General features: G+C 58.7%; 38 protein-coding genes and 1 tRNA gene (1 of these 39 running past the window's edge). 24 read left to right on the forward strand and 15 right to left on the reverse strand.

All coding sequences use genetic code 11. From position 1 onward, the window contains the following. Nucleotides 1–190 (forward strand): hypothetical protein (locus WCA10_RS04255; protein ID WP_472821253.1); only part of this gene is annotated, 190 nt, incomplete at its 5' end. A gap of 389 nt (nucleotides 191–579) precedes the next feature. Here WCA10_RS04255 and WCA10_RS04260 read toward each other — a convergent pair. Then, nucleotides 580–669: transfer RNA gene (locus WCA10_RS04260), tRNA-Ser, on the reverse strand. A gap of 247 nt (nucleotides 670–916) precedes the next feature. Between WCA10_RS04260 and galA the strand changes: the two genes are divergently transcribed. After that, nucleotides 917–3,436 (forward strand): beta-galactosidase GalA, encoded by a 2,520-nt coding sequence (gene galA / locus WCA10_RS04265; protein ID WP_472821254.1) that lies wholly within the window; start codon nucleotides 917–919, stop codon nucleotides 3,434–3,436. A gap of 584 nt (nucleotides 3,437–4,020) precedes the next feature. Here the strand turns inward: galA and WCA10_RS04270 are convergent. Both WCA10_RS04270 and WCA10_RS04275 read right to left on the reverse strand, forming a co-directional pair. Then, complete coding sequence (locus tag WCA10_RS04270; RefSeq protein ID WP_472821255.1) at nucleotides 4,021–5,436, reverse strand: type ISP restriction/modification enzyme; 1,416 nt, start codon at nucleotides 5,434–5,436, stop codon at nucleotides 4,021–4,023. Nucleotides 5,437–5,456: 20 nt separating this feature from the next. Continuing rightward, nucleotides 5,457–5,894, reverse strand: a complete 438-nt coding sequence (locus WCA10_RS04275) for a hypothetical protein (RefSeq protein WP_472821256.1) — start codon at nucleotides 5,892–5,894, stop codon at nucleotides 5,457–5,459. A gap of 500 nt (nucleotides 5,895–6,394) precedes the next feature. Between WCA10_RS04275 and WCA10_RS04280 the strand changes: the two genes are divergently transcribed. Beyond that, entirely contained in the window at nucleotides 6,395–9,820 is a 3,426-nt protein-coding gene (locus WCA10_RS04280) for a family 78 glycoside hydrolase catalytic domain (RefSeq protein WP_472821257.1), read from the forward strand. On the opposite strand, the gene WCA10_RS04285 is transcribed toward WCA10_RS04280, so the two are convergent. Then, a complete protein-coding gene (locus tag WCA10_RS04285; RefSeq protein ID WP_472821258.1) occupies nucleotides 9,795–10,670 on the reverse strand; it encodes a hypothetical protein in 876 nt (291 codons plus the stop codon). The two genes, WCA10_RS04280 and WCA10_RS04285, sit on opposite strands and share 26 nt — an antisense overlap. A 160-nt stretch (nucleotides 10,671–10,830) precedes the next feature. On the opposite strand from WCA10_RS04285, the gene WCA10_RS04290 reads away from it, so the two are divergent. From WCA10_RS04290 to WCA10_RS04300, 3 genes are all read left to right on the forward strand, one after another. Beyond that, nucleotides 10,831–12,192 (forward strand): MATE family efflux transporter, encoded by a 1,362-nt coding sequence (locus tag WCA10_RS04290; protein WP_472821259.1) that lies wholly within the window; start codon nucleotides 10,831–10,833, stop codon nucleotides 12,190–12,192. Nucleotides 12,193–12,520: 328 nt separating this feature from the next. Further along, nucleotides 12,521–14,362 carry a 2-oxoacid:acceptor oxidoreductase subunit alpha gene (locus WCA10_RS04295; protein WP_472821260.1) on the forward strand — a complete coding sequence of 614 codons (1,842 nt, stop codon included), beginning with the start codon at nucleotides 12,521–12,523 and terminating at the stop codon, nucleotides 14,360–14,362. Between the two features lie 2 nt (nucleotides 14,363–14,364). Beyond that, nucleotides 14,365–15,414, forward strand: a complete 1,050-nt coding sequence (locus WCA10_RS04300) for a 2-oxoacid:ferredoxin oxidoreductase subunit beta (protein ID WP_472821261.1) — start codon at nucleotides 14,365–14,367, stop codon at nucleotides 15,412–15,414. An 86-nt stretch (nucleotides 15,415–15,500) separates the two neighbouring features. On the opposite strand, the gene WCA10_RS04305 is transcribed toward WCA10_RS04300, so the two are convergent. Next, nucleotides 15,501–16,460 (reverse strand): tetratricopeptide repeat protein, encoded by a 960-nt coding sequence (locus WCA10_RS04305; RefSeq protein ID WP_472821262.1) that lies wholly within the window; start codon nucleotides 16,458–16,460, stop codon nucleotides 15,501–15,503. 207 nt (nucleotides 16,461–16,667) lie between these two features. Continuing rightward, nucleotides 16,668–17,402 (reverse strand): peptidoglycan-associated lipoprotein Pal, encoded by a 735-nt coding sequence (gene pal / locus WCA10_RS04310; RefSeq protein WP_472821263.1) that lies wholly within the window; start codon nucleotides 17,400–17,402, stop codon nucleotides 16,668–16,670. A gap of 355 nt (nucleotides 17,403–17,757) precedes the next feature. On the opposite strand from pal, the gene WCA10_RS04315 reads away from it, so the two are divergent. From WCA10_RS04315 to WCA10_RS04330, 4 genes are read left to right on the forward strand one after another with little or no spacing between them, the layout of a single operon-like run. Next, on the forward strand, nucleotides 17,758–19,797 hold the full coding sequence (locus WCA10_RS04315; RefSeq protein WP_472821264.1) for an alpha-galactosidase: 2,040 nt from the start codon (nucleotides 17,758–17,760) through the stop codon (nucleotides 19,795–19,797). Nucleotides 19,798–19,808: 11 nt separating this feature from the next. After that, nucleotides 19,809–20,717 carry a nucleotidyltransferase family protein gene (locus tag WCA10_RS04320; protein ID WP_472821265.1) on the forward strand — a complete coding sequence of 303 codons (909 nt, stop codon included), beginning with the start codon at nucleotides 19,809–19,811 and terminating at the stop codon, nucleotides 20,715–20,717. Further along, the gene (locus WCA10_RS04325; protein WP_472821266.1) at nucleotides 20,714–21,802 is read left to right on the forward strand and encodes a phosphotransferase enzyme family protein; all 1,089 of its coding nucleotides are present in this window, start codon (nucleotides 20,714–20,716) and stop codon (nucleotides 21,800–21,802) included. The genes WCA10_RS04320 and WCA10_RS04325 overlap by 4 nt, the downstream gene beginning before the upstream one ends. A gap of 32 nt (nucleotides 21,803–21,834) precedes the next feature. Next, nucleotides 21,835–24,135, forward strand: a complete 2,301-nt coding sequence (locus WCA10_RS04330; RefSeq protein WP_472821267.1) for a hypothetical protein — start codon at nucleotides 21,835–21,837, stop codon at nucleotides 24,133–24,135. Nucleotides 24,136–24,267: 132 nt separating this feature from the next. Here the strand turns inward: WCA10_RS04330 and WCA10_RS04335 are convergent, their stop codons facing one another. The 6 genes from WCA10_RS04335 to WCA10_RS04360 form a co-directional block, all read right to left on the reverse strand. Further along, nucleotides 24,268–25,146 (reverse strand): creatininase family protein, encoded by an 879-nt coding sequence (locus tag WCA10_RS04335; RefSeq protein ID WP_472821268.1) that lies wholly within the window; start codon nucleotides 25,144–25,146, stop codon nucleotides 24,268–24,270. A 247-nt stretch (nucleotides 25,147–25,393) separates the two neighbouring features. Further along, on the reverse strand, nucleotides 25,394–27,874 hold the full coding sequence (locus WCA10_RS04340) for an ABC transporter permease (RefSeq protein WP_472821269.1): 2,481 nt from the start codon (nucleotides 27,872–27,874) through the stop codon (nucleotides 25,394–25,396). A 171-nt stretch (nucleotides 27,875–28,045) separates the two neighbouring features. Beyond that, on the reverse strand, nucleotides 28,046–29,059 hold the full coding sequence (locus WCA10_RS04345) for a methyltransferase (protein WP_472821270.1): 1,014 nt from the start codon (nucleotides 29,057–29,059) through the stop codon (nucleotides 28,046–28,048). Between the two features lie 233 nt (nucleotides 29,060–29,292). Further along, nucleotides 29,293–30,561, reverse strand: a complete 1,269-nt coding sequence (locus WCA10_RS04350; RefSeq protein WP_472821271.1) for a two-component system sensor histidine kinase NtrB — start codon at nucleotides 30,559–30,561, stop codon at nucleotides 29,293–29,295. Next, nucleotides 30,558–32,141: an ATPase domain-containing protein gene (locus tag WCA10_RS04355; protein WP_472821272.1), complete on the reverse strand. Its 1,584-nt coding sequence runs from the start codon at nucleotides 32,139–32,141 to the stop codon at nucleotides 30,558–30,560. Before WCA10_RS04355 ends, WCA10_RS04350 begins: the two co-directional genes overlap by 4 nt. A 206-nt stretch (nucleotides 32,142–32,347) precedes the next feature. Further along, complete coding sequence (locus tag WCA10_RS04360) at nucleotides 32,348–33,106, reverse strand: Crp/Fnr family transcriptional regulator (RefSeq protein ID WP_472821273.1); 759 nt, start codon at nucleotides 33,104–33,106, stop codon at nucleotides 32,348–32,350. Nucleotides 33,107–33,457: 351 nt separating this feature from the next. On the opposite strand from WCA10_RS04360, the gene xylB reads away from it, so the two are divergent. The 3 genes from xylB to WCA10_RS04375 all read left to right on the forward strand — a co-directional run bounded on the left by xylB (nucleotide 33,458) and on the right by WCA10_RS04375 (nucleotide 38,744). Further along, complete coding sequence (gene xylB, locus WCA10_RS04365) at nucleotides 33,458–34,933, forward strand: xylulokinase (protein WP_472821274.1); 1,476 nt, start codon at nucleotides 33,458–33,460, stop codon at nucleotides 34,931–34,933. 126 nt (nucleotides 34,934–35,059) lie between these two features. After that, nucleotides 35,060–37,207, forward strand: a complete 2,148-nt coding sequence (locus WCA10_RS04370; RefSeq protein ID WP_472821275.1) for a family 20 glycosylhydrolase — start codon at nucleotides 35,060–35,062, stop codon at nucleotides 37,205–37,207. Between the two features lie 193 nt (nucleotides 37,208–37,400). Further along, complete coding sequence (locus tag WCA10_RS04375) at nucleotides 37,401–38,744, forward strand: right-handed parallel beta-helix repeat-containing protein (protein WP_472821276.1); 1,344 nt, start codon at nucleotides 37,401–37,403, stop codon at nucleotides 38,742–38,744. A gap of 69 nt (nucleotides 38,745–38,813) precedes the next feature. On the opposite strand, the gene WCA10_RS04380 is transcribed toward WCA10_RS04375, so the two are convergent. Next, a complete protein-coding gene (locus tag WCA10_RS04380; protein WP_472821277.1) occupies nucleotides 38,814–41,501 on the reverse strand; it encodes a beta-glucosidase in 2,688 nt (895 codons plus the stop codon). A gap of 137 nt (nucleotides 41,502–41,638) precedes the next feature. Here WCA10_RS04380 and WCA10_RS04385 point away from each other — a divergent pair, with 137 nt between their 5' ends. From WCA10_RS04385 to WCA10_RS04415, 7 genes are all read left to right on the forward strand, one after another. Then, entirely contained in the window at nucleotides 41,639–42,535 is an 897-nt protein-coding gene (locus tag WCA10_RS04385; RefSeq protein ID WP_472821278.1) for a universal stress protein, read from the forward strand. Between the two features lie 225 nt (nucleotides 42,536–42,760). Beyond that, nucleotides 42,761–43,273, forward strand: a complete 513-nt coding sequence (locus WCA10_RS04390; protein ID WP_472821279.1) for a Crp/Fnr family transcriptional regulator — start codon at nucleotides 42,761–42,763, stop codon at nucleotides 43,271–43,273. A gap of 156 nt (nucleotides 43,274–43,429) precedes the next feature. Then, on the forward strand, nucleotides 43,430–44,104 hold the full coding sequence (locus WCA10_RS04395; RefSeq protein ID WP_472821280.1) for a Crp/Fnr family transcriptional regulator: 675 nt from the start codon (nucleotides 43,430–43,432) through the stop codon (nucleotides 44,102–44,104). Nucleotides 44,105–44,149: 45 nt separating this feature from the next. Continuing rightward, complete coding sequence (locus WCA10_RS04400; RefSeq protein ID WP_472821281.1) at nucleotides 44,150–44,746, forward strand: HD domain-containing protein; 597 nt, start codon at nucleotides 44,150–44,152, stop codon at nucleotides 44,744–44,746. An 80-nt stretch (nucleotides 44,747–44,826) separates the two neighbouring features. Continuing rightward, nucleotides 44,827–45,153, forward strand: coding sequence for a PadR family transcriptional regulator (locus tag WCA10_RS04405; protein WP_472821282.1), 327 nt, complete (start codon nucleotides 44,827–44,829; stop codon nucleotides 45,151–45,153). 8 nt (nucleotides 45,154–45,161) lie between these two features. Next, on the forward strand, nucleotides 45,162–46,103 hold the full coding sequence (locus tag WCA10_RS04410; protein WP_472821283.1) for a permease prefix domain 1-containing protein: 942 nt from the start codon (nucleotides 45,162–45,164) through the stop codon (nucleotides 46,101–46,103). A gap of 101 nt (nucleotides 46,104–46,204) precedes the next feature. Next, nucleotides 46,205–47,833 carry an FtsX-like permease family protein gene (locus WCA10_RS04415; RefSeq protein WP_472821284.1) on the forward strand — a complete coding sequence of 543 codons (1,629 nt, stop codon included), beginning with the start codon at nucleotides 46,205–46,207 and terminating at the stop codon, nucleotides 47,831–47,833. Nucleotides 47,834–47,858: 25 nt separating this feature from the next. Here the strand turns inward: WCA10_RS04415 and WCA10_RS04420 are convergent, their stop codons facing one another. Then, nucleotides 47,859–48,812 (reverse strand): universal stress protein, encoded by a 954-nt coding sequence (locus WCA10_RS04420; RefSeq protein WP_472821285.1) that lies wholly within the window; start codon nucleotides 48,810–48,812, stop codon nucleotides 47,859–47,861. A gap of 415 nt (nucleotides 48,813–49,227) precedes the next feature. Here WCA10_RS04420 and WCA10_RS04425 point away from each other — a divergent pair, with 415 nt between their 5' ends. Then, nucleotides 49,228–52,545: a TonB-dependent receptor gene (locus tag WCA10_RS04425; RefSeq protein ID WP_472821286.1), complete on the forward strand. Its 3,318-nt coding sequence runs from the start codon at nucleotides 49,228–49,230 to the stop codon at nucleotides 52,543–52,545. 165 nt (nucleotides 52,546–52,710) lie between these two features. Here the strand turns inward: WCA10_RS04425 and WCA10_RS04430 are convergent, their stop codons facing one another. Continuing rightward, on the reverse strand, nucleotides 52,711–53,928 hold the full coding sequence (locus WCA10_RS04430; RefSeq protein WP_472821287.1) for a pyridoxal phosphate-dependent aminotransferase: 1,218 nt from the start codon (nucleotides 53,926–53,928) through the stop codon (nucleotides 52,711–52,713). A 336-nt stretch (nucleotides 53,929–54,264) separates the two neighbouring features. Here WCA10_RS04430 and WCA10_RS04435 point away from each other — a divergent pair, with 336 nt between their 5' ends. The 3 genes from WCA10_RS04435 to WCA10_RS04445 form a co-directional block, all read left to right on the forward strand. Further along, nucleotides 54,265–55,488, forward strand: a complete 1,224-nt coding sequence (locus WCA10_RS04435; protein WP_472821288.1) for an ankyrin repeat domain-containing protein — start codon at nucleotides 54,265–54,267, stop codon at nucleotides 55,486–55,488. Nucleotides 55,489–55,756: 268 nt separating this feature from the next. Continuing rightward, a complete protein-coding gene (locus tag WCA10_RS04440) occupies nucleotides 55,757–57,508 on the forward strand; it encodes a sodium:solute symporter family protein (RefSeq protein WP_472821289.1) in 1,752 nt (583 codons plus the stop codon). 9 nt (nucleotides 57,509–57,517) lie between these two features. Further along, nucleotides 57,518–57,671, forward strand: partial view of a hypothetical protein gene (locus WCA10_RS04445; RefSeq protein WP_472821290.1) — the 5' portion only. Its footprint extends 62 nt past the window's final position; only the first 154 of its 216 coding nucleotides appear in the window; the start codon lies at nucleotides 57,518–57,520; the stop codon falls past the right edge of the window.

Below are 57,671 nucleotides of genomic sequence, written 5' to 3' on the forward strand. Positions count from 1 at the left end.
CGTGCAGCATGCGCTGGTGAAGTGGGGTCATAGGAACCTCCTCCCTATGACCTCTCACCCTAACCCGGCGTGCCTCGCTGAACTAGCCACAACTCTCAGTCCGTCGCGTCAGCGACTTCGTTCAAACCGGCTGCTCGGACAAGTGACACAGAAACTTGTTGCCAGGCTTGCCCAGCCGCCGAGCGGGTAGTCGCCTAAATCGGATGCCTTCCAGGCATGCGAGTCCTGATGAAAGAGCTGGATGATCTGACCATCCTTGCGAGCCATGCTTCCTCCAAAAACAAGGAAAGCGGCACACATTTGGTACACATGGCCGACGATTAGAGCTAATTTGACTAGCGGAGATGTGAAGAGATTACTGACGTGGGTTCAGCCATCAGATTCGAGATACCACCAGCTATTTTTACTCTTAATAGGCTGGGTACCACCAGAAATACCACCAGATGAGGCAGGATGGTAGTGGAGTCATGCTTAGGGATGTAGAGGGAGAACCGGCTATAAACCAAATATAATCAATAGGAAAGAGTAGAGGCGCAGGAGGAATATGGAGCGATGTGGAGTTATATTTATTGGGGGGGATGGCGGAGAGAGTGGGATTCGAACCCACGTTAGAGTTTCCCCTAAACACGCTTTCCAAGCGTGCGCCTTCAGCCACTCGGCCATCTCTCCGATACTTATAAATCAATCACTTACATCATGCGCTCGGTGCTGGTTTTTCCCCTGGAGCCGGTTTTGGTGCCGGTTTTGAATTTATCACACTGCATCCTTCGCATTTTGTGTACGGCGACACGCCGAAGCCTTCAATTCGGCTATTTGGGCCGAGAATCTGAAATCGTTTACTTTCATGACCGCCTCATTTATATTTCCGCATTGTTCGCGCCGATGCTTATGGCGCGAACCCGAAGAGGATCTTCGAATGCCCCGCATCACTCGGCGCGACCTGCTTCATTCCGGTATGGCACTTTCTGCTTCTTCTCTGTTGGCGCGGTCGGCGTGGGGACGAGCCGCCGCAATGATGTCGGGCTACCCCGGTGCTGCGTCTGCGGAGGCCCTGTCCGCGGTCGCACCGCGCGAGCACCTGCTCTTTGACGCGGGCTGGAGGTTTACTTTCGGCAATGGCGCCGATCCGGCAAAGGACCTCGGTTTCGGTTTCGGGCAGGGAGATTTCGCAAAGACAGGAGATTTCGAATTTGCGAAGGCGAAGTTCGACGATTCGAAATGGCGCGCTTTGAACTTGCCGCACGACTGGGCCGTGGAACTGCCGTTTGTTCGCGACAATGAACTTGCTTCGCACGGCTTCAAACCGCTCGGACGGCGTTATCCCGAGACGAGCGTCGGCTGGTACCGGCGGGTATTTGATATTCCGGCGACTGACGTTGGCCGTCGCATCTGGATCGAGTTCGACGGTGCTTTTCGTGATGTTCTTGTGTTTGTGAACGGGTGCTTCATCGGCCGCAACGACAATGGATACGCTCCGTTTCGATTCGATCTTACGGACTTTCTGGCTTATGGAAAGAAGAATTACATCGTTGCTCGCGTGGATGCGAGCTTTGGAGACGGATGGTTCTATGAGGGCGCCGGCATCTATCGTCATGTGTGGCTTACGAAGACCGACGCGCTGAACCTGGGTAAGTGGGAGAGCTATGTCCGGTCTGAGCTGGCTGGGAATTCGGCAACGCTTACGCTCGGGACCAAGGTGCAGAACGAAGGCAAACAGGCGGAATCCGCCAGGGTGAGGTGGCAGATTCTCGATCGCGCGGGAAAGCCCGTAACTACGGCCGAAGCGCCGGTGCAATCGATCGCGGTCGACGGTTCGGCCACGTTCACGGGCACAGTGAAGCTGACTAATCCCGAGCTTTGGTCGGTTGAAGCGCCCAACCTCTATCAGGCGATCGTTACCGTCGAGTCTGCGGGCAAGGCGCGCGATGCCGAGCGCATGAGCTTTGGTGTGCGCACCGCGATGTTCACGGCCGACAAAGGCTTCTTCCTGAACGGCAAGTCCGTGAAGATTCAGGGGACCTGCAATCACCAGGATCATGCGGGCGTCGGCGCGGCAGTTCCCGATGCGCTGCAATGGTTCCGGCTCGCCGTGTTGCGCGAGATGGGGGGCAATGCCGTGCGCACTTCGCACAATATGCCGACGCCTGAGTGGGTGGAAGCATGCGATCGCATGGGCGTGATGATGATGTGCGAAACGCGGCAGATGAGTGCGAATCCCGAGGGGATGGCGCAACTGGAAACGATGGTGAAGCGCTATCGAAATTCTCCTTCGATCATCATGTGGTCGGTTGGCAACGAGGAGGGCCAGATGCAGGGGCCGATGGCCGAGCAGGGAGAGCGCATCGGTGCCGATATGGTGCGGCTGTGCCACGAACTCGATCCGACGCGCGTTGTGTCGGCCGCGGTGAATGGAAATAATAAACAGGGAGTTTCGGATGCGCTGGATATTCTCGGATTCAATTACAACCTGAAGCTGCCGGAGGAATACCACAAGGAGCATCCTGACCGGCCTATCTATGGGTCGGAGACTTCGAGTGCGATCGGAACTCGGGGCGTGTACAGTTCTGGTCCTTTGAGAAATACAGTGAATTCTTATGACGGCGTGGTGCCGTGGGGCGAGACCGCGGAGGAGTGGTGGAAGTTTTACGGGACGCGCGAATGGGAAGCGGGCGGCTTTGCGTGGACGGGCTTCGACTATCGCGGCGAGCCAACGCCTTATGGATGGCCTTCGATCAACTCCCAGTTCGGCATTGTGGACATGTGCGGTTTTCCGAAGGACAACTTCTACTACTACAAAGCGTGGTGGGGCAAGGATCCGGTGGTGCATCTGTTTCCGCACTGGAATTGGGAAGGACGCGAAGGCGACGAGATTCCAGTTTGGGTTTACTCGAACCTCGACGAGGTGGAACTGTTCGTGAACGGCAAGAGTGCCGGCAGCCAGAAAGTTCCGCATCTCGGCCACGTGGAGTGGAAGGTGCGCTACGAGCCGGGCGCGATCGAAGCGCGCGGCAGTAGAGAGGGCAAGGTTGTGCTCAGCGACAAGCGCGAGACGACCGGTCCGACAGCGACGATCAAACTGACGGCCGATCGCAGCGAGATCAATGCCGATGGCGAAGACGTTGCGGTGATCAAGGTTGAGGGCCTCGACAAGGAAGGCCGCCTGGTTCCGATTGCGGACAATCACATCGGGTTCAAGATCACGGGCAATGGCGCGTTGATCGGCGTTGGCAATGGCGATCCCAACTGCCAGGAGAGCGACAAGGCGCCGAAGCGCTCGCTCTTCAACGGACTCGCGCAGGTGATCGTGCAGGCGACGAAGGAACCCGGCGAGATCCAGATTGAAGCGCACAAGGATGGCTGGGGCGGCCCCGAACTAACGTCTGCAACGATCACGATCCGGACGAAGCAGGCGGAGTTGCGTCCGGCGGTGACCTAGTTGCAGGGATCAGGGACTAGGCGACCAGGGACGAGGGGGGACCGGGAACGGGGTCATCTTGTGGCCCGTTGCCGGATATGCAACTGTTCGGTTGCGTGTTACCCCTCCCCCTCCCCCCACCCGCATTTGCTCGAAAGGCACTGATCCTGAACGTGTTATGGATAGAGCGCGGCGGCAAATAACTCTTATGGTTAGAGTTAGACTGCAAATATCTCTCGGCATGGGACTTACGGCCTTTGTTGAGCGCTTCGCCGTTTTCATGTGTTCCATTTAGCGCTTCGCGGCCCATGCGATTGCGATGAGATGGTCATCGTATTCCCTTCGAGATCACCGCATAGATTCAGGGTAGGCTAATCGGCGAAATAACCTGCAAAAGCACAAGATTTATTTGCCGTTTGTTCTGAGGGGGTTAGGCGGAAATAAAGGGATGAACGGCTTGACGACGAATTTCTGCAATTCGGCCGGCCCTACGGGCCGTGTTGCGTTCTGGAGCCAGGAAAGACAAAGAAGCAGGTTCTTCACTCACCACCCCCAAACGGAAAAACGTTTGGGGCCCCGTTCACTCAGAATGACACCTCTAATTTCTAGATTGGTGGGAGGAGCGGGAGGGCGGCTAGTTCGCGGACGAGGCGGACGGTTTCAAGGCTGACAACGGCGACCTGACCGATGAGGCGGACGATGTATTCGGGATCGTCTGCGCGGTTGGGGTCGTTGACGATGCCGGAGCGCTTGTCAGTGGAGACGCGGTACTGATCGATGACCCATTCGAGGGCGCTGCGGTTGCCGAGGCGGTACTCGAAGACCTCGGGCGGGATGCCGCCGAGGGTGAGAAAGCTGTTGTAGCGGAGTTGGGTCTTGTCTTTGGAGAGAACCATCTTTTCGACGCGCCAGTGGAGTTTGCCGGTTTCTGTCCGCTGGAGCGGGTACTCGGGCTGGCTTTCGTATTCAATATGGAGCTTCATCAGCTCCGCGCCGATGCGGGCGTATTGAGCAAAATCGGGAGCGAAGGGGATGCGGGGCAGTTCGCGCTTGAGGTTGGCGGCGTAGCGAGTGCGGTACTCGGGGTGGTGGAGCAGGGCGTAAGTGTAGTGGAAGATGTCCCACTTCGTAATGGATTTCTGGCCGTAGTGGGTGCGGAACTCAGCGAGTGACCAATCGGTGATGTTTTCGCGGAAGTTTCCTTGTTCATCTTGAATATAAAAGGGAAAGCACTGAGACCCTGCGCCTGGACCGACGGTGTGCAGATCGAGCGTACATTCAGATGCAATCGCCATGAAGGGCTTATCAGATCCCGGCGAAGTGACTGCGATGATTGGATTTTCTGGGGAGGCGTATCCACCGGTGCGGGAAGGCTCGTCAACAAGAACATCTTGCAGGTAGAGACTCCTCTTTGAGAAAGGTCGGTACAGCGCAGTCCGGATTGAGGACTCATTGAACGCGGGATAGTCGCCTGTGTGAAGATGTGTTTTAAGATTCCGGCTCCACTGAATCGAGGTGTAGTCAACAAAGGAGTCAGTATCTTTGGGCTTTCCGCTTTGCAGGTAGCGGTCTAACTCGCCCTTAAACTCCTCGATAAACTCCTTCACCTTAATTACAAGCGCGTCTTTTCGAAAGTCATAGACGACCGAATCTCTGTTCGTCGAGACGCCCAGGCTGTATTGCGAGAATACCGACTCTGAAGCCTTCGCTGATGCCATCGGTGTGAACGAGTCGAATACTCTCTCCATTCCGTCCGTCAGCCAATTGGTTTTTTTGTCAGGTAAGAGAACTTTCCAGGGCACTGCAGAACCTTGGCTCCATTGATCGAGTTGTACGTACTTCTTCTCTTTGCGCCACGCTTCGGGCGTTCGTGCATACATGACTGTCGCTGGTGCGTTTGTGTCGTTTCCCTCGTGACGTATGAGCATCGTAATGGACACGCCGACTTGAATTCCGAAGACGTTGTGGGTGGTCCCTGAGAGTTTTGGATTGAGTCGTACGTTTCCGCCCAAATCCAGCACGTAAATCTTCGAAAAGTCACTCAGGAGATGCTTCCGCAGTCGACGAGCTTTTGCGGGTCTTCAATGGAGTCGTGGAAGGCGATGCGGCCGTCCTGAAAGAGGAGAGCCTCAGTGGGGCGCTGGAAGAGGATGTTGGAGCGCGGGTATCCGGCGCGGAACTTCTTTTCCATTTCCTCCATGAGCGAGTCTTTTTCGTCTTTGGCTTCCCAATAGCCGCGCGGGAGGTTGAAGGCGTCGAGAAGGGCGGCGTCGATGCGGATAGGGCTTTGGCCCGTTCGGGCGACCTGGTACTCGGGGACAAGGGTCCAGTCGAATTGGCGGGCGCACTTTTTGAGCAGGTCCTCGAAGGCTCCGCGGATGTTACCTTCGTTGTCGAAGCGGCCCCTGGCGAATTTCTGGAGGGTTGCGTAGTAGACCCGGACCGGCGCGTTGGCCGGTTTGAGGTTCAATGTGGACATTCGTGTCTCAAGAACAAGGATAGCGCGGCGGAGTCATCGCACGTAGGCGGAAAGCTGATTCGGGGATTCGAACGGTAATAGCCTGGGATAGGTATCGGCAGGGCAACCGCAGATCCCTCGGCTGCGCTCGGGATGACAGTTGGTTGATTGGGGTTCGTGGCATCCCACTCATGGCGCGATGTAGCCGCGTCATGAATGGGGCACCCTCGGGTTGTGGCTGGTTGGCATTTGAAGACGCAACCGCCGAAAGTTTTTTATGCTGCGAGTTCACCGGCGGCGGCGACTACTTCCAACACAACGGCTTTTATATCGTCCGCAGTAGTGCGGTGATAGACGACGCACGCGCGCAGGGCAAATTTTCGATTGATGGATGCGTTGGAGATGTAGACGCGGGTTCTGCGCGAGTTCTGTGTGAGGAGCAGCCGTGAAATTGACGCGTGTGAACTCCGCCGGCTAACCCATATACTTGTCGGTTCATGAGATTCAGGGGGCGAGAACGCATGCGTGGAATGAGCTTGGTGGGTGTGGTGGTTTTTGCAGCGGGGAATTTGATCGCGCATAGCGAAGCAACGGCTCCAACTGGGCCGGTGAACTTGCAGGTGGATAACCTGACGCGGCCGCTGGGGATTGACGATGCGACACCGAGGTTTTCGTGGCAGCTTAACGATGCGGTGCGGGGGGCACGGCAGACGGCGTATCGCGTGCTGGTGGCGACACGGGCGGACTTGCTGACGGACGGCGAAGCGGATGTGTGGGACAGCGGCAAGGTCGCGTCCGCACAGTCGCTCAACGTGAAGTATGCGGGGCCGGCGGTGAAGCCGAGTACGCGGTACTGGTGGCGGGTGGAACTGTGGAATGCCGACGGCAAGGAGTATCCCGCGAGCGCGGCGGAATCGTGGGAGACAGGACTACTTAATCAGAGTGCCTGGCGTGCTGATTGGATCGGGTGGGAGACGGCGGAAGAGGCAGCGGCGCGGAAGGCGCCGTCGGTGTGGATTGCGAATCCTGATGTTGCGCCGGGCAGCGGGAAGCCGAGCAGCGAGCAGAAGTTTGCTTATCGAACAGGTTTGAAGATTGACAAGCCGGTGCAGCAGGCGATTCTGTTTGCGACGGCGGAGGACACGGTTTCAGCCTGGGTGAATGGGCAGCGGGTGTTGAATGCGGCTCCGTTTCCGCCGTATCACCATTTGCCGTGGAAGAAGTTTGTGCGTGCGGATGTGACGGAGCGAGTGCAGGAGGGACAGAACTCGATTGCAATCGAGAGCGTGCACTACATCGACAAGTATGGCGAGAGTAAGCGGAAGGATGCGCCGCCGATGATTGCGACGGTGGTGCTGCTCTATAAGGATGGAAGAGCGGCGGAGTTTGGGAGCGATGGAACGTGGAAGAGCGCGATCGAGCCGGCTGGCGACTGGCAGAAAAGTGAGTTTGATGATGCCGCGTGGAAGGATGCGGCGGCGTGGGAGCAGGCGAAGGGGCAGGAGGAGCAACCGGTGTTGCAACCGTGGATTCCGGACAGCGTGAAGGCTTTGCGGAAGTTTTTTGACGCAGGACAAACGATCAAGTCTGCGCGTTTGTATGCGACGGCGCTGGGAACGTATGAGCTGTTTCTGAACGGCAAGCGCGTGGGGAGAGACTGGCTGGCGCCGGGGTGGACGGATTACCGCGAGAAGATGCTGTACCAGACGTATGACGTAACGGATCTGGTGAAGAGCGGGGGCAATGTGATGAGGGCCCTGCTGGCGCCAGGATGGTATTCGACGTCATTGGAGTGGCTGCAGCAGCCGAACAATTATGGCAATACGCCGCCTGCACTGCGAGCGCAGTTGCGCGTCGAGTATGAAGACGGAAGCGTGCAGTGGGTCGCGACGGATGCGAGCTGGCAGTCGCAGACTTCGTATATTGAGCGCTCCGAGTTGTATGACGGGGAGACGCAGGATCTGTCGCGGGCGCAGGATCCAATGGAGAGGGCGATCACTGAAGGACTTACAATCAACGCGATTTCTCTGAAGTGGGGGCAGGTCGAGGTAGTCCATCCGAAGGAGATCAGGATCGAGGCGCAGTCGTTTCCGCCGATCCGGGTGGAGAAGGAGATGACCGCGTTGAAGATGACCACGCCGAAGCCCGGCGTATTTATCTACGACTTTGGGCAGAACTTAGCGGGCGTGGAGAAAATTGTGTCGGCGGGTCCCGCAGGCACCGATGTGCAGGTGCGCGTGGGTGAGGCGCTCAATCCGGATGGGACGCTGTACACGGAGAATCTGCGCACAGCGAAGGCCACGGATCATTTTCTTCTGAGCGGGAAGAATGATCAAGGGGCGGGGCCGGACGAATTGATGCCACAGTTTACGTTCCATGGATTTCGCTACATCGAGATTACGGGGTTGAAGAGTGCGCCGGCGCTGAAGGATGTTTCGGCACTGGTGATGCATACCGATGTGCCGTTCACGGCGAAGCTCGAGACCGGCAACGCCATGATCAACAAGCTGTGGAGCAATATTCTGTGGGGGCAGAGGTCGAATTTTGTGGGGCTGCCGACGGATTGTCCGCAGCGGGATGAGCGGCTGGGATGGGCGGCGGATGCGCAGGTGTTCTGGCGGGCGGCGTCGTACAACGCGGCGCTGGCCTCGTTCACGCGCAAGTTCGCGGCCGATCTGCGCGGTACGCAGGTGGGAACACCGTACTACGGAATCTATGCGCCGGGAACGGCGAAGGTTTCGCCTGGGGTGGCGGCGGCGTGGAGCGATGCGGGGGTGATTATTCCGTGGACGTCGTGGCTGCAGACGGGGGACACGAGCGTGATCGACCAGAACTGGCAGGCGATGCGGAAGTATGTGGATGCGATCGACGCGCGCAATCCCGACGGAATCTGGCACAACGATTCGGGGATTCCGTTTGGGGATTGGCTCTCGCTTGAAGGGCGCACGCAGGAGGACCTGGTTGCGACGGCGTACTGGGCCTACGACGTGAACATGATGCGCGAGATGGGGCACGCAACGGGGCGTACGGAGGCGGAGCAGCATTACACGCAACTCGAAGAGAAGATTCGCGACGCATTCGAAAAGAAGTTTGTAAAAGCGGGTGCGTATATTCCAGGAGCGGATAACAGCCCATCGCCGTTTGGGGATATCGACAATCCAGATTCCAAGGCGAAGGGTGGAGATACGCAGACCAGCTACGTGCTTGCCCTGCACATGAACCTGGTGCCGGAGAGTCTGCGCGCACAGGCCGCTGCGCGGCTGGTAAAGAAGATCGAGGAGAATCACGGGCTGCTGGGCACGGGATTTGTGGGCACTCCGTATGTGCTGGAGGAATTGACGAAGACCGGGCACACAAAGCTGGCTTACGATGTGCTGCTGAATACGGGAATGCCGTCGTGGGGATATCAGATCGATCATGGGGCGACGACGACGTGGGAGCGGTGGAACGGCGACAAGATGATGGGCGATCCGCAGATGAACTCGTATAACCATTACGCATACGGCGCGGTGGCGGACTGGATTTACCGCTATGCGGCGGGGGTGGATGCGTCGCCGCTGGATGCGGGGTTCCACACGGTTGTGCTGCACCCGGTGTTTGACGCGCGACTGTCTCCGCTGAAGTTTGAGTACGCATCGTCGTATGGGGAGATCGAATCTGACTGGACGGTGAAGGGAAAGAGCGTGGACTGGAATGTGACGCTGCCCGCGAATACGACGGGGCGGCTCGAACTGAAAGCCGATGAAGCGGCACGGTGGACGCTGGATGGCGCGCGGTTGAGCGAGAGTCCGCTGGCGAAGAGGGTGGAGGGGGGATTTGAGTTGGAGGCGGGGAGCTACCGGTTTGTGAGGACAGGGAACAGGGACAAAGGGACAGGGGACAAAGGGACAACTGGACCAGGGACAACGCGTGGTGCGCTCGTTAAGGGCGGGAGCGGAAGATTGTGATCTGGTTTGGGTCGGGGATCGCGCTTGCGGTGAGCCATGGCTCCTTTGCTACGGTCAGCGTGCAGGGGCCGAGGGTACAGATGGTGATGGATCGATGTTCGCTCTCGTTGTGGAGCTTCCGCAGGACCGTCTTTAAGGTGTTGCCGGTGAAGGGCGTGTAGAGATAGAAGACTGTGCCGCCGGAGAGATTCGCATCGGTTGCATTCTGGTGGAAGAATGTGATGTGGTCGAGATGCAGGCCGCGGGCGCATTCGCGGGCGCTATCCACATATGCCTGCTCAGCTTCGATTCCGATGGCTTGGACGCCGGTGAGGATCGAGGCGAGTATGGGGACGTGGCCCAGTCCGGAGCCGAGGTCGACGAGCGTGTCGGACTCAGAGAGCGCGCTGAGCCGGATGAACTGAAAGATGTGGCGCGCGGGCGTGGGCTGGTAGAAGACCATCTCGGGTGGCGGGCGCAGTGGTGCGATGTCGGGTTCGCGCGCTTCAAGAACGCCGCTGATCAACTCGTCGAGAACGTCGTAGGCGAGGCCGGGGTTTGTGGTTTTTGCGTTGTCGGCGCAGCGGTCGATCCAGTGCCGTAATTGCAAGGGTGGGTCGCCTCGCTGGATCTGGTTGCGGATGGAGTTGTAGATCGCGGCGTTGGTGGATTCGAGTTTTGCGCGAAGAGCTTTCGCTCGATCGAATATGCCGGTGCGATCAACCGCGGCAAGAGGGGTCTCCGCGTCCGGGTCTCCGAGGCATGCATCGAGTGCATCGAGGGTTTCGATGCGCATCCGCAACTGATCGTGTTCGAAGAGCGATGAGTCGGCTTCAAGGTGCGTGACGAGTTTGTGGAAATCGCTTATCACAGGTTCATTCAACTCGTTGTGATCGTATCCCACTCATGCGCAAAGAGCGCGCATGAATGGGGCACCCGGTGTTGAGGACCGTCCGCACTCCCACTCATGCGCAAAGAGCGCGCATGAATGGGGCACCCGGACGCGACGGGGTTCCCTATAGATTAGACAGATGAGAACCACGCGTGCCATGTGGAGAGCGGAGCTTGCAGCGATGATTGCGCTGGCGGTTCCGGTTGTGCTCAGTGAGTTGGGCTGGGTGGCGCAGGGCGTTGTGGACAACATCATGGTGGGGCGGCTGGGGCCGGTGGCGATTGGCGCGGTTGCGTTGGGGAATGCGGTTTATTACACGCCGTCGCTGTTCGGGATCGGGTTGCTGCTGGGGCTGGACACGCTGGTGTCGCAGGCGTACGGGCGGCGCGATCATGACGAGTGTCACAGGTGGCTGGCGCAGGGCGTGTATCTCGCGTGCATCGTGACGCCGCCGATCATGATTCTGCTGATCGGGCTCAGCTACGGGTTTACGCGCTTCGGTGTGATTCCAGAAGTGGCGAGCTTGTCGGGCGGTTATCTGCGGATTCTCAGCTGGGGGACGCTGCCGCTGCTGCTGTACGGCGGCACGCGACGCTATCTGCAGGGCGTGGGGCAGGTGCGCGTTATCACGATCACCTATGTTGTGGGGAATCTGCTGAACTGGGCGGGCAACTGGGTGCTGATTTACGGCAAGCTGGGGTTTCCGGCGCTGGGCGTGAATGGATCGGCGATCTCGACGTGCGTTGCGCGTGTGGGTATGGCGGTGGCCATGCTTTCGTTCGCGTGGAGATATGAACGCAGTCGAGGGCATCCGTTGTTTGAGCATTGGGCGGGACCGGAACTGGATCGGCTACGGAAGCTGGTGCGGATTGGCGCGCCGGCGGCAGGGCAGATTCTGCTGGAGATCGGCGCGTGGAACCTGAGCACGTTTGCGGCGGGCTATCTGACACCGGTGGCGCTGGCCGCGCACACCATTGCGCTGAATTATGCGAGCGTGTCGTACATGGTGCCGCTGGGGATTGGCGCGGCTGCGGCCGTGAGCGTGGGGCACGCGATTGGCGCAGGCGATCCGGCGCGCGCGCGAAGGGCTGGATGGTTGGCGCTTGCGCTGGGTACGGGATTCATGGTGTGTGCAGGCATCGTGTTCCTGGTGGCGCCGCGGCCGCTGATTTTTCTCTACACGCACGATGCGCGGGTGCTGGCGGTGGGGCCGAGCCTGTTGTGGATCGCGGCGGCGTTTCAGATTTTCGACGGAATCCAGACCGTTTCGACCGGCGCCTTGCGCGGATTGGGCGAGACGCGTGTGCCGATGGTGGCCAACCTGGTTGGCTACTGGGTGATGGGGTTGCCGCTCGGGTTCATTCTCTGTTTCGTGCTGAAGTGGGGCATCTACGGGATGTGGATCGGGCTGACGCTGTCGCTGATTGTGATTTCGTTGACGCTGCTTGCGCGGTGGAATCGGGATGCGGCGCGGGTGGCGCTGGCGCCTTCAAAAATATAGGGTTAACAGGTTGATAAAGACGCGTGAGTTATTCGAATCACAACGCTTTGATCGACAATTCCAGAGAGACGAACAGACGTTGCTGCGAAAGGTACTTACGGTACAAAGTGGCGTGTCTGGAAGCGGTACGATGCCCCTGTCAAGTGACTATAATCACCATTGAGCGAAGTTTGTCGCTATCCAGCGCGTTCTTTCAGGAACCCGTACTCCGAAGCCAAGGTTTGGTGGTTTTCGCGACCGCAAGGTTGCAACGATCTCAAACGGCCTGACGCGGAGAAATGAACGGCCTCGAGACGCGTGGAAATTCATCTGAAGGGAATCCCGCCAAATGGCGACTGGAGACCTGGCTCTGGGTCAAGAACAGGGCGTGATCGGCGCGCAAAAGCGTGTTGTCAACGATTTCAGCATCAACGTAGCAACGGTGAACGGGTCCGGCTCGCAATCCGCCAATAGCGTACTGCTGAAGAGCATCTTTGGAATGGGAATTCCCGTGAGCGGGAAGAATCTGTTTCCTTCGAACATCGCCGGACTTCCCACCTGGTTCACGATACGCGCCAGCAAGGACGGGTATGTGGCCCGCACGCGCGATGCGGAGTTCCTGGTGGCTCTGAACCCCGAGACCGCGAAGAGCGACATTGAAGCGCTGCCAGCGGGCGGCGTGGCGATCTACGAAGAGAATGCGAACCTGAAGCAGTATCGCGACGACGTTGTCTGCTATCCGGTTCCGTTCGACAAGATCACGGCGGCCGTTTGCACCGAGGCGAAGCTGCGCAAGCTGGTCAAGAACATGGTGTACGTGGGCGTGGTGGCGCAACTGCTGTCGATCGATATCGGTGAGGTTGAGAACAGCGTAAGGAAGCAGTTCGCCAAGAAGCAGAAAGTGTTCGACCTGAACTTCGGCGCGGTGAAAGCCGGATTCGAGTATGCAGAGCAGAAGCTGGTGAAGCAGGATCCGTTCATGCTGGAGCGGATGAACCAGACGGCCGGCAAAATCATCATCGACGGTAACGCGGCGTGCGGCATGGGCGCGGTGTTTGCGGGTGTGACGGTGGTGGCGTGGTACCCAATTACGCCTTCGACCTCGCTGGTGGAAGCGACGACCGATCTGCTGAAGAAGTTCCGGGTAACGCCAGAAGGCAGAGCGACGTTTGCCGTGGTGCAGGCCGAAGACGAGCTGGCAGCTATCGGCATGGTGCTGGGCGCGGGCTGGGCCGGAGCGCGGTCGATGACCTCGACCTCGGGGCCGGGGATTTCGCTGATGGGAGAATTTGCCGGTCTGGGCTACTACGCCGAGATTCCGGGCGTGATTTTCGACGTGCAACGCACGGGCCCGTCGACGGGCATGCCAACGCGCACGCAGCAATCGGATCTGTTGTCCACGGCATTCCTGTCGCACGGCGATACGAAACACATTGTTCTGCTGCCGGGTTCGGTGAAGGAGTGCTTCGAGCTGAGCATGGAGGCATTTAACCTTGCCGAACGTTTGCAGACGCCGGTGTTTGTGCTGTCGGATCTTGACCTGGGCATGAACAACTGGATGTCGGAGCCGTTCGCGTATCCTGAGAAGCCTCTCGATCGCGGCAAGGTACTGACCAAGGAAGATCTGGACAGGCTAGGCGGTTTTGCGCGCTACAGGGATGTGGATGGCGATGGGATTGGCTGGCGTACGCTTCCCGGCACGATGCATCCCAAGGCGGCCTACTTTACGCGCGGCTCGGGACACAACGATGCGGCGAGTTACACGGAAAAGCCGGACGAGTACCAGGCGGTCATGGAGCGGTTGTCGCGCAAGTTTGAGAATGCGCGCAAGCTGGTTCCGGCGCCTATCGCGGTGAAAGACGGAACCTCGCGCGTGGGCTTCGTTGCTTTTGGCACCACGGACTTCGCACTGCGCGAGAGCCTGGACCAGATCAAGAAGGAACACGGCAAGGATGTGGATTACCTGCGCATCCGCGCGTATCCCTTCGCGCACGAGATTCTCGACTTTGTTGCGGCACATGAGCGCGTATATGTGGTGGAGCAGAATCGCGACGCACAACTTGCGAGCCTGCTGAAGCTCGACTTGCCGGCCGACCAGGTCGTCAAGCTGCGCAGCATCCTCCATTACAACGGGCTGCCCATCGATGCCCGCACAATTACAGAAGAGTTTGCAACCAAGGAGGGCCTGTAACGATGGCTACCCAAACACCAAGTCCAACTTCAGGCCCCAAGGTCAATCACATCGGGCTTCCGGTACTTGAATATCGAGGCGGCAAGTCGACGCTCTGCGCCGGCTGCGGCCACAACGCAATCTCAGAGCGCATCATCGACGCCATGTTCGAAATGGGTGTGGAGCCGGAGCGGGTGATGAAGATGAGCGGCATTGGCTGCTCGTCGAAGAGCCCGGCCTACTTCATGGCGCGTTCACACAGCTTCAACAGCGTCCACGGCCGCATGCCATCCGTCTCTACCGGCGCGATTCTCGCCAACCGGCAGATGAGGATGCTTGGCGTCTCGGGCGACGGGGACACGGCCTCCATCGGCATCGGCCAGTTCGTTCACCTGATGCGCCGCAACATCAACATGATTTACATCATTGAAGACAACGGCGTGTATGGATTGACGAAGGGACAGTTCTCGGCGACGGCGGATATCGGCTCAAAGCTGAAGACCGGCGTGATCAACGATCTGCCCGCCATCGACACCTGCGCTCTTGCCATTCAACTGGGGGCGACCTTTGTGGGCCGCTCGTTCTCGGGCGACAAGAAGCAGCTGCTCGCCATGCTGAAAGCTGCGATCGCGCACCGAGGCACCGTGATGCTCGATGTGATCAGCCCCTGCGTGACTTTCAATGATCACGAGGGTTCGACGAAGAGCTACAAGTTCATGCAGGAAAACGACGAACCTATAAACGATATTGGTTTTGTAGCCAGCTTTGACGACATCGCTGTGGACTACGATTCGGGTCAAGTTTACGAAGTCGAGCTGCACGACGGCTCGACCATGCGCCTGCGCAAGCTGCACGAAGACTACGATCCGACCGACAAGGCCAACGCAGTGCGCACGCTGATGCAAGCCGAGGAGAATCACGAAGTGCTCACCGGCGTCTTCTACATCAACACGGAGAAGCCCACATTCGCCGATTTGCTGAACATGGTGGATGAGCCGCTGGCGACGCTGCCGGAGTCGGTAACCCGGCCGCCGAAGTCGGCTCTGGACGCGCTGATGGCGAACTTACAGTGAACAGTGGACAGTGTGCAGTGAACAGAAAAAGCCCCGCGAAATGCGGGGCTTTTTCTCTCTGGAGATGAGGGTGTCGCGTTCTGGCCCTAGCGCTGGGCGGCAGCGGTGCTGTGGATACCCATGGAGGTGAGCTTGGCCTTGGCCTGGGAGGCCTCAGGCGTCTGTGGGTGTCGCGCGATCAGCAGGCGGAGCTCGTGGATGCCCGACTCCCGCTTACCCTGCTGGATAAGCGCAAAGCCCTTGTGCAGTTGAGCCGCCGGGGCCTTCGGGTTTCCGGTGAAGGTTTCGAGAACCGCGTTGTAGGCATTGATTGCGGCGCTATAGTCACCCTGGCGGTAGGCGATTTCGCCGAGATAGTACTGAGAACTGCCGGCGAGTTCATCCATCGGATAGTAGTGGATCACGTCCTGAAATTCGCCCGAAGCTACGCTGTACTTGGCGGCGTTGAAGTCGCGAAGTGCCGCCTCGAAAGTCTGGTGCAGAGGAGGATTCGTGCTGGCAGCGGCCGCAACATTGGGTATTGGTTGCCCAGGCGATCCCGGTGCACCGCCCGGGCCTGCTCCGCTATCGTTGACGGGCGCGCCACCGGGCATTGCGCCCTGTGTCGGTTGTGTCCCCGCTGGCGGCGCGCTCTGGATGTTCTGCAACTGGCTCTGGAGATCCGAGATCGATTTGTCGAGCTTGGCAATGCGGGTCTTCAATTCGTCGACAGAATCATTCAGAGACTGAACCTGTCCGGACGCCGTGTCGATTTTGCCACTCAAGGCGTCGTTCTGCTGGTTGAGTTTCTGCTGCAGAGTGGTGACCGTCTGGGTCATCTGGTTGGCCGAGTCGGCGGTCTGCTCCACCAGGTGCTGCAAGACGCCGAAGCGAGTGTCGAGGGTGGATTGCAAGCGCTGCACCATATCCAGCAGCTGCTGCACCTGCGTTTGCAACTGGATGATGTCCTTTGATGTGGCATGCGCACGCACAGGGGCCAGGGCAAGCACCGCGGCCAGAACTGCTGCCGCCACAAAACGACGACGAAATGTACATCCCTTAAGCATCGATCACCTACATGATGGAGTTTTGCGCCCGGATCAAGTTGACCGGGAAGGCCCCAAATTCATTAGACGGGAAGCGGTGCTTTCCGCGCTGCCTGAATGACTGCTTCAATGGTGCAGACCTGTCGAGAAGATCTCGGGAATTCAAAACGCCGGGCGGCACCGATCTTGATTGGATGCCGCCCGAGAGGATTGATGCTAGCTCAAGCACTATTGGTCCATCGAGAACCCGGCCCGACGATTTTGCTGCCAGCAAGCTTCCGTGGATTCGGTGCAGAAGGGCTTTTCCTTACCGTAGCTGATGACGCGAATGCGGCTGGCTGAAACGCCGGCCGTCACAAGCGCGGTCTTCGCGGCATCGGCACGATTCTGCCCGAGGCCGATGTTGTATTCGTTTGAGCCGCGCTCGTCGCAGTAGCCGCCAATGACGATCCGAATATTCGGATGGCTGTTCAGATAAGCGGCGTCCTTTGACAACGTGGTCTGCGCATCGGGGCGAACGTCGTATGCGTCGTAGTCAAAGAAGATGTCCTGCATGTTGGCTTTGAACTCTTCTTCGGCGGACATCGTGTTTGTGGGTTGCTGCACGGGTGGCGGAGTCGACACCGTGACCCTTGCAGTGTCATCGGCCGTTCCACCCTCGCCCTTCGCCACAAGGTGATAATTGGTGGAGGCGGTCGGCGTAACGGTTTTGACGCCGGAGGTTGGGACATCGCCGATGCCGTCAATCGAGACGCTAGTAGCGTCGGTGGTCTTCCAGGTCAGGGTCACCTGGTCGCCGGCCGAAATAGCGCTGGGCTCCGCAGTAATGTGTGCGGTAGGAGCCGGGGCGGCTACCGGAGGCGCAGTATACGGCGCAGGTGGCGGGGTCTTCTTCTTACAGCCAGCTACGGCAACCAAAGCCACAAGCAATGCAGGAACCAGAATGCGAGTGCAACGTTTCAATTCGTAACTCCTTCCGCAAGTTTATTTGCGTACTCTAATCACTTCTCCATTTTAGACCCGCGCGGAGGTGAAAACATCATTGGTGCGCATCGCGGCTGTTATTTGGAAAGGTTCGGGACCTCGATTTGGAACGATCCGGACCGGCCGTCCGCCCGATCCGGGATTCGATCGAACTGCGCCTGGGAGATCGTTGAGGTGGATTCGGCAAATGCGCAGGCGTCAGCCCGTACAGGTTGTGCTAAGTGATTTAATATCAGCTTCCAGGAGATTCGACTCAGCCAGCCAATTTTGCGTTCGGTAGTTTTGGAGAGGCAGCTGAAATGGGGAGTCCTGAAACCAGAATCTGGAGACCACCATGTACCTCCGTAATCATCGATTTTTTGGCGCGAAATTTTGCGGAGTGTTGATTGCGCTGGTGGCCGCATCGGCGATGGCGGAGCAGGGCGCGGGGAGAACGGAAGATCCAGTAACGCTGCATCGGCAGGGTGACAGCTTTTCGCTCGGAAATGCGGTGATCGGCGCACGGTGGTCGGTGGCGAAGGACGCGTTGAGCGGGCTGGTCGTGCGCGATCAGATGCACGGGACAGACATCCGCGTGGATGAGCCGTTCCGGATACTGCTGAACAATGGAACGATTCTGGATGCTTCGAATCTGAAACTCGCGGGCGATGCAAAGATCACGCATATCACGCCGACGCCGTCTGCTCCGCGCATTGCTGCGACGCTTCCCGGTGAATCGGTCGATCTTGCAATGGAGAGCAGCGATGGCCTTGTGCATGTGGACTGGTCGATCGTGCTGCTGCAGGGTTCCCACTACCTCCGGCAGCTTGTGACGATTGCGGCTGCGGGTGAGAAAGATTTGGCGATCAGCCGCGTGCAGTTGATTGATTTATCTTTGCCCGGTGCACGCGTGGTGGGCTCGGTCAATGGCTCGCCAATTGTGACGGGGAATCTGTTCGTCGGTTTTGAGCATCCGCTTTCACGGAGCAAGGTAAGGGGAGATCGAGCGACAGCGTGGATCGAGCGCGAGCTGCCGTTGCGCGCAGGGCAGGCCGTGACGTATTCGTCGGTGATAGGCGTGGCGCGCGAAGGGCAAATGCGGCGCGATTTTCTGGTGTATCTTGATCGCGAGCGGGCGCATCCCTATCGGACGTTTCTGCACTACAACAGCTGGTACGATCTTGGCTACTTTACGCCGTACGGTGCGACGGACGCGGTCGATCGCATCCATGCTTTCGGACGCGAACTGAGTGAGAAGCGCGGCGTGAAGCTCGATTCGTTTCTCTTTGACGATGGATGGGATAAACACGATTCGCTCTGGAAATTCAACAGCGGTTTTCCGGATGGATTCACGCCGCTCAAGCAGGCCGCGGAAAAATATGGCGCCGATCCGGGCGTGTGGATGTCGCCGTGGGGCGGCTATTCCAAGCCGAAGCAGGAGCGGATTGCCTTTGGCAAAAGCGCCGGGTACGAGATTGTAGGCGGGGGTTACGCGCTCTCGGGGCCCAAATATTATGCGGCGTTTCGCGATGTGGCGCTGGAGATGGTGGAGAAGTATGGCGTGAACCAGTTCAAGTTCGATGGGACGGGGAATGTGGATTCGGTGTTTCCGGGGAGCCGGTTCGACAGCGATTTTTCGGCGATGATTCATTTAATCGGCGAATTGCGCGCAGCCAAGCCTGATCTGTTCGTCAACCTGACCACGGGGACGTGGCCTTCGCCGTTTTGGGTGATGCACGCGGATTCCATCTGGCGCGGCGGCGAGGATGATTCGACCGCGGGTGTGGGCACCTATCGCGAGCGCTGGATTACGTATCGCGATGCCGAGACTTACGAGCGCGTGGTGCAGATGGGCCCGTTGTATCCACTGAATTCGCTGATGCTGCACGGCATGATCTATGCGCAGCACCATCGCGATCTGGACAAGGACCCGGGAAATGATTTTCGCAATGAGGTGCGTTCGTACTTCGGCACTGGAACCCAGTTGCAGGAGATGTACATCACTCCTTCGCTGCTGACCGCGCAGAACTGGGATGACCTGGCGGAGGCGGCGAAGTGGTCGCGCGACAATGCCGATGTGCTGAAGGACACGCACTGGGTGGGCGGCGATCCGGCGTGGCTCGAGGTGTACGGATGGGCTTCGTGGACGCCGCGCAAGGGGATCCTGGTGCTGCGCAACCCGAGCGATCGCGAACAGACGATCCGGCTGCGGTTGCAGGATGCGTTTGAACTGCCGCCGGACGCCCGGAGGGTGTATAGTGCTCGGAGCCCTTGGAAAGACGATGCCGGGCGCCCGGCGATTGTGCTTGGTGCCGAAGAGGCACATGAGTTCCACCTCGCCGCGTTTCAGGTACTCACGCTCGACATCCTGCCTGCTCAGAGTGCGCACCGCTGAGAGAACGAAGGATGGATGCCATGATTACGCCTACGCTGCTTGTGCTGGCCGCCGGAATGGGCAGCCGCTACGGTGGATTGAAACAACTGGATCCCGTGGGTCCAGACGACGAAACGATCATGGATTACTCGATCTTCGACGCCCGTCGTGCGGGGTTTGGAAAAGTTGTATTTGTGATTCGCAAGGAGATCGAAAAGGCTTTCAAAGAGAAGATCGGATCTCGCTTCGAGAAGCGGGTTCCCGTGGAGTACGTATTTCAAGAGGCCGGCAAGCTCATCCCCGGATTCTCGCTGCCAGACGGCCGTACCAAGCCGTGGGGTACAACGCACGCAATCTTGATGGCTGCCAACGCGATGCATGAACCATTTGGCGTGATCAATGCGGATGATTTCTACGGCGCGAGCAGCTATCGGCTGCTGGCGCAGCATCTGCTGTCTGGCACGCCGGACTACGCGATGGTGGGATTTGTTTTGCGCAATACGCTCTCGGAGTTTGGCACGGTGGCGCGCGGGGTATGCCACGTAACGGACGACGGCTACCTGAAGGACATTACAGAATTGAAGTCGATTGAACGCGAAGGTCCGCGCATCACCAACATTGACGCCGAGGGGCAGGAGACAGTATTGACCGGCGGTGAAATGGCCAGCATGAACATGTGGGGCTTTACGCCCGCGGTGTTTCCTCAACTCTACGAACACTTTCAACGCTTTCTGAAGCGCCATGGGGACGATCTGAAGGCCGAGTGCTACCTTCCGAGCTCGGTGAATACGCTGATCCAGGCGGGCCAGGCGCGGGTGAAAGTACTGCGCTCGTGCGACGCGTGGTTTGGCGTGACGTATCGCGAAGACCATCCGCGCGTGGTGCTGAGTGTCGGCCGACTGATCGAGCAGGGGGCCTATCCGCACAGGCTGTGGCGATGATCGACTTGCTCAGCCTCGTCGCGATCGCGCGCGGGTTCGAAGTCCAGGGGAGATTTCGCAGCGCAAAGCCGTACGGGAGCGGGCATATTCACGATACGTATTGTGTGACGTTTGACGACGCCGATCGGGAAGAGCAGATCATCCTGCAGCACATGAACACGACAATCTTCAAGAATCCAGTCGCGGTGATGGAGAACATTGCGCGCGTTACCGATCACCTGCGATCTCGCCTCGCAGGTGAAGCGGATGTTGGCAGGCGTGTGCTGCAACTCGTTTCAACGCGAGACGGCGCCGGCTGGCATGTGGATGCGGAGGACCGGTATTGGCGCGCATATCGGTTTATTGAGCAAGCACGTACGTTCGATTCAGTAAGCTCGCCGAGACAGGCTTTCGAGGCGGCGAAAGCGTTCGGTGAGTTTCAGCGGCTGCTTGCGGATTTGCCGGCGCCGCGGCTGCACGAGAGCATCCCGGATTTTCACAACACCGCGAAGAGATTTTCCGCGTTTGAGCGGGCGGTAGCTGCAGATGCGGCTGGGCGTTGCGAGGCGGTGCAGGGCGAGATTGCGTTTGCGATGGCGCGCAAGACGCTGGCGATGGCGCTGCTCGGTGCGGGATTGCCGGAGCGGGTGACGCACAATGATACGAAACTGAATAACGTGCTCCTGGATGATGAGACCGGCGAGGGCATCTGCGTGATCGATCTCGATACGGTGATGCCGGGGCTGGCGGCGTACGATTTTGGCGACATGGTGCGTACCATGACATGTCCGGCGGCCGAGGATGAACGAGATCCTTCGCGTGTGGCGATGGATTTCGACTTGTTCGACGCGGTGCTGCGAGGCTTTCTCGATGGGGCAGGGAGCTTCTTAACGGCGCCGGAGCGCACATCGTTGATTGCCGGCGCGAAGGTCATCGTCTTCGAGCAGGGAATTCGCTTCCTGGCGGACTATCTCGCGGGCGACACTTATTACAAGGTCAGTCGGCCGGAACAGAATCTGGATCGATGCCGCACGCAGTTCAAACTGCTGGAGTCGATCGAGCAGCAGGAGGACGAGATGATGTGCCTGCTGCGTGCCCTTGCGTAGTTTCGATTAGGATGAAGCCGGGGATCTTTCCATTGCTTATCAAGTTATTCCGCATCGTTTTTATCGTTATGTTTTGCGCACTCTGCGCTGTCGCCCAAGCTCCGCGGCAGCAACCGTATGCGTGGAAGAGCGTGCAGATTGTCGGCGGCGGTTTTGTCGACGGCATCATCTTTCATCCCACTGCGCCGGGAGTTCGCTACGCGCGCACGGACATGGGCGGGGCATACCGCTGGGATGACGCGGCGCACCAGTGGCAGCCAATGCTCGATTGGGTTCCGTATACAGACCTGAACCTGATGGGCGTGGAATCGATTGCCGTCGATCCGAACGATGCGAAGCGCGTGTACCTTGCCTGCGGGACGTACACCAACGCAAGGACGCCGAATGGGGCCATTCTGCGCTCGGCCGATGGGGGACGGACATTCGAGCGAACGGACGTGCCCTTCAAGTTTGGCGGCAATGAGGACGGGCGTGGTAACGGCGAGCGGATGGTGGTGGATCCGAATGACGGGCGAATTCTTTTTCTAGGGACGCGGCATGACGGGCTATGGCGCTCAACGGATCGTGGTGTGACGTGGGCGCGCGTTACGAGCTTTCCGGATGTGACGGAGGCGATGCCGCCGATGCCTGCGCCGGTTGCGGGCGAGACGCCGGAGCAGCGGTGGAGGCGGATGCCGGTTCGGGGGAGCGGGATCGTCTTCGTCAAATTTGCTGAGCCCATTTTTTATGAAGGTGCAGCAAGGCCTACTGCGCCGATCTATGTCGGCGTGTCGTTGATGAATCGGGCGAATCTTTTTGTTTCGCATGATGCGAGCGCGACGTGGCGGGAGGTTGCCGGCGCGCCGACGCAATATCGGCCAACACGTGCCACGCTTTCGCTTTCATCCCTGTACGTTACTTATGGCAATGCGCCGGGGCCGTCGCCGATGACGGATGGCGCGGTGTGGAAACTGAACCTGCAGACGGGCGTGTGGACCGACATCACGCCGGACAAGCCGGTGAAGGGAAGCAGGGAATTCGGATATGCGGCGGTGTCGGTGGATGCGAAGCATTATCAAACGCTGATTGTGAGTACCTATAACCGCTACAAAGCGGGCGGCGAGGACATCTTTCGGTCGACGGATGAGGGCGCGACGTGGAAGCCGATCTTTACGGGAGAAAGGGCGAGCGCCGGAACATTTGACTACACGCTGGCGCCGTACGTGAAGCCCACGCCGATTCACTGGCTCTTCGATATCGAGATCGATCCTCTGAACTCGGATCATGCAGTGTTTACGACTGGCTACGGCGGGTGGGAGACCTTCGATTTGACAGACGCCGATCGGGGCAAGCCTACGCACTGGAGCATCCTGGCGAAGGGAATCGAAGAGACCGTCGCGCTGGAACTCGACAGTGCGAGCGAGGGCGCGCACTTAGTCTCCGCGATCGGCGACTATGGCGGGTTTGTGCATTGGGATCTGGATCGGCCAGCGCCGGAGGGATCGTCGGCGCCTCCGCGCATGGGCAACACGACAGGAGTGGAGACGGCGGCGCTCGATGCGAACCTAATTGTGCGTGTGGGCGTGAGCGCGGCGCATAAGCCGGGCGAGAGCATTAGTTATTCGGTGGACGCGGGACGGACGTGGAAACCGTGTGCGTCGGCGCCGAGAATGCAGAGCAGAGCGGGATCGATTGCAGTTTCGGCGGACGGCACGACCTGGGTTTGGACGCCCGAGCGCGAAGCCGCATACGTCACGCGCGATCACGGTGCGAAGTGGACCGCGGTGCAGGGATTGCCGGAGGGGATGCGGGTGATCGCCGACCCACTGGACCCGATGAAGCTTTACGCGGATTCGCTGACCGACGGGATGTTCTACTACAGCATCGATGGAGGGGCGACGTTTGTTGCGCGGAAGGGTATGATCCGCGGGCCGCTGCCTGCATCGTCAGCGGGCCAGCGTGGCGACGCTCGCGGCGGTCAGGATCGGCTCTATGCCGCGCCGGGGCGCAGCGGCGATTTGTGGCTGGCCAGCTTTGACGGCTTGTATCACGCTTCGCTGAACACCGGTGGAGGCGCGTCATTCCGCATGCCGGATGTGACCGAGATTCACGCTTTCGGATTTGGGAAGGCGGCTCCCGGCAAATCGTATCCGGCGCTTTATCTTGTGGGCACGATCAGTGGGCAGGCGGGGATTTTTCGATCCGATGATGAAGCGAAAAGCTGGGTGCGCATCAACGACGATCAACACCAGTGGGGATTGGTTCTGCAGATTGCGGGCGATCCGCGCATTTATGGACGCGTATATGTTGGCACGCATGGGCGAGGGATCCTTTACGGTGATCCGGTACGGTGAAATCTCAAGCCGGCGCGTAGGGTTATGCAGGTGTGGGGCGACCGAAAAGCAACTGCAGGTTCCTCGACTCCGCTGCGCTGCGCTCGGAATGACCGAGCTTGGGTGGAATTTCCCGTCATTTCTTTCGACCGACTATTGCTTCGTGTCCAGTGGATGCTTGGCGTCTTCGAAGAACTGGTTCTGCAGCTTGAGGCTTTCGTCATCGGCCTTGATGGCCTTGATAGCTTCAGCGATCTGGCGTGACCACTCCTTCTGATCGAACTGGCCTAATTCCTTGTTGGCGGCCGAGGCGTCGCCCGCATAGTGATTGGGGAAGCGCGCGTACCACCAGATGCCCGTGTAGACGGACTCGGGCAGATGCAGCCGATGCTGATCGGCGCCGGACTGCTGGTTGGCGCGATCCTGGTGGACGAGATCGGGCCGGGCGATGAGCATGCTGGAGGTTTCCACTTCGCCGGCATGCATGTCGAAGGGCGTTTTGAGCGCGGGACGGCCGGCGACATTTTCGTTGGGCAGGCCGAAGACGTAGACGACGTAATCCCGCTGGCTGGCGAGCTGGGCCTGCGCGAAGAGCGGCAGCAGCGAATTGTTGCCGCCGTGCCCGTTGACGATCACGATCTTCTTGCAGCCGTTGCGCGCCATCTCGCTGACCGTTTCCTGCAGCAGCGCAAGTTGTGTGGAGAGGGAATAGGCGAGGGTGCCGGGTTGCTGGCGCGCTTCGAAGATCTGGCCGAAGTAGTATTCGGGGAAGACGACGGCGTACTCCTGCTTCACGGCGTCTATCACGGCGAAGCGGACGTCGAGCAGGTCCGTGCCGAGGGGCAGATGCGGTCCGTGTTTCTCAATGATGCCGAACGGCAGCACGCAGACGCCTTGCGACTGGTGAATGGCCTGTACGAAATCGGGAGCGGTGAGTTCCTCCCATTTTGCGGAGAGGCCGGACTGCGAAAATGCGTGGCCCGCGAAGAACAACACAAGAAGAGCGACCAAGGCACTACGAACGAACTTCATGATTCACCTCGAAGGATCAAAACAGGCGATTCTACTCCGCTCACCGCACGCGCGTCATTTGCGCTAATCCAAGAGCGGTCAAATGCGAGTGCCGAGTGCTTACGGCCAGGAAATTGCAAAGCAGACGCAGGGGCTAAAGCGCTCGCTTCTGCGGCACTTTTCGGCATGGCTGAAGCCGTGCCCTTTAAAGCGACGAGCTTTTCCGAAGACGGAGAAGGCCGCGAGAGTTTCTGCGGCCATTCTTCGCTCATTCGGCGCGGAGGGCGTTGACGGGGTTGACCTGGGCGGCGCGGCGCGACGGCAGATAGCAGGCTATCCATGCAATGGCGATCACGACCAGCGTTGCCAGCGAATAGGTCCAGGGATCCATGGGACTGACCTTGAAAAGAATTGACGCCAAGAAGCGCATGGTGGCAAAGGCTGCGCCGACTCCGAAAGCCGCGCCGATGGCAGCCAGCAACAGCCCTTGCCGGACAAACATCGCGGTGAGCGCATCGCGCTGAGCCCCGAGAGCCATGCGGATGCCGATTTCGCGGGTGCGCTGGGAAACGGCGTAGGAGATGACGCCGTAGATGCCGACGATACCGAGCAGCAGGGCCATGCCACCGGCGACACAGAGCATGACGAGGGTGAAGGATGTGCGGGCCATGGACTTGGTGTAGAGTTCGCCGACGGTGCCCGGATCGGCGAGGGGCAGGTCGCCGTTGATTGACCACACTGCCTGCTGCACCTGGCTCAGGAAAGCTGCCGAGCCGGCGCGCGGCGAGCGAATGACAAACGAAATAGCACGTCGCACATCCTCCGGCTGCCCTTCAAACTTGGCCAGATACACCGGCCAATAGACTGTCGTCGGTGGCTTCTGGCTAACGCCGTCGAAGTAGACATCCTTTGCGACGCCGATAATCTCGCGCCAGTCGTCGGTGTTGGCGACGCGGATTTTCTTACCGAGAGCGTTCTCAGGCGTCCCCCAATATTCGCGCGCCATGTTTTCCGATACCAAGGCGACAGGTCGCTTCTCGTAAGTTTCAGCCCAGGTCAACTCGCGCCCTGCAACTAGCGGTGTTCCCATCGTGGAGAAGAAACCAGGGGATACATTGACGAAGCGCCGAATGGGAGGGATTTCGCCATCGCGATAGGTGCGGTCCTGCGCGTAGAGCACATCATTCGAATCGTTTCCGTCCATCGGAATATGACTGGAATAGGCTACCGATGAAACGTTGGGAATGGCAGCAAGTTTGTCAGCGATCGCCTGCTCCATATGGACCACGTTTGCCCTTTGAGTTTCAGGAATGGTGGATTCGGGCACGTAGATGCGGAACTTGAGCAGGGAAGTCGGATCGGCGAATCCCGGTGAAACATTGGCCAGTGCACGGAATGTGCGAATCATGAGACCAGAGCAAATCAGCAGGACAAGCGCGAGAGCAACCTGCACGACAACGAGCGCTTTGCGCGCGCGATGCCTTTCGCGGCTCTGACTCAAAGCGCGTCCGCCTTCGCGCAGGCCGGTATTGATCTGTACCCCGGAGTACTTGATCACAGGAAGCATGCCGATAACCACGCTGACGAAGAGCGCGGTTCCGGCAGCAAAAAGTAAGACGGGGAGATTAATGCCAATCTCGTGAAGACGGGGCAGACCGGTGGGAGCAGCCGCCACGAGCACACGTAGTGCTGCAAAGGCGAGTGCCAATCCAATTACGCCGCCGGTGATTCCCAGGACCGCGCTCTCGAACAGCAGTCCCATGGTGATGTTGGCGCGGCCCGCGCCGAGGGCGGAGCGAACCGCCAATTCCTGGCGGCGGCCTTCAACGCGCACCAGCAGCAGATTGGCGACGTTGGCGCAGGCAACCAGCAGCACCACGACAATCGATCCCATGAGGACCCAAAGGACGTTTCCTACATCGCCAACGACATCTCTCTTGAGGGTATGGACGTCTACGTTGATCTTTACTTTCTCAAACAGCGCCGCGCTGAACCCCTCGGGCGGCGGAAAACTGTGAATTGCGATGGGCAGCAGGCGATCCAAATCGGTGTCGGCCTGTTTCAAAGTCACGCCCGGTTTGAGCTTGGCAATTCCGCGAAAGCTGAAGTTGCCGAGCTTGACCTTGCTGCGATCGAGCTGCATGGGCAAAAACAGTGCGGCGTTGTAGTTGTCCAGGAACTGGAAATCTCCAGGCAGTACGCCGATGATCTCGCGGTTGGTGCCATCGACATTGAGTGTCCGCCCGACGACGGAATTGCTGCCGCCGAATTTTTTCTGCCAGTAGTTGTAAGAGAGAATGATGGTCTTGGGTGCGTCGGCGGTGTCGTCGCGGTGTGTGAAAAGTCGACCCAGGACTGGCCTTACGCCGAGCATGGGCAGGGTTCCGTCGGTCACATCCATCCCCGAAACATGCTCAGGAGTTCCAACGCCGGTGACGGAGAGGGAGTCTCCGTTGTACATGCCGACGTCTTCAAGGGTCGAACTCTGCTCGCGATCGATGAAGTAGAGGAATGGCGCCATGTTCAGGTCGCCTTGAAAGCCGATTGCCGGGGCAGAGTGCCAGATACCGATGAGCCGATCGGCCTGCGGGTAGGCGAGCGGCTTCAGGAGAACGCCCTCAACCACACTGAAGACCACGGTGTTTGCCCCAATGCCGACCGCCAGCGTAATCAGCGTGATGGTGGTGAAAAGGGGAGCACGTGCGAGCCTTCTGAAAACTTGCTTGAGCTGATCGGTGAAGAATGCCATGACCGGCCACCTGACCTTTTGGGGAATGTGCGGGATTCCGCTTGCGGCCGCGAGGAACATTCGGCCGCAATCAAGGGTACGCTTTCATCCGGTGAAAAGTTCGCTCAAATCGGCCTGCTGTGACAAACGGGGTATTTGGCGGGACGGAGCGGACGTCGCGCCAGCCGGGTGCTACTTGATGCCGACAACCATGGAGTCGGGTCCGACGAGATGCTCGACGCGGGTCTCGCGGAACCCTGCTTCTTTCATCCAGCCCACGCAGTCGGCGCCGGTGTAGTCGAAGCCGCCGGGGGTTTCGATGAGCATGTTCAGGCTCATCAGGAGACCGAAGGCGTTTTTCGATCGATCGTCATCGATGAGGGCCTCGTAGACGACGTAGGCGCCTCCTGCAGGGAGTGCTTCATAGGCCTTGCGGATGAGCATCTTTTTCTCTTCGAGATTCCAGTCATGCAGGATGTGACCCATCATAATGACGTCGACCTGGGGCAGGGGATCGGTGAAGAAGCTGCCGGGCTTGAACTTCACGCGCGACGAAAGGCCGTTTTCTTCGACGTATTCCTCGAAGACGGGCGCGACCTCAGGCAGGTCGAATCCGGTGCAGGCAAGATGCGGATTCTTGAGGGCGACCTGGACGATGAGATCGCCCTGTGCGGTGCCGCAGTCGGCGACAGTCTGATAATTTGTCCAGGGAAATTTGGCGGCGATGGTCATGTTGGCGCCGCGGCTTATGCCGGTCATGGCGCGGAGAAATCCCTTGAGTCGCGTTGGGTCGGCGTAGAGCGCGGCGAACGGCTCAACTTCTCCCGAGGATTCACTCTGGTTTTGGCCGGTGCGAAGCGCGGTGGTGAGGAAGCGCCAATGGTTATACAGACGTAAGTTTTCCATCTCGAGCATGCCGCCAATATAGGAAGGCTTGTGCTTGTCGAGAAAGACATCGCTGGAGGGGGTGTTGCGGTATTGGCCGTTCTCGCGGTCAAGAAAACCAAGGGCGACAAGCGCATCGAGAAAGTCGCGCGAGGAGCGGGGATGAAGTCCGAGACGGCCGGTGAGCGATTCGAGGCTCTCCGGGCCTTTGGCGAGTTCGGTGAAGACCTCCATCTCAACAGCGCTGAGCAGTGTTTTCGAGGCCCAGAAGGCAACACCGGTTTGCAGAATGTGATCGGGGCTGGGTGCGGACGTGGTCATAGTGTCTCTTTCGTTCGGAGGTTCTCGATTCGCCCTTGAGAGAATCCGGCAAGCATTGAATGGGAAGGATCGGCTTGCGGCGGGGAAGTTGGGCTATTGCGAGTGAGACGAGTTTACACGACGATGAGTTGGGCGGGGAACGGGCAAAGGTGAGAGGCAGAGACGAAGCTGACAGGGAACTTATTGAAAGAGCAAATACCTGGCCATCTACTGGTTGAAGTCCGAAGAATTATCTATGTCGCCATCTCGCGCTGCATGGGGAAAGCGATTTCAGGTGGCGAGTCGGACAGAGTATCTTTTCTATTCCCATCCGGAGTCATGGATGCCTCGCGGAGGGAACGATGTCCGGCCTTTTGCTCCAGGGGCAGAAAGACAGAGAAGACAGTCCCGGGAGATTGGGAGAGGGTGCTGCTTTTCACCTGGATCGTTCCGCTGTGTCTATTGACAATTTCAGAGCTGATCCAGAGGCCGAGCCCTGTGCCGGTGTCGCCTTTTGTGCCGACAAAGGGCTCGAAGAGTGTCTTTCTGATTTCAGGGCTGATGCCAGATCCGCTGTCCGCGACGGTCAAGCGAACGCCGGGACGCGCCCCATTCCTGTGTTCGCGGGTATTGGAGACCCGGATCCTCAGTCTGCCTCCCGGATTTGAAGCGTCCAATGCGTTCCCGATCAGGTTCAAAATGACCTGGCGAAGTTCGCCGGCCATTGCAACAATTGGCGAACACTCTCGAAAATCTCTCTCAATCGCGATTTCGGCGTACGCCAATTTCGACTGGTAGAGGATGAGTGCGGAGTCAACGATCTCAGTGATGAACACCAGGGTTGGCTTGCTTGGTTCACGGTAAAACCTGAGGGTCTGGGTGACGATTTCAGATATGCGCGCCAATTCCTTCTCGGCGATCTCTTTGTGCTTTTTCGCCTCTTGCAACGAAGATGAGGTGCCGATCAGGTAAAGGAGATTGGTCACGGATGCGAGCGGATTATTGATTTCGTGCGAAATGCTTGCAGCGAGACGCCCGGCAACGGCCAGCTTCTCCGATCGACGGAGTGCTTCTTCCGCGGCGTGGTTTCTGGCGATGTAGTCCCGCATCTGATACTGGCGGCCACGGCTGCGCAGTGCAGCCTGGAGGGTGCTGACGAACGTTTCGGGTCGAACGGGTCGCTCCAGCAACACCAAGTTTCCAAGAGGCTCTCGAACGCGCATTCTTCTGCGGCTCTCCTCATTGATTTCCCCACCCGCTGCGAGGAGGATCAGGGGAAAGTCAGACCACGAAGGTTGTTCGGCAATGCGCGCCGCCCACAGGGAGATCGCGGGCAAGGTGAGGGCTTCCTCGGCCAGAATCAACGCTCCGGCGCCTGCTTCGAATTCGACCAGAGCCATTTCCGCAGTCGCTGAAGGGAAGGAAGAGATGCCATTGCTGTCGAGAGGATTGGAAATCAGCAGGCCATCCCGTCCTGTTGGAGCAACGACCAGGACGCGGAGTTCATTCTCCTGCCCGGTCACGTGGTTCCACCCGCCTTTTCGGACGATTGTGTCAATCGCAATCTATCAACGCCACCGCGGTAGGTTGGAGCGCCGATTAAGACGCCTTCGAATTCCGTCAATATACTTCCTACTTCAATGGCCCCGTTCTTCATGACCAATTCGCGGATCGTGCGTTCATGTTCGCCACTGCGTTTCTTGATTACGGAGAGCGCCTGGCGCACTTCGCCCGCCGCCTCGAAGTATCGAAACAGAAGGACGGTATCTGCCAGATAACTGACATCGACTGGAGTGTCAATGTTCGTTCCCACAAATCCATGCTGGACAACAGTCATCAACGTTGCAACTCCCTTCTGGCTAAGGTAGGCCAACAGTTCGTGGAGTTGCATGGCGAGGAATTTCTCGCCGGGCATGGCATTCAGAAAGCCGTTCAAGCTGTCGATGATCAGGAGCTTCAGGTCCTGGGTTTCGACCAATTGGCGAATCTGGTGGACGAATTGACCGGGCGAGAGTTCCGCGGCATCTACCTGGCGAAGGGTGAATTTTCCAGCGTCAACATGTTTCTTGATATCCAGCCCGAGACCCTTGCCCCGGATCAGCAGAGTCGCTAACGATTCATCGAAGGCGAAAAGTGCCGCGCTGCCTCCGCGTTCGACCTCAGACACCGCGTAGCGAGCTGCGATGGTGGACTTTCCGCAGCCGGCGGGCCCAAGCAAAAGGGTGCTGGTGCCGCTATCAAGACCTCCGCCGAGCAATGTGTCAAGCGCCGCGATGCCACTCCTCAGTTGCGTTGGCGGCAGAGCCAGAAGATGCTCAGAGGCCACGAGGCGGGGATACACTTCCACGCCGCCCCGCCTGATGCAGTAGTCATGGAAGCCCTCGCGGAATCGGGCACCGCGCAATTTCTTCACTTCGAGGCGGCGTCGTTTGATGCCGTACTCCCGCTCCACGCTTTCCATCATGATCACGCCGTGGGCAATGCTCTGGAGTTGCAGATCATGACGCTCGGAGGTGCGATCATCGAGTAACAACACGGTGCAATTGCGGCCCGCGAAATACTGCTTGAGTCCGAGGATCTGCCTTCGATACCGCAGGGAATCCCGAGCGAGCAGGCGCAATTCGGACAAAGAATCAAACACCACGCGCTCCGGTTGTAGTCTTTCCACTTCGGATAACACGGCGTTGGTGGTGTCAGCCAACTCGATTTCAGAAGGATTGAAGACCGTGTATTGTGCCTCAGGCTTCAGATGTGCTTCGTCCGGCGCCAACTCAAATATTTCGATCCCATCGAGCGACCAGCCGTGCGACGCGGCGATCTCGAGTAGTTCAGTCTTCGATTCGGAAAGAGTGACATACAAGCCCTTTTGGCCGCGACTTGTCCCTTCCATGAGGAATTGCATGGCGATTGTGGTCTTGCCCGTACCAGGGTCGCCTTCGATCAGATAAAGGTGATTACGGGCCAGGCCTCCGCCGAGAATGTCGTCAAGACCAACAACGCCGGTGGCAAATTGTTCTGGCGACGCAGCTGGAACAGCTACGTTTGATCCTTTTCCATTTGAAGATTCTGCGGTGCCGACGGTCTGCGTAGATTTCGAATCCACGGTGAACTCCTTTCGCGAGAATTAAGGATCGGCCATGATCGGCTGTCCTCCGCGTTGTGTTGGAAGTACCTTGGATTCGGACGGCTCCACCACGAGCGATCCGGCGTCGTTTGACGCAACTGCTTGCTCAGTTCCCTGAATCTTTGCCGAGGAAGTATGTGTCAGCCTAAATATGCCTGCGGGCCAGAGGCAATTTCTGTGCACTTTTATACAGAGTGGAATTCAGGCTTGTTTTGAGGCTTTTTTTGTCTCGGCTGCCTGTCTGGGAAACCAAGAATGCTGGGCCTCGCCGCGTTGTCGCCAGGCAACTTGTCGTGAAGAACGATGTTCAGCAGCGACTTTTTGACACGAATGCGGCCGTTGTAGTTGATGAAGCCGAGCTTGCGAAAGCGATTCATGAAGAAACTGACGCGGGACCGTGTCGAGCCGATCATCTCGGCCAGGGTTTCCTGCGAAATCTTTGGTATTAAAGACTCGGGTTCGCCGGGCTTGCCAAACTCCGCCATCAGGAGCAGGACCCTGGCAAGGCGCTTTTCGCTGGAGTTGAACAGCTGGTCGACCAGGTCGGCTTGCGTGCGTATGCCCCGCATCAACAGGAACTTGAGGAACAAATCTGAGAAGTCATGCTCACCATGCATCGCGCGAATCATCTCATTGCGCTCAATTCTGAGTGCGGTGCAAGGCGTGAGGGCAGTCGCTGTGGTCAGGCGCGCTCCACCGACGGAAGCAAGCGATTCCTCTCCCACAAAATCGTGAGGGGCCAACATCGTGATGGTGGCTTCTTTGCCTTCATTGGAGACAACCGTGACTTTTGCGCGACCTGTGCGGAGATAGTAGACGCAATCGGCAACATCGCCTTGCGAGAAAAAAGATTGTTTCGCTTTAAGTTCGACAGTTTTTCGGTCGATTCCGGATGTCTCTAGAAAGGCCTCAAGATCGAATGCGGGTGGAGCCATTCCATTCATTTTAGAGACCCTTCAGGTCAGATAGCGATTGCGGACCGAACGGAGAATGCCTCTTCGGGATTCGAACGACACCTGACACAGTACAATTCTGCCACGATCGTGGAATGAAAACTGTATCGTTTTGCTCACTTATGTCGCTTAACGAACAAAGACCCATCATTAACGGCCGGTCTGGAACTCCAGCCCTCAAATAAATTGAGCCTGCTTTCTCCGGGAGGAGGGAGTGCCGTAATCAGCCTGGGCGGCCAATTCAATGGCGATCGGTTAGAGTCCGCAGAGCTTTTCGGCGCTCTCCAAAGCTGGTATGCTGCGTGCGCAGAGAAAAGCGATTTACGCGAGGAGTGCAAGGCAATGTGGTTCCTGGGAATGGATGTGGGTACGGGTGGCACGCGGGCTGTTGTGGTGGATGCCGACGGAAAGCTGATCAGCGGAGCATCGAGCGAACATGCTGCCTTCCGGACGCCGCACCCCGGGTGGGCTGAGCAGGATCCGGAGGACTGGTGGCGGGCCGCGCAGGAAGCCATCAAGTTTGCGCTGGCGGCCGCGCCGGAACCGCATCAGCCGATTGCCGGAATTGGATTGACGGGGCAGATGCACGGGGCGGTGATGTTGGATGAACATGGCGCGGTGCTGCGGCCTGCGCTGATCTGGTGCGATACGCGCACGCAGCCGGAGTGCGACTGGCTGACGGAGAAAATCGGCTACGAAAGGCTGATTGAACTCACATGTAATCCCGCGCTGCCTAATTTCACGCTGACCAAGCTGCTGTGGGTGAAGACGCACGAACCGGAAATTTTCGCGAAGATTCGCCACATCATGTGCCCGAAGGATTATGTGCGCTACCGGTTGACGGGGGAGTTTGCGATCGACGTGCAGGAGGCGAGCGGAACGCTGCTGCTGGATGTGACGCATCGGCGCTGGTCGAAGGAAGTAGCGGAAGCGGCGGGGATTCCCGAGAGTTGGCTGCCGAAGGTGTACGAGTCGCCTGAAGTCTGCGCGCGGATCAGCGAGGCGGCGGCGGGGTTGACGGGATTGAAAGCCGGAACGCCGGTGGTAGCGGGCGCGGGCGACCAGGGCGCGGGCGCGGTGGGCATGGGCATTCTGCAGCCGGGCTCGGTGTCGGCGACGATCGGAACTTCAGGTGTGGTGTTTGCGGCCACGGCGCAGCCTACGAAGGATCCCAAAGGACGGATGCACACGTTCTGCCATGCAGTGCCGGGATTGTGGCACGTGATGGGCGTGACGCAATCAGCCGGATTGAGCCTGAACTGGCTGAAGCAGACTTTCTTTGCCGGTCAGAATTATGACGGGATGACGGCGGCGGCCGAGAACGTTCCGGCGGGAAGCGAAGGGCTGATGTGGGCTCCGTATTTGCTGGGCGAGCGAACTCCGCATCTCGATCCGCGGGTGCGTGCGGCGTTCGCAGGGATTTCGACGATCCACACGGCGGCGCACTTCACGCGTGCTGTGCTGGAGGGGGTCGCTTATTCATTGCAAGACACGTTCACGCTGTTTGGGGATCTGGGGATTCCGGTGAGCGCGGTGCGGCTTGGCGGAGGTGGAGCGCGCGGTCCGCTGTGGCGCAAGATTCAAGCCGGTGTGTACGGGCAGGCGGTCGAGGTGCTCACGGCGGAAGAGGGCGGGGCGTTCGGTTGCGCGCTGATGGCAGGTGTGGGGACGGGGCATTGGGCGGACCTCGATGCGGCGTGCGCGCAGGCGATTGACGTGGCACGGCGCATCGAACCGGATCCGGCCGATCTTGCCGCGTACAAGGCGGGATATGCGGAGTGGCGCAAGCTGTATCCGGCGCTACGGAGCCTGGAATAGGCGAGCGTTTTGGTGATGGATAGGCGGAATTTTGATCATTTGATGGTGAAATGATGATTTCCGCGTATACATGCAAGATGCCGATGCTATAGCCTTGCTGCAAATTGTTTTGCCGGCGAGGGCCTGATGCGTCTACTTCTTCCTTTGGTTTCATTGGTAATTGTGTGTGCCAGTATTGGCGCGAATGCGCAGACGAGTGCCGCGCCGACGTGCGCGGATCTTCAACTGGTCCCCTCGCCTCGGGAATGTTGGAAGTCGAATTCGTTGAAGGAATACCACGACATTCCGATAGTCCAGCTCGATGTAGTCATCTCCAACAACGGTTCAGAGCGTGAGGCTGCGCTGGCTGCAATCGGAGACTTGAACGACTTTCTGCATGCGCGAAATGTAAAAACCATCAACACTGGCGAAGCTGGTTCTGCGGCGCTTATCGGATTCTTTCTCGCAGACTCTGACGCGGTGCGTCGTGTTCTTAAACGCGACAAAATAGAGTTTCTTCCAGCAATGCATGACGAGGGCTACGTTATCAAGCCGGTTGGCAAACGTGGCGTCATGATCGTTGCTGAAACTCCAGCGGGATTGTTCTATGGTGCGCAGACGGTCAAGCAGCTTATTCGTGGCAGGGGCAAAGATGCTGTCTTGCTGATTCCGACGATTCGCGACTGGCCGGCGATGCCTCATCGCGGACTGTCGGATGACTGGTCGCGCGGGCCGCTTCCGAATATGGAGTTTCTGAAGCGCGAGATTCGCACGCTGGCAGCATTCAAATACAACATCTTCTCGCCTTACTTCGAGCACACGTTTGCGTATGCCAGCACGCCGGTTGCTGCTTATCCGGGCGGAGCGATGACATTTGACGAAGGGCGTGAGCTTGTTGCGTATGCGGCGAAGTATCACATCACGATCATTCCGGAGCAGGAGGCCTTCGGGCATCTGCATCATGTGCTGAAGTTCGAGCAGTATTCCGGGCTTGGAGAAACGCCGCGTGGGGCGGTGCTTGCGCCGGGCGATCCGGGAAGCCTGCCGCAGATCGGCGAGTGGTTTGGCGAACTGGCGAAAGTTTTCCCGGGGCCGTATGCGCACATCGGTGCGGACGAAACCTCGCAGCTTGGGCTGGGACGCACGCACGATGAGGTAGCGCAGAAGGGGCTGGGCGCGGTGTATCTGAATTTCCTCTCGCAGATTCACGAGCAGCTTGCGCCGTTGCACAAGAGGTTGCTGTTCTGGGGTGACATTGCGGAGAACTCGCCGGAGCTGGTGGGCACGCTGCCCAAGGACATGATCGCGGTCTCGTGGCACTACGACGCGAAGCCGGATTTCACGAAGAACCTGGAACCGTTCCTCAAATCCGGGCTCGAGACGTGGGTGGCTACGGGAGTGAACAACTGGAATCGCGTGTATCCGGACAACAACGAGACGCTGGGGAATATCAAGAACTTTGTGCGCGACGGGCAGAAGCTTGGCGCGAAGGGGATGCTGAACACGGTTTGGAACGATGATGGCGAGGGCATCTTCGACGAGAACTGGTTTGGCGTTTTGTTTGGCGCGGCGGCAGCTTGGCAGCCGGGGGAGAGTTCCGATGCCGACTTTACCGCGTCGTATGGACAGGCATTTCACGGCGACGAAACCGGCAAGATCAGCCAGGCACAGCAGGAGTTGATGGCGGCGCACACGACGCTGAAGAATGCCGGTCTCGAAGATGCGCAGGATTCGCTTTTCTGGGTCGATCCGTTTTCGCCGGAAGGACAGCAGGTTGCCGCAAAACTTGTGCCGGTTGCGGCAGAGATGCGGCTGCACGCGGAGAAAGCCATTACGCTGCTGGCGCAGGCTCGCGCGGCGGCGAAGCTCGACAACACAGAAGCGCTCGACGCGATGGAACTGGGGGCGCGACGCATCGACTTTATCGGTTACAAATTCGAAGCGGCGGAGGATTGCGCGGCACTTTATGCGAAGGCGCAGGCTGCGGCAGGGGACAAGAGCCGGCGGAGCGAGGTGTCGGAAGCGCTGTATACGATCGGCTCGAACAACGGCCGGCTTGAGGACATACGCGACGGCTACTCGCAGCTTGGACAGCTCTTCCACGATGCATGGCTGCGCGACAATCGGCCTTACTGGCTGGCCAATAATATGGATCGCTACGATCGTGCTGCGGAGATGTGGATAGGGCGCGGCAATGCGTGGAATAACGTGATCCAGCATTGGTGGGAAACGCACACGCTACCGCCGGCGAGCGAAGTCGGCTTGCCTGCGCCGCTTGCTTCCGCGGAGAAATAAGCAGGGCTTTCTTTCATTTCGCGAAGGTGGGGCCGTGGCTGAAGCGTCTCTCGTGTCAATTTCTTGACAAGCGCTGCGCGTGGCTTTGCCCTTCTCTTCTATTGATTTGAATTGTTGGAGTTTTTGCTTGACGGTCAGGATGAGCGCGCGGAGAATGGATTTCCTCGATCCAACATCCCCCACCGAGGTCCCCATGATTCTTGTCAGAATTCGCGCTGCGTTGGTTCTTTGTTGTTCAGTTCTGGTTGCAGGCTGGTCTCAGAATGTATTGGCCGCAACCCTGTGTGTGAGCCCGTCGGGTTCGCACGGATGCTACACCACCATTGGAGCCGCGGTTGCTCATGCTTCGGCCATGGACGTGATCAACGTCTGGCCCGGGACGTACAAGGAAGATGTCGTGATCGGCATGCCGCTCTCGCTGATCGGCGCGGGCGCGGGTGCTTCGATTATCGATGCAACCGGTCTCGCGAACGGCATCTTTGTCGATGGATTCGACAACGCAGGCCTGAGCCATGTGACCATTGCCGGATTCACGGTGAAGAATGCAAATTGGGAAGGCGTTCTTGTTGTGAGTGCTTCCGACGTGACCATTCGCGATAACAAAATTACCAACAATACCAAGGCCACGGCTGCTTTTACGGGCGCGCCGATGGGCTGTCCCGGTCAGCCGGCATTCGAGCTGGATGAAACCGGCGACTGCGGCGGCGGATTGCATCTGATCGGCGTCTGGGATTCGACTGTTTCCGGTAACTCAATCACGAAGAATGATGATGGCATCCTCGTGAGCGACGAGTCGGCGGCGAGCCACGACATCCTGATCCTCAACAACACGGTCATCGACAACCCCGGAGAATGCGGCATTGTGATGGCTTCGCATCCGCCCGTGGGCGCAATCGGGTCAAAGCATCACGGTGTATTTCACATCACGATCGATGGCAACGACGTGGAGAATAACGGCGTTGCTGTTGGCGGAGCGGGTGTTGGCATGTTCTCAGACGGGAACGGCCAGGGTCGCGCCTCACAAAACGTGATCACCCACAACAAGCTCGTCGGCAATGGACTGGGCGGCGTCGCTCTGCACAGCCATGTTGGTCCGAACTTCGGATTGCCGGCTGACGATATGAACGGCAACGTGATCTCGGGCAACTACATTGCAAAGAACCTTGCGGACGGAGACGACACCGCAACGGGCGGAACCGTGGGCATCAACATCAACAGCGGCGGCGGCGGAACGCCGATCCATGGAACGATTATCTCCGGCAATGTGATTACCGATGAGGATATTGACATTGCGTTCAACACGCCGGCGTGGGTGAATATTCATTTGAACGATCTGCGCGGCGGGAAGGTGGGCGTGGCGAACGTCTGCACCCTCGACGATCCGAGTTGCAAGGGTGGCATCATTGCCAGCGAAAACTACTGGGGATGCCCGAAGGGGCCGGGCTCACACGGGTGCTCGACAACCAGCGGACCGAACGTCGTGTTCACTCCGTGGCTGAGCAAGTCGGCGACGGATGACGATCACGATCACGATTGATCTCGATCTATGAGAACGGAAAAGGCCTGCCGAATTTAGCAGCAGGCCTTTCCGTTTGCGAGAGGTTTTCTAGTTGATGGCGAGGTCGGCTTGAAGCGGAGTGTTCTCGCTGGAGTCGCCGACACGGATGACGAACTTGCCGGGATCGATGGTCCAGTTGTGGCTGGACTCATCCCAGTAGCTGAAGGCGCGCGCGTCGAGTGAAATGGTGACATGCTTTGTTTCGCCCGGGGCGAGGTCGACCTTCTCGAATCCCTTCAACTCGCGTTCTGGCCGGGTGGTTTTCGCGGATGGATCGGAGACGTAGAGTTGCGCGACTTCAGCGCCTTCTACGCCGCCTGAGTTTGTTACATCGAAGCTGACCGGTACCATCGATCCCGAAGTCGCTGTCGCGGGAACGGAAATGTGCGAGAAGCTGAATGCGGTGTAGCTGAGTCCGAAGCCAAACGGGAAGAGCGGATGCTTGCCGGTGGTGGTCCAGTAGCGATATCCGACCATCAGTTTGTCGTCGTACTTGAGGTGCGGAATGTCGTAGTCTACTGGCGGGTGATTGTTTTCGGTGACATGCAGTTTTGTATCCGCGCCCTTGATGGGGTAGTAGCACTGGTACGAGGGATCGTCCCGCCAGGTGCGATCGAAGCTGACGGGCAGCTTGCCTTCGGGATCGTGTTTGCCAAAGAGCACATCGGCAATGGCGGTTCCGCCTTCCTGGCCGGGATACCACGCATGCATCAGCGCAGGGACCTTGTCGAGCCAGCGGTGCGTGTCGAATGCGCCGCCGCCGATGAAGGTCACGATGGTGTGAGGATTCGCAGCGACTGCAGCTTCGATAAGCGCATCCTGTCCCCAGGGCAGCGTGAAGCTGCGATCGAAGCCTTCGCTTTCAGTGGACGGATTGAAGCCGACGGCGACCACGACGACGTCGGCGATCGAGGCGAACTTCTTCACGTCTTCCGAGATCATGTCGGACTCATCGACGACGCCGAGCCCGAAGCGGTTGCCGGCAAAGCCGGGGAGATAGTCGGCGACGATGTTGATGGACTGTCCGGCGTTGAGATCGATGGAAGAAGATTCGGGATACTGGCCCTCTACCTGAACCTGCTCGATGATCTGCTTGCCATCGACGCTGACGGTGTAGTGATCGCTGCCTGAAGCAGCGGCGAGAACCAGGTACTTGCCGGCCTTGGGCGCCTTGAACGATGCGGTGTAGCGAATGCTCCGTGGTGTTTTGTCTGCGGGTCCCCACCACTCCTGCTTGTAGTTGTCGATCTCGCGCTGCGTTGCTGTTTCAGCGGAGCCGGTGAAGTTCTTGCTGGGGTAGGTCGTTTCTTTCAGGCTAGCCTCCCAATGCGTCTGCCGGAAGATTTCATTCATCTCCGGCAGGCCGCGGGAGTAGAGCACGTGCGTGTCTGGTCCGACGAGGTTGGCGATGCCAGTGACGATGCTTACCGGCTCAAACGCCTGTGCCTCAGATGAGCCGCCGCCGCCGGTCACAGCCGGCCATGCATTGGGGCCGATGATGGCGATGGTTTTCACTTTGGAGGCATCGAGCGGCAGGATGTGGCTCTCGTTCTTGAGCAACGTGATGCTTTCAAGCGCGCCCTTGAGGGCTATGGGGCGATCGGCAACGGAGTAGGTTGAATCGGCGGGATCGAACTGCGGGCGATCGAGCCAGCCGTAGCGCAAGGCAACGCGGAGCAGGCGCAGCACCTTGTCGTCGATTCTCGCTTCTTTTACCACGCCGCTGTTGACGGCTGGGACGAGTGTCTGCTCATTCATAAAGCGGGGCGAGGGCATTTCGAGATCGAGGCCGTTGTTGGCCGCGGCGACGCCGTCGTAGGTTGCGTCCCAGTCTGACATCAGCACGCCACTGAAGCCCCAATCGCCCTTGAGGACCTTGAGATTGAGGAAGGTGTTCTGCGTGGCGTGCTCCCCGTTGATGAGGTTGTAGGAGTCCATCACCGCGTCGACGTGGCCCTTGGTCACGGCAGCCTCGAAGGCGGGCAGGTAGACTTCGCGCATGGTGCGCTCATCCACTTCCACGTCGACGTTATGCCGGTTGTATTCCTGGTTATTGAGTGCGTAGTGCTTGACCGTGGCACTCACACCCTGGGACTGCACGCCTTCAATGTAAGGAACAACGATCGCGCCGTTCAGGTAAGGGTCTTCCGACAGATATTCGAAGTTGCGTCCGCTCACGGGGGAGCGGGCAATGTTGACGCCGGGGCCAAGCAGGAAGTTGACGCCGCGGGCGCGGGCATCGTATCCAAGGCGTTCGCCGAGCTGTTTTGCGAAATTCGGATCCCAGGTGGCGGCAAGTGCGGCGCCGCCGGCATAGGCGGTTGTCGGTCCCCAGGTGCGGACGCCGACAGAGGCGTCGGACATTTTGAAGCGGGGAAGGTTGATGGACGGCATGGCATGGGTGAACATGCCGTCGATGCCGCCGATGAGCTTGATCTTTTCCGCGAGGGTGAGTTTTGCCAGCATTGCCTTGGCTTTCGCTTCAACGGCGGGCGAATCCAGCGAAGGAGCTTGCGCCCGCGCCAGGCTGCAAAGACATAGCAGGCAGGCCAAAAAGGCCGAAGCGAACATGGAGACACGCATGAGCGAAAACGATTGAGTCAGGGAGATTCTGTAGTTTTTCATGACGGGGAGAAGCCTACCGTATTGGCCTGCTCCGTGTACACCGAAGGGCCGCGTTTTTGTGGGGACGTTGTGTCGCGCGATGAGGGCTGTAAGTTGCTTCTTTCGTTCCATTTGTGACCACAATCACATGAGGGAGTGAATGCGGTCACTGCTCTGCACCCGATGCGAGAGCAGACTCAGTAAACATCCGGTCCCAGCATCGACCGGCGCGCTCCGCGCCAACTCAGCCTGGCGCAACGAGGGAAGTCATGAGTTTCGCTTCTGGTTTGAAGACGATAGTGGTAGCAACGGATCTGGACGGGCGCGCGGAAGCAGCCTTGGAGTATGCGCGCAAATTGGCCCATGCGTACGGCGCACGGATCGTGCTGGCCCACGGGCTCGATCCCTTGGATTACGCCTCAGTCGCAGCGGTTCCCGGCAAGGTTTTGCGCAATTTGACGGAACAGGCGCGCGCGACGCTCGATCAGATGTCTGCGGACCTGGTGCGCGAAGGGATTCACAGCCATTCTGAGATTCACCAGGGAGAAGTGGCGCAGATGCTGGTGGATGTTGCGCGCCAATACGAGGCTGGGCTCATCGTCATCGGAACGGAAGGACGGCAGGGCGCAGGCCCGGTGGTGGTTGGTGCGATCGCCGAGCAGTTGGTGCGCCTGGCGCCATGTCCGGTGCTGGCGGTGGCGGCCGACTATAACGCAGGAAGCTTTCGCCCGGTGCCGGGTGGTCCTGTGATGCTGGCCATGGAGCGCAACGAGGCAACGGCAGAGGCCGCGGCCACAGCCTGCTCGCTGGCAGAAACCTTTCACAGAACGCTGATCGTAGTGCACGCACGCAAGCCCGAGCAAGCCATTGCGTTTCTGAACCCCATGGCCACAACGGTGAAGGAATTCGGGATTGAAAGCGAAGGGCGCTTTCCGGTGCGCTGCATCGTGAAGGATGGCAAGCCCGGCGATGCGATGGTGGAAGCGATCGGGCAATTTCAACCCAGCCTGCTGGTGGTTGGCGTAAAGCGCGCCAGCGAAACTCCGGGACCGCATGGCACGGCCTTCACTCTCCTGGCGCGGTCGCGCGTACCGGTTCTTTGCGTTCCTCCAGCGGCGGGGGTGGTCGCGCGGGAACAGGAAACCTGCGCCGGCGCGCAGTTCTGAGAACCCGAGCGAGGCTCAACAAGCGAAGCAGCGAAGGAATGCCACAGCGCGCGAACCGGGTCCACACGGACCGTGCCGATTGAAAGACGAGTTGCCGGACATGGCAACGGGAGACGCCGAATTCCGAAGAAGGAAGCAAGACCGCGGATGCGCGGACGAGCGAACGGCCGCTGACCTGCAATCCGCCCCGGCTAGCGCTCGAATCAGGAAAGGGGAGACGGTACGATGCAATCGAAGGCAACACCAGAGCGACGCGATGTCGCCGCGTCCCATCCGATTGCGGAATTGCTGGCCTGTCCGCCGGCAGTCGGCAATATGCTGAATGCGTCGGCGGAGAGCATTGAGTTTGATGCCGGCGACATCCTCTTCCAACAAAACGATCTCTGCAGGGGCCTGTATGTACCGATTTCCGGTTATCTGGTGCGTAAGGCGGCACGCCTGGACGCGCGGCTGACGCTGGGGACGGTGCGAGCCGGGGAAGTGGTGGAACTGGCTGCAATGTTGGGTGACGCGCGTCACACCTATACGCTAATCGGTCAATCGAAAGGAACGGCGATGCGCTTGCCTAAAGAGGCTCTGCAGCGTGCATTCGAGCTGTATCCGACTCTCAGGATGCAGCTGCTGGAGGAGCTAGCTCGCGAAGTATCAAGGGCATATGGCATGTGCTGTGTCGCGAAGTTGTCGGGACTGCGGCGCAGACCCACGGCTAGTTTGCAGGCGGAAACCGATTCACGTTGATCAAATCGGACCATTAAGGTCGGGGAAATCTACGCAAAAGAAACATAGTTTCGGGGACTCAACGTATCGAGATGCAGAAGAAGTGGGATATACTCTGAACAATTCTTCGGAATATTTATGGCCGGACTACATACTCATCACCCCCCGGAAGATTGTTTGAATTGCGAGCACCGCCATCTGCGGATGTTCTGTAATCTCACATCGGAGGCACTTCAGGATTTCGACAGTATCGGAATCATGATGAGCCACGCGCGGGGAGCGAAGCTGTTCACCGAAGGCGATGCGGCTAGGAACGTTTTCATCATCTGTTTCGGCCAGGTCAAGATTTCGTCGACTTCGCGCGACGGCAAGACCATGATTCTGAAGATCGCCGGCCCAGGGGACGTGATGGGGTTGAGCGCAGTTCTGGCCAACGTTCCGCACGAAGTGACCGCCGAAGCCATTGAACCCTGCCAGGTAAAGACGATCCGCAAGCAGGAGTTCATCGATTTTCTGGGACGCCATGGAATCGCCAGCATGCATGCAGCGCAGTCGCTGTCGGGTGAATACCTCACGGTCTTTCACGATGCCAAGCGGCTGGCGCTTTCGGGCTCCGCTGCAGGCCGGTTGGCGCGTCTGCTGCTTGACTGGGGCAAAGCCTCTTCCAACGGAAAGCCTGAGATTCGCTTCACCATGGCGCTTACGCATGAAGAAATCGCCAATATGGCCGGTACTTCCCGTGAAACCGTGACGCGCTTGCTGAACCAGTTTCGCCGCGACCAGTGGATCGTGATCAAGGGCTCCAGCATGACCATCTCCAAGCCCGATCAGCTCGAACGCCTCACCGCGTAAACTTCTTCCCTGAGTACCTTCTCGCTGCCGAGAGGAGTCGTGCCTGTGTCTCGGGAAGAAACGCTGCAACCGATCATCGATTTCATTCGCGAGCTTGACAAGTTGAAGGGCGTGGAGCGCAAGACTCGCCCGCTGGGACTCGCACGCTTTGAGAACTCCGCGGAACATAGCTGGCAGCTTGCGGTGCTTGCGATGGCCTTGTCGCGCTATGCCGAGGGTCCGATCAGGCTCGAACGCGTCGTCAGCATGCTATTGCTGCACGACATCGGCGAGATCGATACGGGCGACACCATTGCTTATGCAACGGAAGGCATGTCGGAGCGCAAGATCGCCGAGCAGGCTGCCGTCAAGCGAATCTGCGCGATTCTGCCGGGCGAACTAAGCGATCAATTCGAGACACTGTGGCAGGAATTCGAAGCGGCAAAGACGCCGGAAGCGAAGTTCGCTCATGCGATGGACCGGTCGATTCCGATCATTCTCAATCTCGCCAACAACGGGCAGAGCTGGCGCGAAAACGGCATCCGCTACGAACAGGTAATCAAGCGCAATGGACCTGCTGTGCAGGCTGGGTGCCCGGCGCTGTGGGCGTACCTCCAACAACAGCTCGAAGCATCGCGGGCGAACGGATGGTTTGGTTTTTAGCGGTTAGCGCTGTTTCCCTTGACATCTAGGGTAGAGCGCGGGTAGGCTTCCTTTACCCTTGATATCTAGGGTAGGGACGAATGGCTAAAAACGATCTGCAGGGCGCGCTCGATCTGCTCATCCTCAAAACTCTTTCGCAACTAGACTCGATGCACGGGTACGGCATCGTCCTGCATATTCGGCGGGTATCCGATGAACGGATCATCGTTGAAGAAGGCTCGCTTTATCCTGCGCTGCACCGCATGGAGCAGAACGGGTGGGTGCGCGCGTCCTGGGCAGTGACCGATTACGGGCGCAAGGCGAAGTGGTATGCGCTCACCAGGGCGGGCAAGGAGCAGTTGGCCAGCCGGGAGAAAAACTGGGAGCAGGTCGTCAAGGGCGTCGACGCAATTCTCCGCTTTGCATGAGGTGAGGGATGGCACTTTTTCGTCGCATCGTGATGCTAGGCCGGCGTTCGCGCATGGAGCGCGAGATCGAGGCGGAATTGCAAGAGCACATGCGGATGTGCATCGACGACAACATGGCGGAAGGCATGAGCCGCGAACAGGCGGTGCGCGAGGCGCGATTGCGATTCGGAAGCCCGACTGCGACGCGCGAGCGGGTATGGGCCGAGGATGCCGCGCTGGGCATCGAGGGCCTGGGGCGCGATGTACACATGGCGCTGCGCGGGTTTGTGAAGAGTCCCGGCTTTGCGCTTGTGGTTGTCGCGACGCTGGCACTCGGGATTGGGGCCAACACCGCGATCTTCGAACTTCTGGACGCAGTGCGGCTGCGCACGTTCCCGGTGCGCAATCCTGGCGAATTGGCTGAGGTCAGGATCGCGGGAGGCACCAACGGGTTCGGAATCAACAATGGCCTGCTTGGAAACTTCACTGTTCCGATGTGGCAGGAGGTGAAGGATCACCACGAGCCATTTGCCGGCATCTTCGCCTTCCGCACAGGCCAAGTGCTTATGGGTAAACTCAGCGAACCGCGCCTCGTGAATGGACTGGAGGTCAGTGGAAATTTTTTCAACGTGCTCGGCGTTGCGCCGTGGCAGGGCCGGTTAGTCGAACCGCAGGATGAAGCAGTCTGCAACTTGACGAAAGTGGTGGCGAGTTACGGTTTCTGGAAATCGGAAATGGGCGGAGCGCCGATCACAGGGAGCTCGACGCTCATCATTGGCGGCAAGACCGTGCAGGTGCTTGGCGTGACGCCGCCTTCCTTTTTCGGACTGGTCGTGGGCGATCACTTTGATCTTGCATACCCGACGTGCACACCTCCCAATCCACGGCGCGAGGTGTTTGCGTTTTCTGTAATGGGGCGTCTCAAGCCAGGCTGGAGCCTGCAAGGGCGTCGGTGTATTTTAATGCGATGAGTCCGGGGCTGTTTGAAAGGACCGCGCCCTAGGGATACAGTCCGGAAGCAATTAAGAGGTTCAAAGCGTTTCGGCTGGCAGCATACCCAGCGGGTGCTGGTGTGAGCTACCTGCGGGTCGAATACGGCAGCTCCCTGGAACTGCTGCTTGCCATCACGGGGCTGGTGTTGCTGATTGCCTGCGCGAATCTTGCCAACCTGATGCTGGCGCGGGCGAGCGTAAGGCAGCGCGAAATGGCCATTCGGATGGCGCTTGGTGCATCGCGCGGCCGCCTGTTGCGGCAGATACTGCTCGAAAGCGCGTTGCTGGCTGCGATTGGCGCGGCACTGGGTGTCGCCCTCGCGCAACCGCTGAGCCGTGCGCTGGTGCCTGCGCTGAACACGAGCCAGAACTCGATTCATCTGACGATTGCGCCTGATTGGCGCGTGTTGCTGTTTGCTGCCGTGGTTTCGATCGCAACCTGCGTACTGTTTGGAACGTTCCCGGCCATGCGCAATGCAAATGCGGAGCCGATTAGCTCGATCAAATCAGGCGAGCGCGGCGTTGTGGGCAATCGCGAACGATTCTCGGTGCAGCGCGCGATGGTGATTACGCAGGTGGCCGTTTCGATGGTGCTGCTGGTAGGGGCTCTTCTGTTTGTGCGTAGCTATCGCAACCTGATGACCATCAACCCCGGCATGCGGGAAAACGGAATCACCGTCGGATATTTCAATTTTCCACTTGCGAATATCAAGCCGGAGAACCTGGCGGCCTATAAGCGGCAACTCGCGGATGACGTGCGCGCGCTGCCGGGTATCGAGAATGCTGCCGGCACCACAAACGTTCCCTTGTCCGGAGGCAGCTGGAGCCATCACGTGGACGTGGGCCCGCTCGATGGATCGAGCAAGTTTACCTACGTGAGCCCGAGCTATTTTGCCACCTTGCGCATTCCGCTGCTGACAGGGCGCAACTTTACCGACCGCGACACCAACGATGCTCCTTTCGTCCTGATCGTGAACCAGACATTCATTCGAAAATACATTCGCACGCCCTCTCCTCTCGGCCAGCATGTGCACGTGCGGCCTGAGCCGCAGTATCCCGAGCGCACGTTCGAGATTATCGGGACAATTCCCGACACGAAGTATAGCGATATTCGCAATGAGACGCCCCCGATGGCGTTCGCGCCGATCGATCAGTTTCCCGTGACCGCGCAGGGGCCGGGGACGGCTATCATGTTTGCTGCGCGCGATCGCGTGGCGGCTGTAGAGACGGTGCGGCATATGTTCGAAGAGAAGCATCCGGGAACGATCATACAGTTCCAGGATTTCGAGCAGGAAATTCGCGACAATCTCGTGGGCGACCGCATGCTGGCCATGCTTTCAGGATTCTTCGGCGTGCTGGCCGCATTGCTGGTGGTGGTGGGTTTGTACGGCGTGCTGTCTTACTTCCTGGCACAACGGCGCAGCGAGATTGGCATTCGCATTGCGCTGGGGGCGAGCCGCGAGCGCGTTATCGGCGCGCTGCTGCGTGACGCGGTGGGGATGTTGCTTGTAGGGCTGGCCGCGGGAACGGTGCTGGCATTGTTGGCAGGCCGCGAAGCCAGCAGCATGCTTTTCGGACTGAAGCCCTCGGATCCAATGACACTCGCGGCCTCGGCCCTGCTGCTGGGCATCGTGACGCTGTTGACCAGTCTCGTTCCCGCACTCAAGGCGGCACACACAAATCCGATCAACTCGCTGCGCGTGGAATGACATTGTTGAATGGCTGCCGATTGACTTAGAGACTGATCTTGTCGTGTTCCGGCGGAATCGGGTCCGGAACTTCTTCTTCGTCACGGAGGGTGAGCACCGGGCAGCGAGCGTGCGCGAGAACGCGGTAGATCGTGCGATCGTGGGTGAGGTTGTGAATCGACGAGCGATGTGTTGATCCCAGCACGATGAGATCCGCACCGAGATCCACCGAAGCTGCGAGGATCTCAATCGCGGGGTGACCGTGCGCTACGCGAGTATCGACCTCGACGCAACAAGAATCAGTGGCGCCGATCTCCGCCGCGAGAATGCGCAACTCGCGCATCGCCGTCGAGTCCAGTCCTGTAGGCAGATGCTCGCGCTCCATCTCGTCGACCGGCGGCAACACATGCAGCAGAACCAGTCTCGCTTTGCGGTCAGAAGCAATCTGGCATGCAAGCGCTGCGCTCGGGCTTGAGGCCTCTCTTAACGTGGTGGCGTGCAAAACGACCCTTTGGCGGGCGTCGACGTTCACCTCGAGATGAGCCGCGGGTCCCACGGTAATGACCGGGAGATTTACCGAGCGCAGCACTTGTTCTGCCACGGAGCCGAGGAGCAGCTTGCTGACCTTGCTCCGGCTCCGGGTCCCGACAAATAAGCGATGTGCGTTGAACTGGCGCGTAGCGGCGATGATCTGCTGTGCAGGCGAGCCTTCGCGAACGATGGCATCGCAGGGAATCTCCTGCCCGCGTGCTTTCATTCTCCAGGGCTCCATCGTCCTGATCGCAAAATCGATAGCGCCTGCGGGATCGTAGTAGGGCATGCCTGCGGCGTCGGCCGCGATTCCAACTCCAGGGCCGAGAACGTGCAGCAGAATGATGCGCGCATTCGACTGGTGAGCCTGCTGCAGCGCAAATGGAATGAGCCGGTCCAGGTCGCTGAGATCCGTTGCGACCAGAATTACGGATGGATGGGCCCATCGGTTGAGTCCGGCGTCCGACATGGCACACACCTTGTACGCAAAAGCGTCGCACCGCAGACGTTGGCAGGATGTGCCGGGGCGCACGGGCGCAGGTGAGGTAAATCACGTAAACTTGCCCTTTCCGGGTGCTCCCAGGTCCCACGCAAGCCTCGTCTCTGCCTAAGAGGATAGACCAGTTTCGCATTGGGCTGAAGCACGCGATCGAGCCGGCTCAGTGCGAAACACGAAATGAAATTTACGGGTTTCCTGATTGCATCTTTATTTGGTTGCAATCTATTGTGGGGAATGGAACCCCAACCCCACACTTTCCATCCCTCTAAACATCCCAAAGAAAAATAAGCCATATTGCGGGCATTTTGACGCCCTATTCGCCGTACAGGCGGTCGCACTTTTCAAGGGCGCAGACCAAAAGAAAATTCGAAATTCTGGAGGACAGATGCACACGATTTATCCCCGTACCCAGAGTGTATTCATCGCATTTCTCATGGCGGCTGCCCTCGTCGTCGCCATGCCTTTCAACGGCTTGGCCCAGACATTTCGCGGCGGAATCAATGGAACCGTGACGGATGAGTCCGGCGCGGTTGTAACGGGAGCGGCGGTTGAAGCCACGGATTCTGCAACCGGCGTATCTCATAAGACCATCACTTCCAGCGCGGGCGAGTACAGTTTTCAGGACATGCCGCTCGGCGCCTACACCATCAAAGTCTCGACATCGGGATTCAAGGCATCGGTTGTGAAGAACGTGCCCGTAAGGGCGGGCGTGATCTACACATTGCCGGTGAAGCTTTCGGTGCAGACGACCGGCGAGACGGTTGAAGTATCGGCATCGGGGCTTGCGCTCGATACCACTTCAGCGACGCAAACGACCGATATTCCTGAGACGACGGTTCAGGACATTCCTTTGAACGGCCGCGATTTCACGCAGATGATCGGACTTGCACCCGGTTTTGCGGGATATGCGCTGGGCGGTTACGGATCGGTGAACGGCACGCGCGCCAACCAGATCAACTGGCAGATCGATGGCTCGGACAATAACGACTGGTGGCACAACATTCCGGCAGTGAACCAGGGCGGCGTTGAGAACATCGCAGGCGTCACGCTGCCGATCGATTCCGTCGCCGAATTCAGCCTGCAGACGCAGTCTTCGAGCGAGGTGGGCCGCAATCCCGGTGGAACCGTAAACCTTGTCACCAAGTCGGGAACCAATGGTCTGCACGGCACGGCCTATTATTACGAGCGCAACCAGGCATTAGCGGTGAGCAATCCGTTCAACACGCTGGGCGATCTGCCGCTCTCGAACGTGCAATGGGGCGCATCGCTGGGCGGCCCGTTCTGGAGAGATCACACCTTCTGGTTCGTGAACTTCGAAAAGCAGAAGTTCAACATCGCCACCGGCAACAGCGGTTACGAGCCCAACCAGTACTACCAGTCGGCAGCGATGGACGTTCTGCAAAACGCGGAGCACCAGTATGGAGATTACGATTCGGTTGCTGTGAATCCTGCCACGACGAATCTGCTCACGATTCTGTGGCCGGCCAATCTTCTCGCTGGAACGACGCCTGGGCCAGTTCAATCACCCGCTCCCGAATTCGGTTACAGCTACAACGGCGTTATCCATCTCGATCACACGTTCAGCCAGAAGCACAGTGTTTCAGCCCGTTCCTTTCTCGGCCAGGGTACGCAGACAGCGCCGGTAGGGCAGACGGATGTGAACCCGTGGTACTTTGAGATCGCTCCACTTCACGTTTACAACTACAGCGTGGCCGACAACCTGGTGCTGACTCCGTCGATGACGAACTCTTTGACGATCGGCGTGAACTACTTCAACCAGACGTTTTCAGATGCGAAGACCGGTTTCAATGCAGTTTCCGACGCCGGATTCATTACCGGATCAATCTTCCCGGAGAACGCACCGAACATCACGATCAGCGGGTTTGAGCCGACGGGGAACACTCCACCGGAAGGCCGCAATGACATCACCGGGAATCTTGATGACGCGTTCAACTGGACGATCGGCAAGCATCAACTTCGCCTCGGCGGCGGTTACCGTCACGCCCAGGTGAATGAATTCTATTGGCGGCACTCGACAGGCTCCTTCACCTTCAAGGGCACAGTGGGACCCTGGAGCGGGGATGCATCTCTCGATCCCAACGTGGCTGCGCTCGCCGACTTCATGGCAGGCTATCTCACCAAGGGTTCCATCGTGGCGGGCGATCCCGAACGCACGGTCTATTCCAATGGATTGGACTTCTTCTCGCAGGACAGCTATCAGGTTTCAAACTCGCTCAATGTGAATTTCGGATTGCGCTACGACTACATGCAGCCGATGCACGACAGCAAGAAAGACCTGTCGGTCTTCCGGCCGGGGACGACGCCGACCGGGATCGTGTTCCAGGGCGCGGACATCAGCAATATCTACGAGCCCGATTACACCAGCTTCAGCCCGCGGGTCGGTTTCAGCTATCAGCCAAGCTGGAGCGCCGGGACAGTGGTTCGCGGCGGCATCGGACTTTTCTTCGATACTCCGAATGCAAATCCGTTCCTCGACAACCGGCCGGGCAACAGCGCGCCGAACGGACTCGAAGGCAATCCAGGCGGATCGAATCCGGTGTTTACCATCACTACTCCAACCGGAGTTCCCGAGACGATCGTGGCCGGCGAGCAGATCATTCCAACAGGATCGCTCTCCTGCTCGGAGTCTTCGCCCTGCGGCGCGTTCAGCGTCGACAAGAACTTCCGCTCGCCCTACAACGTAAACTTCAGCCTGCAGCTTGAGAAATCAATCAACGGCAAAGCATTCTTCCAGCTTGGATACGTGGGCAGTGAAGGAAGAAAACTCCTCAGCCTGCTCAACATCAACCAGCCTCATCTGGGTGGGGCGCCCGGAGCGTTTACCGGTGTTCCGCCGGCGGGTTCGCCGGATGGCACGCCATGCACGTTTGGCGGGTTCTGCTATTCCGACATCAACCAGATCCAAAGCATCGGAACATCCAACTACAACTCGCTGCAGGCGATCTTCCGCACTACGGCGTGGCACCACGTAACTTCGCAACTGGCGTACACCTGGGGTCACAACCTCGATGAAGTTACGGCCTACCGAGGCGCGCTTCCGCAGGACAGCTACAACTTCAAGGGCGATTACGGCAACTCCGACTTCGATACGCGCAACACAGTGGTGGGATATATCAATTTCGACATGCCAACGTTTAAGGGGCCGAAGGCGCTCACGGGCGGTTGGGCATTTAACTCGGCGTTCTCGTTCAAGGGAGGGCAGCCCATCACGGTGTACAACGGAGACGACACGAGCGGCACCTATGAGTACACCCAGCGCGTGAATCAGGTTTCGAACCCGTTTTCCGGCGTGAGCCATAAGATAGTCAGCGACGGCGGAAGCAAGACGGTGCAGTGGTTTAACCCCGATGCTTTTGTGGAACCCGATGCAAACACCTGGGGCACCGTCGCCCGCAACAACATCTACGGACCCGGATTCTCCGACGTGGATTTCTCGGTGTTCAAGAATACAAAAATCGACATCCACGATTTCCCGGTGGATACGCAGTTCCGGGCCGAAATGTACAACGTGTTCAACCGGTTGAACCTGGCGAGTCCGTCCTGCAACCAGCTCTGCAACGACTACTACGGAGTTGGCGGCTTCGGCACAACAAGTTCGACGATCGGCTCGGGGAACTACTCGCCGGGTATCGGCCCCGGAGAGCCGTTCAACGTTCAGCTGGCTCTGAAGCTCATCTTCTAAGGCGGAAACCGTCACTCAAGTTTGAACGCAATGCCGGTCGTCAATAGCGGCCGGCATCTTTTTCTTCGGAGATTCGCCGTCCTATCATTTTCACCAGCAAAAAGCCCCGTCCGAGGACGGGGCTTTTTCAACTTAGGACTGACAACTTGGAACTGACAACTGCGTTCACGACAGATGCGTAAAGGGTGCCTGTTGCAGCCGCCGCGGCATCTCGGGCGGAACCAGTCCCGCAGTGTTGCTGTTCATCACTTCGGTGAAGTCCTTGCGGAAGGCCATCATCTCATCTGCCGTTCCGACGGTGATGCGCAAGCTGTTGGGCCATGCGGGCCAGATGCGACCGACATACATGTCTTTCGCTGCCAGCGCGGCCTGCACTTCTTTGCCGGGCTTGCGGACGTCGAGCATGAAGCAGTTGCTCTCTGAAGGTGTGCAACGATAACCCTCGCTCTTGAGCCAGGCCAGCGTTTGCATACGGGTGTTGGCAATGATCTTCTTACGTGTCGAGACGAGGTCGGCGTCGAGCAGACTTGCTTTGGCTGCTGCAACCGCAGTAATGGGCAGCGCATTCATGCCGCCCAACGACGAGATCTTCGCCAGCAGATCAGGCCGGCCGATGGCAAACCCCATGCGGAGCCCAGCCATGCCATAGAGTTTGGAGAAGGTGCGCAGAACGACGACGTTCTTGCCCTCTTTTACGAAATCGAGCGACCGCGGCGCATCGCAGAGGTGGATATAGGCCTCGTCAATCAGGAGGACAGTGTCCTTGGGTGCATTGGCAACGGCGTACTCAATATCGCTGCGGGGCGTGCAGGTGCCGGTTGGGTTATTGGGATTGCAGAGGTAAATCACGCCGGGATTCGAAGCGGCAGCGAGCATGGCCTTGATGTCGTGCCTGGCTTCGCCCTTGGGATCGGCCAGCGGCACCTTGATGACCGACGCGCCGCTCACCTTGGCTGCCCACATAGGTGCTTCGTAGCCGGGATCGGCGGTGACCAGCGGTCTGTCCTTGCTGGTGAAGGCGAGTACCGTGTAGTGCAGTGGAGCGCTCGAACCGGCAAACGGAATCACCGATTCGGCGCTGAGGCCTTCCTGCTTGGCGAAGATCCCTGTCAATTCCTCTTCGCCGCTGAACAGGTAACGGCCGCCCCGCGGCACGATGTCGATGATGGCCTGGCGGGCAGCTTCAGAGGGCCCCATCGGGTTCTCGTTGGCATCGATGTGGATGCCCTTATTGGGGTCGGCAAACCTGGGACGTTCGGCGTAGGCGAGATGCGCCTCGGTGAGGATAGGCAGGCTGGCCACCGCGGAGGCTCCGGCGGCGAAACGGAAGAAGCTGCGGCGGGAAATTCCGTTGGGAGCTAAAGGATCGACGGTCGGGTACATCGGCAGGACTCCTTTGGTTGGAAATGGAGTTGGACAGACCACCGCCGCGAACGCGGCGAAATGCAAGACCGGAAGAATGAGGGACGAGGGAAGGGGAATGACAATCCCATAACCCAAGGTATCGCTCTGAGACGGCAAAAACAAGCGAGAAATGCGGATTCGACGCTGAGCCGACCGGTTGGGCGAATCGGGCGAATTTTCTGCTAAGCTTCTGTCAGCGCCAGGGACGCATCCGGTCCGCGGAAAGGGCTTTAAGCCCACCCGATTTGTTCAATTTCACACACCTTCTTTCAGCCCGCACCGCGGACATCGGGCGCAACAATGAAAGGAGGCAGCATGCCCGCCGAATCTGCAGAATCCCCTCGTCAACTCCCCGACCGTCCCAATCTTCGCTACCTGAAGGACGAGGCAAAAGCGCTTCTCAAGGCCGGCGAAGCCGCGTCGCTCAGCGAGTCGCAACGGATGGTTGCGCGCATGTACGGCTTTGCAAGCTGGCCTCGACTCAAAGCCCATGTCGACGAAAAGAACATCGGCGAAGAAGTCATTGAGCTGAAGCAGGCGATCGACACCAATGATCTCGATCGCGTGCAGCATCTGATGAAGCAGAACCCCGCGCTGCATCGCGCCCCAATCGGGTACGAAGAAAACGGCCCGCTGACCTGGGTGGCTGAGTGCCGCGTGCCGTGGGAACCACCGACTCCGGTCAGGCTCGCAATGGCACAGTGGATGATCGATCACGGATCGGATATCCATCAAGGGGGCGACGGTCCGCTGATGCGCGCAGCCCTCAGGGATGATCGCATTCCGATGATGGAACTGCTCGTGCGAAACGGTGCGGACGTGAATGCAGAGTGGGGCGGTTTCTTCCCGATTATTTTCGCGCCATGCGAAACACTCGCGCCGGAATCGCTGCAATGGCTGATCGATCACGGCGCCAATCCCGATTGTGCGAGGGCTGGACGAAAGTATCCAGATTCCGCACTGGACTATGTGATTGGCACGTATTCACGCTCAGAACGCCTGCGCGCATGCATTGATATTCTGCTCGTCACCGGCTGCCCGGCGAGACGCAACATTCCCGCAGCCCTCGAGATTCTGCGCGGACACATCGACCGGTTGCGCGAACTTCTCGACGCCGACCCTGGGTTGGTAAACCGGCGATTCGGGGAACTCGATTTCGGAAGCACGGGGAGTCGAAGTCTCACACTCCGCGGTGGATCATTGCTCCATGTCGCAGCGGAATACGGAGATGTCGAGGCGGCTCAGTTGCTTCTGAGTCGCGGCGCGGATGTCAATGCCCGCGCGGAGATCGACGAAGAGGGTGTTGGCGGACAAACGCCAATCTTTCACGCTGTCTCACAGTTTTTCGATTTTGGTCTGCCCATGGTGGAGCTTCTGGTGATGCACGGCGCCAGTCTCGGAGTCTCAGCCAGGATTCCCGGCCACTATGATCGGCCGGAAGAGGTGGTCGAATCCACGCCCTTTGAATATGCGCTGCAATTCCCGGGGGGAGAAAACAAGACAACGGCATTCCTTCGAGCGGCGGGCGCGCCAGGGTAAGCGAATTTTGTCCGCCATCCGTAGGTGTTGTGCCAACGGCCTACTGTGTTAGACTCCGTGCCGGAAAACGTATCCCTTTGGAACGACTCGAATTCCCTGGGGCTGCTGCGTCGAAGATTCCCGGCCATAATTTTTTGTTTGAAAGCTTGACAACTCGTGGAGTAAACCCATTTACTTATGGGCGAACGTCCGCGTCGCAACAGGATGTATTCACCCGATTGCAGGTGACACAATGCTCGCTTCAGTTCCTGGCTTAACCGCCGCAGGAATGCCCCCTTCACCAGCGGCGCTGCTCGCCCTCGCCGCACCGTCACTGGCACATTTGAGCTGGCTCGACATCGCCATCATCGCGATCTACTTCGTGATGGTGATCTGGATCGGCTTCTACCTGAAAGGGCAGGCTAATACCAGCGAAGAGTTTTTCATGGCCGGGCGCGAAATGACGGCGTGGATTGCAGGCCTGAGCTTTGTCTCGGCGAACCTGGGCTCGCTGGAACTGATGGGCTGGGCCGGATCGGCGTATCAGTACGGCATCCTCGCGGCACACTGGTACTGGGTCGGCGCGATTCCGGCGATGCTCTTCCTGGGCATCGTGATGATGCCGTTCTACTACGTGTGCAAGACGCACTCCGTGCCCGGCTACCTGAAGCTGCGCTACGGACAAGGCGCCAGCACCGTCTCCGCTTTTTCGTTTGCCTTCATGACCGTGCTGATGAGCGGCGTCAACATGTTCGCGATGGCCGAAGTGATGAAGGTTGTTCTCGGCTGGGATCTGAACTTCTCCATCATTGTTTCGTCTCTGGCGGTGGCGGCATACGTGGCGCTGGGCGGATTGCGCTCGGCAATCTTCAACGAAGTGCTGCAGTTCATGCTGATTTGGGGCGGGGCACTGCTGGTGCCAATTCTGGGCCTGGTCGAGGCGGGCGGCTGGAACGGATTCAAGGCGAAGCTCGCGCACAATATTGCGACCGGCGCAACAGCTCCCGGCGACTATACGCACATGTGGCGCAGCATGGGCCACTTCACCGACAACCCGATGGGGATTCACTGGACCGGCATCGTCTTCGGTCTCGGATTCGCAATCAGCTTCGGCTACTGGACGACCGACTTCCTCGTTGTGCAGCGCGTTCTCTCCGCACACAACCTGCGCTCTGCACGCATGGCTCCGATCATCGGCTCGTTCTTCAAAATGGCTGTGCCGTTCATCGTGATTTTGCCCGGCCTGCTCGGACTCGTTGTTCTGCAGAATGGGGACGGCAGCCTGATGCATCTGGTGGGGCAGAACCTTGTTACTCCGGGTTCTGGGCTGCACAGCTACAACGAGGTTCTGCCGTTGATGATGGTGCGCTACATGGCACCCGGTCTGCTCGGGCTGGGAATTACGGCCCTGATTGCCGGATTCATGAGCGGCATGGCGGGCAACGTCAGCGCCTTCTCGGCCGTGTGGACTTACGACATCTATCAGCCGCTCATCAGGAAGAATGCTCCTGATGAACATTACGTCACAGTGGGACGGTGGGCCACGATTCTTGGTGTCATTGTCTCCATCGGCACCGCGTACCTTGTGATGAGCGCAGCGGGCATCATGGACTACGTTCAGGCGCTCTTCAGCTTCTTTATTTCGCCACTGCTGGGCGTGGTGCTGGTAGGCATGTTCTGGAAGCGCGCTACCAAGGAAGGCGGCTTCTGGGGACTGCTGATGGGCACCGTCACCTCGATCGGGCTGTGGGGTTGGGTGAAGGCCGATCCCTCGGCGTTGCGTTTCGTCGCAATTTCGCCAAATGCGAAGGACATGGCAGAGAACATGTACCGCGCACTCTGGTCGGTTATTGTTGCGATCCTCGTCAACGTGATCGTCAGCCTGCTCACGAAACCCAAGTCCCTGGCGGAACTCAACGGCCTGGTATACGGCGCCACAAAGCTGCCAGTGGAAGAGCCGGTGCCCTTCTACAAGAACGAATACTTCTGGCTGGTCATCGCCATTATTCTGTTCCTCGCCCTCAACGTTTATTTCTGGTAAGGAGGTCGCATGCATTCCGGCCATATTTCGATCTGGTTTTTCATTGGAGTTTTGCTCACGGTTTATGGAGCAATGATCTTCGGCTATGGACTGTGGGAATTGGCTACGCATCACCTGGCCAACGTAGTTTTGAATACCTTGCACGCCCCGGTGTGGTGGGGTG

The organism is Occallatibacter sp., from assembly GCF_049582745.1.
GTDB lineage: Bacteria > Acidobacteriota > Terriglobia > Terriglobales > Acidobacteriaceae > Telmatobacter.

What these genes read in the sequence shown, in the direction of transcription:
- galA (WP_472821254.1), top strand. Translation starts at nt 917, where the DNA reads ATGCCCCGCATCACTCGGCGCGACCTGCTTCATTCCGGTATGGCACTT.
- WCA10_RS04275 (WP_472821256.1), bottom strand. Translation starts at nt 5,894, where the DNA reads ATGTCCACATTGAACCTCAAACCGGCCAACGCGCCGGTCCGGGTCTAC.
- WCA10_RS04280 (WP_472821257.1), top strand. Translation starts at nt 6,395, where the DNA reads ATGCGTGGAATGAGCTTGGTGGGTGTGGTGGTTTTTGCAGCGGGGAAT.
- WCA10_RS04290 (WP_472821259.1), top strand. Translation starts at nt 10,831, where the DNA reads ATGAGAACCACGCGTGCCATGTGGAGAGCGGAGCTTGCAGCGATGATT.
- WCA10_RS04295 (WP_472821260.1), top strand. Translation starts at nt 12,521, where the DNA reads ATGGCGACTGGAGACCTGGCTCTGGGTCAAGAACAGGGCGTGATCGGC.
- WCA10_RS04300 (WP_472821261.1), top strand. Translation starts at nt 14,365, where the DNA reads ATGGCTACCCAAACACCAAGTCCAACTTCAGGCCCCAAGGTCAATCAC.
- WCA10_RS04305 (WP_472821262.1), bottom strand. Translation starts at nt 16,460, where the DNA reads ATGCTTAAGGGATGTACATTTCGTCGTCGTTTTGTGGCGGCAGCAGTT.
- WCA10_RS04315 (WP_472821264.1), top strand. Translation starts at nt 17,758, where the DNA reads ATGTACCTCCGTAATCATCGATTTTTTGGCGCGAAATTTTGCGGAGTG.
- WCA10_RS04320 (WP_472821265.1), top strand. Translation starts at nt 19,809, where the DNA reads ATGGATGCCATGATTACGCCTACGCTGCTTGTGCTGGCCGCCGGAATG.
- WCA10_RS04325 (WP_472821266.1), top strand. Translation starts at nt 20,714, where the DNA reads ATGATCGACTTGCTCAGCCTCGTCGCGATCGCGCGCGGGTTCGAAGTC.
- WCA10_RS04335 (WP_472821268.1), bottom strand. Translation starts at nt 25,146, where the DNA reads ATGAAGTTCGTTCGTAGTGCCTTGGTCGCTCTTCTTGTGTTGTTCTTC.
- WCA10_RS04340 (WP_472821269.1), bottom strand. Translation starts at nt 27,874, where the DNA reads ATGGCATTCTTCACCGATCAGCTCAAGCAAGTTTTCAGAAGGCTCGCA.
- WCA10_RS04345 (WP_472821270.1), bottom strand. Translation starts at nt 29,059, where the DNA reads ATGACCACGTCCGCACCCAGCCCCGATCACATTCTGCAAACCGGTGTT.
- WCA10_RS04360 (WP_472821273.1), bottom strand. Translation starts at nt 33,106, where the DNA reads ATGAATGGAATGGCTCCACCCGCATTCGATCTTGAGGCCTTTCTAGAG.
- xylB (WP_472821274.1), top strand. Translation starts at nt 33,458, where the DNA reads ATGTGGTTCCTGGGAATGGATGTGGGTACGGGTGGCACGCGGGCTGTT.
- WCA10_RS04370 (WP_472821275.1), top strand. Translation starts at nt 35,060, where the DNA reads ATGCGTCTACTTCTTCCTTTGGTTTCATTGGTAATTGTGTGTGCCAGT.
- WCA10_RS04375 (WP_472821276.1), top strand. Translation starts at nt 37,401, where the DNA reads ATGATTCTTGTCAGAATTCGCGCTGCGTTGGTTCTTTGTTGTTCAGTT.
- WCA10_RS04380 (WP_472821277.1), bottom strand. Translation starts at nt 41,501, where the DNA reads ATGGAACGAAAGAAGCAACTTACAGCCCTCATCGCGCGACACAACGTC.
- WCA10_RS04385 (WP_472821278.1), top strand. Translation starts at nt 41,639, where the DNA reads ATGAGTTTCGCTTCTGGTTTGAAGACGATAGTGGTAGCAACGGATCTG.
- WCA10_RS04390 (WP_472821279.1), top strand. Translation starts at nt 42,761, where the DNA reads ATGCAATCGAAGGCAACACCAGAGCGACGCGATGTCGCCGCGTCCCAT.
- WCA10_RS04405 (WP_472821282.1), top strand. Translation starts at nt 44,827, where the DNA reads ATGGCTAAAAACGATCTGCAGGGCGCGCTCGATCTGCTCATCCTCAAA.
- WCA10_RS04410 (WP_472821283.1), top strand. Translation starts at nt 45,162, where the DNA reads ATGGCACTTTTTCGTCGCATCGTGATGCTAGGCCGGCGTTCGCGCATG.
- WCA10_RS04420 (WP_472821285.1), bottom strand. Translation starts at nt 48,812, where the DNA reads ATGTCGGACGCCGGACTCAACCGATGGGCCCATCCATCCGTAATTCTG.
- WCA10_RS04425 (WP_472821286.1), top strand. Translation starts at nt 49,228, where the DNA reads ATGCACACGATTTATCCCCGTACCCAGAGTGTATTCATCGCATTTCTC.
- WCA10_RS04430 (WP_472821287.1), bottom strand. Translation starts at nt 53,928, where the DNA reads ATGTACCCGACCGTCGATCCTTTAGCTCCCAACGGAATTTCCCGCCGC.
- WCA10_RS04435 (WP_472821288.1), top strand. Translation starts at nt 54,265, where the DNA reads ATGCCCGCCGAATCTGCAGAATCCCCTCGTCAACTCCCCGACCGTCCC.
- WCA10_RS04440 (WP_472821289.1), top strand. Translation starts at nt 55,757, where the DNA reads ATGCCCCCTTCACCAGCGGCGCTGCTCGCCCTCGCCGCACCGTCACTG.